Annotated in this window: 59 protein-coding genes, 3 tRNA genes and 1 pseudogene (2 of these 63 only partly in view); 34 read left to right on the top strand and 29 right to left on the bottom strand. The window is 63.2% G+C overall.

Annotated features, from left to right (window positions below):
• The 3 genes from CRM90_RS11085 to CRM90_RS30215 all read left to right on the top strand — a co-directional run.
• Positions 1-765 carry the 3' portion of a glycoside hydrolase family 130 protein gene (locus CRM90_RS11085; protein WP_102807035.1) on the top strand. The gene continues 717 nt to the left of window position 1, outside the view, so only the last 765 of its 1,482 coding nucleotides appear in the window; its start codon lies beyond the left edge, outside the window; it ends in the stop codon at positions 763-765.
• 311 nt (positions 766-1,076) lie between these two features.
• Complete coding sequence (locus CRM90_RS11090; RefSeq protein ID WP_199189859.1) at positions 1,077-1,880, top strand: transglutaminase-like domain-containing protein; 804 nt, start codon at positions 1,077-1,079, stop codon at positions 1,878-1,880.
• Positions 1,881-1,959: 79 nt separating this feature from the next.
• Entirely contained in the window at positions 1,960-2,160 is a 201-nt protein-coding gene (locus CRM90_RS30215; RefSeq protein ID WP_131536191.1) for a hypothetical protein, read from the top strand.
• A gap of 47 nt (positions 2,161-2,207) precedes the next feature.
• Here the strand turns inward: CRM90_RS30215 and CRM90_RS11095 are convergent, their stop codons facing one another.
• The gene (locus tag CRM90_RS11095; RefSeq protein WP_102807036.1) at positions 2,208-3,371 is read right to left on the bottom strand and encodes a N(5)-(carboxyethyl)ornithine synthase; all 1,164 of its coding nucleotides are present in this window, start codon (positions 3,369-3,371) and stop codon (positions 2,208-2,210) included.
• 85 nt (positions 3,372-3,456) lie between these two features.
• Entirely contained in the window at positions 3,457-3,636 is a 180-nt protein-coding gene (locus CRM90_RS11100; RefSeq protein ID WP_102807037.1) for a hypothetical protein, read from the bottom strand.
• A 155-nt stretch (positions 3,637-3,791) separates the two neighbouring features.
• Between CRM90_RS11100 and CRM90_RS11105 the strand changes: the two genes are divergently transcribed.
• Positions 3,792-4,394, top strand: a complete 603-nt coding sequence (locus tag CRM90_RS11105; RefSeq protein ID WP_102807038.1) for a TetR/AcrR family transcriptional regulator — start codon at positions 3,792-3,794, stop codon at positions 4,392-4,394.
• Positions 4,395-4,462: 68 nt separating this feature from the next.
• Here CRM90_RS11105 and CRM90_RS11110 read toward each other — a convergent pair whose 3' ends face one another.
• Together CRM90_RS11110 and CRM90_RS11115 are read right to left on the bottom strand one after the other, a co-directional pair.
• Entirely contained in the window at positions 4,463-4,666 is a 204-nt protein-coding gene (locus CRM90_RS11110) for a cold-shock protein (protein ID WP_036343377.1), read from the bottom strand.
• Between the two features lie 76 nt (positions 4,667-4,742).
• A complete protein-coding gene (locus tag CRM90_RS11115; protein ID WP_102807039.1) occupies positions 4,743-6,125 on the bottom strand; it encodes a DEAD/DEAH box helicase in 1,383 nt (460 codons plus the stop codon).
• Between the two features lie 265 nt (positions 6,126-6,390).
• On the opposite strand from CRM90_RS11115, the gene CRM90_RS11120 reads away from it, so the two are divergent.
• The gene (locus CRM90_RS11120; protein WP_102807040.1) at positions 6,391-7,641 is read left to right on the top strand and encodes a KasA/KasB family beta-ketoacyl-ACP synthase; all 1,251 of its coding nucleotides are present in this window, start codon (positions 6,391-6,393) and stop codon (positions 7,639-7,641) included.
• Here the strand turns inward: CRM90_RS11120 and CRM90_RS11125 are convergent, their stop codons facing one another.
• Together CRM90_RS11125 and CRM90_RS11130 are read right to left on the bottom strand one after the other, a co-directional pair.
• Complete coding sequence (locus tag CRM90_RS11125) at positions 7,642-8,526, bottom strand: cyclopropane mycolic acid synthase family methyltransferase (RefSeq protein WP_158249006.1); 885 nt, start codon at positions 8,524-8,526, stop codon at positions 7,642-7,644.
• A gap of 62 nt (positions 8,527-8,588) precedes the next feature.
• Positions 8,589-9,518 (bottom strand): cyclopropane mycolic acid synthase family methyltransferase, encoded by a 930-nt coding sequence (locus CRM90_RS11130; RefSeq protein WP_102807186.1) that lies wholly within the window; start codon positions 9,516-9,518, stop codon positions 8,589-8,591.
• A 107-nt stretch (positions 9,519-9,625) separates the two neighbouring features.
• Here CRM90_RS11130 and CRM90_RS11135 point away from each other — a divergent pair, with 107 nt between their 5' ends.
• A complete protein-coding gene (locus tag CRM90_RS11135; protein ID WP_102807187.1) occupies positions 9,626-10,171 on the top strand; it encodes a class I SAM-dependent methyltransferase in 546 nt (181 codons plus the stop codon).
• On the opposite strand, the gene CRM90_RS11140 is transcribed toward CRM90_RS11135, so the two are convergent.
• Positions 10,168-11,025 carry an NYN domain-containing protein gene (locus CRM90_RS11140; RefSeq protein ID WP_102807041.1) on the bottom strand — a complete coding sequence of 286 codons (858 nt, stop codon included), beginning with the start codon at positions 11,023-11,025 and terminating at the stop codon, positions 10,168-10,170. The two genes, CRM90_RS11135 and CRM90_RS11140, sit on opposite strands and share 4 nt — an antisense overlap.
• Positions 11,026-11,181: 156 nt before the next feature.
• Between CRM90_RS11140 and CRM90_RS11145 the strand changes: the two genes are divergently transcribed.
• Positions 11,182-12,432, top strand: a complete 1,251-nt coding sequence (locus CRM90_RS11145; protein ID WP_502693260.1) for a L,D-transpeptidase — start codon at positions 11,182-11,184, stop codon at positions 12,430-12,432.
• Positions 12,433-12,598: 166 nt separating this feature from the next.
• Entirely contained in the window at positions 12,599-13,867 is a 1,269-nt protein-coding gene (locus CRM90_RS11150) for a L,D-transpeptidase (RefSeq protein WP_102807043.1), read from the top strand.
• Between the two features lie 4 nt (positions 13,868-13,871).
• Here CRM90_RS11150 and CRM90_RS11155 read toward each other — a convergent pair whose 3' ends face one another.
• From CRM90_RS11155 to CRM90_RS11165, 3 genes are read right to left on the bottom strand one after another with little or no spacing between them, the layout of a single operon-like run.
• A complete protein-coding gene (locus tag CRM90_RS11155) occupies positions 13,872-14,537 on the bottom strand; it encodes a hypothetical protein (protein WP_142391356.1) in 666 nt (221 codons plus the stop codon).
• A gap of 41 nt (positions 14,538-14,578) precedes the next feature.
• Positions 14,579-15,301 (bottom strand): hypothetical protein, encoded by a 723-nt coding sequence (locus CRM90_RS30220; protein ID WP_142391357.1) that lies wholly within the window; start codon positions 15,299-15,301, stop codon positions 14,579-14,581.
• A 1-nt stretch (position 15,302) separates the two neighbouring features.
• Positions 15,303-15,965: a hypothetical protein gene (locus CRM90_RS11165; protein WP_142391358.1), complete on the bottom strand. Its 663-nt coding sequence runs from the start codon at positions 15,963-15,965 to the stop codon at positions 15,303-15,305.
• 157 nt (positions 15,966-16,122) lie between these two features.
• Here CRM90_RS11165 and usfY point away from each other — a divergent pair, with 157 nt between their 5' ends.
• A complete protein-coding gene (usfY, locus tag CRM90_RS11170; RefSeq protein ID WP_102807047.1) occupies positions 16,123-16,428 on the top strand; it encodes a protein UsfY in 306 nt (101 codons plus the stop codon).
• A gap of 408 nt (positions 16,429-16,836) precedes the next feature.
• A pseudogene (locus CRM90_RS31440) lies at positions 16,837-17,052 on the top strand (IniB N-terminal domain-containing protein); the annotation flags it as partial.
• A gap of 27 nt (positions 17,053-17,079) precedes the next feature.
• Here the strand turns inward: CRM90_RS31440 and CRM90_RS30940 are convergent.
• Complete coding sequence (locus CRM90_RS30940; protein WP_102807048.1) at positions 17,080-18,321, bottom strand: hypothetical protein; 1,242 nt, start codon at positions 18,319-18,321, stop codon at positions 17,080-17,082.
• Between the two features lie 12 nt (positions 18,322-18,333).
• On the opposite strand from CRM90_RS30940, the gene CRM90_RS30945 reads away from it, so the two are divergent.
• Positions 18,334-19,761 (top strand): hypothetical protein, encoded by a 1,428-nt coding sequence (locus CRM90_RS30945; RefSeq protein ID WP_102807049.1) that lies wholly within the window; start codon positions 18,334-18,336, stop codon positions 19,759-19,761.
• Positions 19,762-19,834: 73 nt separating this feature from the next.
• Here the strand turns inward: CRM90_RS30945 and CRM90_RS11185 are convergent, their stop codons facing one another.
• Entirely contained in the window at positions 19,835-20,578 is a 744-nt protein-coding gene (locus CRM90_RS11185) for a glucose 1-dehydrogenase (protein WP_102807050.1), read from the bottom strand.
• A 37-nt stretch (positions 20,579-20,615) separates the two neighbouring features.
• Complete coding sequence (locus CRM90_RS11190; protein WP_102807051.1) at positions 20,616-21,404, bottom strand: bestrophin-like domain; 789 nt, start codon at positions 21,402-21,404, stop codon at positions 20,616-20,618.
• A gap of 62 nt (positions 21,405-21,466) precedes the next feature.
• Here CRM90_RS11190 and CRM90_RS11195 point away from each other — a divergent pair, with 62 nt between their 5' ends.
• Positions 21,467-22,255 (top strand): alpha/beta hydrolase, encoded by a 789-nt coding sequence (locus tag CRM90_RS11195; protein WP_102807052.1) that lies wholly within the window; start codon positions 21,467-21,469, stop codon positions 22,253-22,255.
• Between the two features lie 60 nt (positions 22,256-22,315).
• Positions 22,316-22,546, top strand: a complete 231-nt coding sequence (locus tag CRM90_RS11200; protein WP_102807053.1) for a deoxyribodipyrimidine photolyase — start codon at positions 22,316-22,318, stop codon at positions 22,544-22,546.
• Positions 22,547-22,563: 17 nt separating this feature from the next.
• On the opposite strand, the gene CRM90_RS11205 is transcribed toward CRM90_RS11200, so the two are convergent.
• The 5 genes from CRM90_RS11205 to CRM90_RS11225 form a co-directional block, all read right to left on the bottom strand.
• Positions 22,564-23,154 (bottom strand): TetR/AcrR family transcriptional regulator, encoded by a 591-nt coding sequence (locus CRM90_RS11205; RefSeq protein ID WP_102807054.1) that lies wholly within the window; start codon positions 23,152-23,154, stop codon positions 22,564-22,566.
• A gap of 6 nt (positions 23,155-23,160) precedes the next feature.
• Positions 23,161-23,856, bottom strand: a complete 696-nt coding sequence (locus CRM90_RS11210; RefSeq protein ID WP_102807055.1) for a crotonase/enoyl-CoA hydratase family protein — start codon at positions 23,854-23,856, stop codon at positions 23,161-23,163.
• Between the two features lie 78 nt (positions 23,857-23,934).
• Positions 23,935-24,744 carry a DUF8453 domain-containing protein gene (locus tag CRM90_RS11215; protein ID WP_102807056.1) on the bottom strand — a complete coding sequence of 270 codons (810 nt, stop codon included), beginning with the start codon at positions 24,742-24,744 and terminating at the stop codon, positions 23,935-23,937.
• Positions 24,745-24,775: 31 nt separating this feature from the next.
• Complete coding sequence (locus tag CRM90_RS11220; protein ID WP_102807057.1) at positions 24,776-25,510, bottom strand: glycoside hydrolase family 25 domain-containing protein; 735 nt, start codon at positions 25,508-25,510, stop codon at positions 24,776-24,778.
• A gap of 36 nt (positions 25,511-25,546) precedes the next feature.
• Entirely contained in the window at positions 25,547-26,263 is a 717-nt protein-coding gene (locus tag CRM90_RS11225) for an MBL fold metallo-hydrolase (protein ID WP_102807188.1), read from the bottom strand.
• A 143-nt stretch (positions 26,264-26,406) separates the two neighbouring features.
• Between CRM90_RS11225 and CRM90_RS11230 the strand changes: the two genes are divergently transcribed.
• From CRM90_RS11230 to rplA, 11 genes are all read left to right on the top strand, one after another.
• Positions 26,407-26,479 (top strand) — tRNA-Thr (locus tag CRM90_RS11230).
• A gap of 64 nt (positions 26,480-26,543) precedes the next feature.
• Positions 26,544-26,617, top strand: a tRNA-Met gene (locus CRM90_RS11235).
• Positions 26,618-26,657: 40 nt separating this feature from the next.
• Complete coding sequence (gene rpmG, locus CRM90_RS11240) at positions 26,658-26,825, top strand: 50S ribosomal protein L33 (RefSeq protein WP_005143733.1); 168 nt, start codon at positions 26,658-26,660, stop codon at positions 26,823-26,825.
• Positions 26,826-26,892: 67 nt separating this feature from the next.
• A complete protein-coding gene (hadA, locus tag CRM90_RS11245) occupies positions 26,893-27,372 on the top strand; it encodes a (3R)-hydroxyacyl-ACP dehydratase subunit HadA (protein ID WP_102807058.1) in 480 nt (159 codons plus the stop codon).
• Positions 27,359-27,787: a (3R)-hydroxyacyl-ACP dehydratase subunit HadB gene (gene hadB / locus CRM90_RS11250; RefSeq protein WP_102807059.1), complete on the top strand. Its 429-nt coding sequence runs from the start codon at positions 27,359-27,361 to the stop codon at positions 27,785-27,787. Before hadA ends, hadB begins: the two co-directional genes overlap by 14 nt.
• A 2-nt stretch (positions 27,788-27,789) precedes the next feature.
• On the top strand, positions 27,790-28,302 hold the full coding sequence (gene hadC, locus CRM90_RS11255; protein WP_102807060.1) for a (3R)-hydroxyacyl-ACP dehydratase subunit HadC: 513 nt from the start codon (positions 27,790-27,792) through the stop codon (positions 28,300-28,302).
• A gap of 191 nt (positions 28,303-28,493) precedes the next feature.
• Positions 28,494-28,566, top strand: a tRNA-Trp gene (locus tag CRM90_RS11260).
• Between the two features lie 100 nt (positions 28,567-28,666).
• The gene (gene secE / locus CRM90_RS11265; RefSeq protein WP_102807061.1) at positions 28,667-29,116 is read left to right on the top strand and encodes a preprotein translocase subunit SecE; all 450 of its coding nucleotides are present in this window, start codon (positions 28,667-28,669) and stop codon (positions 29,114-29,116) included.
• An 82-nt stretch (positions 29,117-29,198) separates the two neighbouring features.
• Positions 29,199-29,915 carry a transcription termination/antitermination protein NusG gene (gene nusG / locus CRM90_RS11270; RefSeq protein ID WP_502693264.1) on the top strand — a complete coding sequence of 239 codons (717 nt, stop codon included), beginning with the start codon at positions 29,199-29,201 and terminating at the stop codon, positions 29,913-29,915.
• Positions 29,916-29,952: 37 nt separating this feature from the next.
• Positions 29,953-30,381 (top strand): 50S ribosomal protein L11, encoded by a 429-nt coding sequence (rplK, locus tag CRM90_RS11275; RefSeq protein WP_036343413.1) that lies wholly within the window; start codon positions 29,953-29,955, stop codon positions 30,379-30,381.
• Between the two features lie 122 nt (positions 30,382-30,503).
• Positions 30,504-31,214: a 50S ribosomal protein L1 gene (rplA, locus tag CRM90_RS11280; RefSeq protein ID WP_102807063.1), complete on the top strand. Its 711-nt coding sequence runs from the start codon at positions 30,504-30,506 to the stop codon at positions 31,212-31,214.
• A gap of 50 nt (positions 31,215-31,264) precedes the next feature.
• Here the strand turns inward: rplA and CRM90_RS11285 are convergent, their stop codons facing one another.
• From CRM90_RS11285 to CRM90_RS11305, 5 genes are all read right to left on the bottom strand, one after another.
• A complete protein-coding gene (locus CRM90_RS11285) occupies positions 31,265-32,239 on the bottom strand; it encodes an endonuclease/exonuclease/phosphatase family protein (protein WP_233209281.1) in 975 nt (324 codons plus the stop codon).
• Between the two features lie 22 nt (positions 32,240-32,261).
• The gene (locus tag CRM90_RS11290) at positions 32,262-33,170 is read right to left on the bottom strand and encodes an endonuclease/exonuclease/phosphatase family protein (RefSeq protein WP_233209282.1); all 909 of its coding nucleotides are present in this window, start codon (positions 33,168-33,170) and stop codon (positions 32,262-32,264) included.
• Between the two features lie 144 nt (positions 33,171-33,314).
• Positions 33,315-33,827 (bottom strand): arsenate reductase/protein-tyrosine-phosphatase family protein, encoded by a 513-nt coding sequence (locus CRM90_RS11295; RefSeq protein WP_102807190.1) that lies wholly within the window; start codon positions 33,825-33,827, stop codon positions 33,315-33,317.
• Positions 33,828-33,876: 49 nt separating this feature from the next.
• A complete protein-coding gene (locus CRM90_RS11300; protein WP_102807065.1) occupies positions 33,877-35,337 on the bottom strand; it encodes a sugar transferase in 1,461 nt (486 codons plus the stop codon).
• Between the two features lie 26 nt (positions 35,338-35,363).
• A complete protein-coding gene (locus tag CRM90_RS11305) occupies positions 35,364-37,688 on the bottom strand; it encodes a UDP-glucuronate decarboxylase (protein ID WP_102807066.1) in 2,325 nt (774 codons plus the stop codon).
• A 491-nt stretch (positions 37,689-38,179) separates the two neighbouring features.
• Between CRM90_RS11305 and CRM90_RS11310 the strand changes: the two genes are divergently transcribed.
• A complete protein-coding gene (locus tag CRM90_RS11310) occupies positions 38,180-38,992 on the top strand; it encodes a WecB/TagA/CpsF family glycosyltransferase (protein WP_102807067.1) in 813 nt (270 codons plus the stop codon).
• Between the two features lie 15 nt (positions 38,993-39,007).
• On the opposite strand, the gene CRM90_RS11315 is transcribed toward CRM90_RS11310, so the two are convergent.
• Positions 39,008-39,817: a class I SAM-dependent methyltransferase gene (locus tag CRM90_RS11315; protein WP_102807068.1), complete on the bottom strand. Its 810-nt coding sequence runs from the start codon at positions 39,815-39,817 to the stop codon at positions 39,008-39,010.
• Positions 39,818-40,046: 229 nt separating this feature from the next.
• Here CRM90_RS11315 and CRM90_RS11320 point away from each other — a divergent pair, with 229 nt between their 5' ends.
• Both CRM90_RS11320 and CRM90_RS11325 read left to right on the top strand, forming a co-directional pair.
• Entirely contained in the window at positions 40,047-41,009 is a 963-nt protein-coding gene (locus CRM90_RS11320; RefSeq protein WP_199189861.1) for a polysaccharide deacetylase family protein, read from the top strand.
• A 316-nt stretch (positions 41,010-41,325) separates the two neighbouring features.
• Positions 41,326-42,648 (top strand): arsenate reductase/protein-tyrosine-phosphatase family protein, encoded by a 1,323-nt coding sequence (locus CRM90_RS11325; protein WP_158249008.1) that lies wholly within the window; start codon positions 41,326-41,328, stop codon positions 42,646-42,648.
• Here CRM90_RS11325 and CRM90_RS11330 read toward each other — a convergent pair.
• Together CRM90_RS11330 and CRM90_RS11335 are read right to left on the bottom strand one after the other, a co-directional pair.
• Positions 42,597-44,024, bottom strand: coding sequence for an O-antigen ligase family protein (locus CRM90_RS11330; RefSeq protein ID WP_158249009.1), 1,428 nt, complete (start codon positions 44,022-44,024; stop codon positions 42,597-42,599). The genes CRM90_RS11325 and CRM90_RS11330 overlap by 52 nt on opposite strands.
• Before the next feature lie 135 nt (positions 44,025-44,159).
• Positions 44,160-45,086 (bottom strand): SDR family oxidoreductase, encoded by a 927-nt coding sequence (locus CRM90_RS11335; RefSeq protein WP_102807072.1) that lies wholly within the window; start codon positions 45,084-45,086, stop codon positions 44,160-44,162.
• Between the two features lie 119 nt (positions 45,087-45,205).
• Between CRM90_RS11335 and CRM90_RS11340 the strand changes: the two genes are divergently transcribed.
• Both CRM90_RS11340 and CRM90_RS11345 read left to right on the top strand, forming a co-directional pair.
• Positions 45,206-46,564, top strand: a complete 1,359-nt coding sequence (locus tag CRM90_RS11340; protein ID WP_102807073.1) for a nucleotide sugar dehydrogenase — start codon at positions 45,206-45,208, stop codon at positions 46,562-46,564.
• Between the two features lie 67 nt (positions 46,565-46,631).
• A complete protein-coding gene (locus CRM90_RS11345; RefSeq protein WP_233209283.1) occupies positions 46,632-47,405 on the top strand; it encodes a PIG-L family deacetylase in 774 nt (257 codons plus the stop codon).
• Here the strand turns inward: CRM90_RS11345 and CRM90_RS11350 are convergent.
• Positions 47,398-48,354, bottom strand: coding sequence for a methyltransferase domain-containing protein (locus CRM90_RS11350; protein WP_142391359.1), 957 nt, complete (start codon positions 48,352-48,354; stop codon positions 47,398-47,400). The genes CRM90_RS11345 and CRM90_RS11350 overlap by 8 nt on opposite strands.
• 140 nt (positions 48,355-48,494) lie before the next feature.
• On the opposite strand from CRM90_RS11350, the gene CRM90_RS11355 reads away from it, so the two are divergent.
• The 5 genes from CRM90_RS11355 (at position 48,495) to CRM90_RS11375 (ending at position 54,442) form a co-directional block, all read left to right on the top strand.
• Positions 48,495-49,265, top strand: a complete 771-nt coding sequence (locus tag CRM90_RS11355; protein ID WP_102807075.1) for a class I SAM-dependent methyltransferase — start codon at positions 48,495-48,497, stop codon at positions 49,263-49,265.
• A gap of 135 nt (positions 49,266-49,400) precedes the next feature.
• On the top strand, positions 49,401-50,501 hold the full coding sequence (locus CRM90_RS11360) for a glycosyltransferase (protein ID WP_233209284.1): 1,101 nt from the start codon (positions 49,401-49,403) through the stop codon (positions 50,499-50,501).
• Positions 50,494-52,122 (top strand): murein biosynthesis integral membrane protein MurJ, encoded by a 1,629-nt coding sequence (gene murJ / locus CRM90_RS11365; protein ID WP_158249011.1) that lies wholly within the window; start codon positions 50,494-50,496, stop codon positions 52,120-52,122. Before CRM90_RS11360 ends, murJ begins: the two co-directional genes overlap by 8 nt.
• A gap of 418 nt (positions 52,123-52,540) precedes the next feature.
• Positions 52,541-53,278: a hypothetical protein gene (locus CRM90_RS11370; RefSeq protein WP_102807078.1), complete on the top strand. Its 738-nt coding sequence runs from the start codon at positions 52,541-52,543 to the stop codon at positions 53,276-53,278.
• A 60-nt stretch (positions 53,279-53,338) separates the two neighbouring features.
• The gene (locus CRM90_RS11375; protein ID WP_102807079.1) at positions 53,339-54,442 is read left to right on the top strand and encodes a glycosyltransferase family 4 protein; all 1,104 of its coding nucleotides are present in this window, start codon (positions 53,339-53,341) and stop codon (positions 54,440-54,442) included.
• Here the strand turns inward: CRM90_RS11375 and CRM90_RS11380 are convergent.
• Both CRM90_RS11380 and CRM90_RS11385 read right to left on the bottom strand, forming a co-directional pair.
• Positions 54,393-55,904, bottom strand: coding sequence for a tyrosine-protein kinase domain-containing protein (locus CRM90_RS11380; protein ID WP_102807080.1), 1,512 nt, complete (start codon positions 55,902-55,904; stop codon positions 54,393-54,395). The genes CRM90_RS11375 and CRM90_RS11380 overlap by 50 nt on opposite strands.
• 129 nt (positions 55,905-56,033) lie before the next feature.
• A protein-coding gene (locus CRM90_RS11385) for a DUF4012 domain-containing protein (RefSeq protein ID WP_102807081.1) crosses the window boundary here: on the bottom strand, positions 56,034-56,872 show its 3' portion. The gene runs 988 nt beyond the window's last position; the window shows 839 of its 1,827 coding nt (coding positions 989-1,827); the start codon falls outside the window, past its right edge; it ends in the stop codon at positions 56,034-56,036.

Genomic DNA, 56,872 nt, shown 5'->3' on the forward strand with positions numbered 1-56,872 from the left:
CTCGAGACAATCTCCGAGATCCGCGCGATCGCGGACAGGAGCTACGCTGTTGAATTCCCGGACCAGGTGCCGATTTCCGAACGGGTGCTGTGGCCTGCGACGGACGCCGAGTCGGTCGGTATGGAGGACGCGCGCTTCGTGCGCTTCGTGAACGACGATGGCTCTGTGACCTTCTACGCCACCTACACCGCTTACAGCGGATCGCGCATAAGCCAACAGCTGTTGGAGACGGCCGACTTCCGGTCCTTCACCTCGAAGCCCATGGTTGGGCGCGCTGCGGCCAACAAGGGTCTGGCATTGTTTCCGCGTCGCATCAACGGCCGGTACGCCGGGTTGTCGAGGGCGGATCGCGAGTCGAACTCGATCGCGTATTCGGATCACCCATTCGTGTGGACGGACGCGCGCCCGTGCCAGCGCTCGGTCGAGGCCTGGGAGGTCTTGCAACTGGGCAACTGTGGTTCACCGATCGAGACCGATGCCGGATGGTTGGTGCTCACCCATGGGGTCGGCCCGATGCGCACCTACCGGATAGGTGCCCTGTTGCTCGACCTCGATGACCCGACGAAAGTGATCGGCAGGCTGCACGAGCCGCTGTTGAGTCCCGCCCCGGACGAGCAGGACGGTTACGTACCCAACGTGGTCTATTCGTGTGGCGCAATCGTTCACGCCGGCACCTTGGTGCTGCCTTACGGGATCGGGGACGCTTCGATCGGATTCGCGACCATCGCGATGCCCGACCTGATGTCGGCGCTCGGGTCGGGATGACGTTCAGGCGGATCGCGCACGGCCCGTTTTGCGTTGGCTTGACATGGAGAACAACAGCTCGCGGACGCGGGCAGAGGGATGTGTCATGACCTACGTCAGACGAATCCGGGTGGCCAACGGAGACAACGACTGGCTTACCGTGAACGATATTGTGCGTGCGGGTGTCCGGCGCTCGGCGCGCCGTCGAGAAACGATTGCAGCCGAGGAGATTTGGGATTCCGAAGGCGGTCGGTTAGAGCCTGCGGCTGTCACTCCTTCGAGATTCTGGTGGACTTGAGCGCAGCGCGGCCGGGCGGGGCATCATGGTCGTTATGAAGCGAGAGGTGGCCGCCCAGCTCGAGGTGGAGATCAGCGGTCCGACGACTCTGGAGTTCCAAATCGCCGTCGCGCCGCATCCGGGAGCCGAAGTGTCCGAGGCGTTGTCCTTCGTCCTGAACGGGCTCCCCGTCCCAGCGGTGGAGATCAGCGGTGAGCATGGCAACCGAATCCACAAACTCGATGTTCCGGTGGGAACGCTGAGGGTCGCCTATGAGGCGACGATCGTGGGCCGAACGAACCCGGCGCCAGTGACCGAGTACGACTTGTCAAGGTACCTGCGCCCCAGCAGATATGCGGAGGCTGACAAGTTCTATGGCTTCGCCGCAACGGAGTTCGGTGACTACCTCGACTCGGAATCGCTGTTGGAGCACGTGGCGTCCTGGGTGGGGAACAGATTGAACTATGTGCCCGGCTCCAGCGACCCGATCGATGGCGCGGTGGATACGTTGCTGGCGGGGGCGGGGGTGTGTCGCGACTTCGCCCACCTGGTCGTCGCTCTGCTACGGGCGGTCAACGTGCCCGCCCGAGTCGTCTCGGTGTACGCGCCGGGTCTGTACCCCATGGATTTTCACGCTGTCGCCGAGGCGTACGTGAGAGGGCAGTGGAGGGTCGTCGACGGAACGCTCTTGGCGCCGCGGCAAACCCTGGTGCGGATTGCCACCGGCCGTGACGCGGCGGACATTGCCTTCCTGGACAACCATAAGGGCGCGATCACGCTGAACAGACTGGAGGTCATGGCGATCGTCGACGGCGATCTGCCCAGAGACTCGCTTGATCAACTGGTGTCGATCCAGTGAGCCGAGAGACGATGCCGCACGCATCATCGAAACGACTCGATCGGCCGCACTGTCTCAGCATTGGGACCACAATTCCGGTATGGATATACAGATTCACCAAGCGGACGGGCGAGTAAGTCGTTACCCAGACGCCACCGGCTATGAGCTGATGCCCGATGCGGTGCTCAAGGTTGATGTTGATGGAAGCCTGCTGTTCTTCAATTCACGGTTCTGGCTTCAGCTGGCGGTCGACGTGGCCGATCCGGACCCGTTCAACGTGAACGCGAACCCATTGAGATAGCCTCGCCCATCTGAAATCTGGCGCCGTTGTCGTTGAGCCGCAGTGGCTTACGTCGCTACGCGGTGCGGGTAGTCCTTCGCTCGATGCTGGAACGACAAGATCGTCGGGTTGCGGACAACACCGTCGCGAATCTCCACAGCCCGGGAGACCGTCGTGCTGCTGTCCCAGAAATCCGGTCCGGCCAAGACTGTCGAGATGTGCGGCAACAGCGCCTCACTGATCTCCCACGTTGCCGAATTCCACAGGTACGACGGGCTGTGGTCGACGGCGTAGTAGTAGACGTCGGAACCCACGGTGATGATCGGGTCGGTGAACGACGTCGGCCGTGCCCAGCTGAAGCCCATCCCGGTGTCGCAGGAGACGTCGATGATCAGGCTGCCGGGAGCGAACGCCTCGAGTTGGTCTGCGGTCACGAAGATCAGGGGCGCGTCGGGATCCTGAAGGACGCAGTTGACGACAATGTCGTTGTCGGCCAGCAGCTCCGCTGCCGGTGCAGGACCGTCGGGGGTGTCCGCCCACGTACGCGCGGCATCGTCGGAGTCCTGCCACATCTTGAAGATCTGGGTGGAGTGAATCGGCGAGGCAACCGCGGCCGCATCGCGGTTCGTGAGCACCCGCACGTCGTCGACGCCGTGCGCATTGAGCGCGGTGACCGCTCCACGAGCGGTCGCACCGAATCCGATCACCGCCGCCCGCAACCGTCGGCCATAACTGCCGGTGATGCCTGCCAACTGCATCGCATGGAGGACGGAGCAATAACCGGCGAGTTCATTGTTCTTGTGGAACACGTGGAGCGCGAAGGAACCATCGGCGTGCCAATGGTTCATCGCCTCGAAGGCGATCAGCGTCAATCGTCGGTCGATGGCGGTCTGCGTCAAGGCAGCGTCCTGGACACAGTGTGGCCATCCCCAGACCACTTGTCCGACCTTCATCTCCGCGAGGTCTTCGGCCTGGACCTTGGGCAGCAGGATGACGTCACACTCGGCGATCAACTGATCGCGCGGCTTGATCCCGGCGACCAGCCCGGCCAGAGTCTCGTCAGTAACGCCGAACTGCTCGCCAAAGCCGTGCTCGAGAAATATCCGCTGTCGCAGCGCGGCGTCGATTCTGTCGATATGCGAGGGATGGATGGGTAGTCGACGCTCGTTCTCTTTGCGCGATCGAGCGAGCACGCCGAGTGAAAGTTGAGAATCCTCAGGGCTTTTCGACATGCAATGGGCCTCTGTTCCCGAGGGTGGCGCGTTCACAGCCTGGCTGCGGAGCCGACTGGCCACCGCACCCAAACCATAGCTCACGTCAGAGGCGGTACATCTCCCGCGACATCCTTGAGTGCTCCACGAAGCCGGCGCGCGGCGGTGGGGAGTTGAGGTTCTTACCCCGTGGTTCCTGCTCGGCGAATGCGGGCGCACGCAACCATGCGGCGACCCGGTTCAGGAAGCGTCCCGGCGACAGTCCGCCGGCTCCGATAGCGACCATCACGGTCCTCCGTTCGATCGACCCCTTGGCGCTAGACTAGATCGTCTAGACTGATAGGTCTAGACGATGTGGTCTAGGCCACATCGTCCAATCGCGGTCGGACGCGACCTATAGTTGGGAAAGCCCAGTTCATTGATGGTTCGAAGGCGGTTCTCATGACCACGCAGCAGGAAGCACCGCTCTCGCACAAGGAGCGACTGTTTCGCGCTGGTGCGAAGTTGTTCTACGAAAACGGCTTCCACGGAACCACGATCGACGCTGTCCTCGCGGAGGCCGGCGTACCGAAGGGCTCGTTCTACCACCACTTCGGATCCAAAGATGCCTTCGGCCAAGCCGTCTTGAACCGCTATATGGGATTCCAGGGTGAACTGGTCGCCACCTGGGCCGCCAGGACCGACCTGTCGACCGCGGACATCGTGACCGGCTACTACCGGGACATGTCCCAGGTCTTCGTCAAGTCAGGGTTTCAGACGGCGTGTCTGACCGGAAAGTTCTCCACCGAGGTGGCCGCCACCTCCGACGTTTTCCGTCCGCAGCTTGCCGACCAAATTGAGGGATGGAAGGTGCGGCTCTCATCGCTGTTCGCCACGGGTCAGGAGCGCGGCGACGTGCGCCGGGACCGCACCGCCGAGGATCTCGCCGATGTGGTGCTCGCACTCATTCAGGGTTCGTTCGTGTTGACCCTGTCGACCCGCGACGAGCACACGCTCGCGGCGGTGTGTGACGCGATCCGGCAACTCATCGAACCTCCGAACTGATCCTGCCAAAAGCGAAGGGCTGGTGCGGTTTTGCCGCACCAGCCCTTGCTTGTGGTATGAGGTCCGAGTCAGACCGCGGAAACCCGCGTCGCCTGGGGGCCCTTGGGTCCCTGTCCGACCTCGAACTGGACTCGCTGGTTCTCCTCGAGCGACTTGTAGCCGTTGCCCTGGATTTCCGAGTAGTGCACGAACAGATCCTGCTCGCCACTGTCAGGAGCGATGAAGCCGAAGCCCTTTTCGCCGTTGAACCATTTCACAGTTCCCTGTGCCATCTATTTCTTCTTCTCTCATTCAGATGGATGCCGGAGGCATCCCTTGCTCGCTCCGGCGGGCCCGCCGGAACGAAATCTAGTTGGTGCCAACCGCTGAGCGCGGCCGACGGGCACGACGGCGGCCGGGCTGGCCCCCACCGTGAGCTTGGTTGCTGCCGGACTGGCCGCCGCGAGACTGGCCGCCGCGAGGCTGGCCCGACTGGCCGCCGCGAGACTGGCCACCACGGCCGCGGCCCGGTGTGGAAGTGCGGCGAGGCGCAGCAGGAGCCGGCGCGGGCGGCGGAGCCTGGTAAGCGGCGACCTCGCCGACCAACGCCTGCACGGGCTCGGAATCTGCCGAAACCTGTTGCGGGGTGGCCTTGATACCAGCTTTGCGCAGCAGCGCCTGGGTGTCGCGGCGCTGCTCGGGCAGCACCACGGTGACCACGTCGCCGGTGCGTCCCGCTCGCGCGGTACGACCTGAGCGATGCAGGTATGCCTTGTGTTCGGCGGGCGGGTCGATATGGACAACCAGCTCGACGTCGTCGACGTGGACACCGCGCGCAGCGATGTCGGTCGCGACCAGAACCCGGGCCGTCCCGGCGGCAAACGCCGCCAGGTTGCGATCGCGGGCTGGCTGAGAAAGGTTGCCGTGCAGATCAACTGACGGAATACCGGCCTGGGTGAGCTGCTTGGCCAACTTGCGAGCGTGATGCTTGGTGCGCAAGAACAGGATTCGGCGTCCGGTGCCCGAGGCCAGGGCGTGCACCAAGTCCTTCTTGGCGTCGACGCCGGCCACGTGGAACACGTGGTGGGTCATCGCGTCGACCGGCGACGTGTCCGAATCGACCGCGTGCGACACCTGGTCGCGCAGGAACCGGGCCACCAGCTTGTCGACGCCGTTGTCCAGGGTCGCCGAGAACAGCAGGCGCTGTCCGCCGGCCGGGGTGGCAGCGAGGATTCGGGTGACGCCGGGCAGGAAGCCCAGGTCGGCCATGTGGTCGGCCTCGTCGATCACGGTGATCTCGACCGCGTCGAGCGTGATCAGGCGCTGGCGCATCAGGTCTTCCAGACGACCCGGGCAGGCGACCACGATGTCGACGCCGGCCTGCAGTGCCTTGACCTGCTTGTTCTGCGGAACGCCGCCGAAGATGGTGGTGACCCGCAGACCGGAGGCCTCAGCCAGCGGTTGCAGCGTCGCGGTGATCTGGGTGGCCAGCTCACGGGTCGGCGCCAGGACCAGGCCCGAGGGTCGCGACGACCGTCGGGTGGTGTCAGCCAGCCGGCTGACCAGCGGAATGGAGAACGCCAGCGTCTTACCGCTGCCGGTCTTGCCCCGACCGAGCACGTCGCGGCCGGCCAGAGTGTCCGGCAGGGTCGAGACCTGGATCGGGAAGGGATGGGTGATGCCGCCGTCGGACAGTGCGCGCACCAATGAGGGGCGCACGCCGAGATCGGCGAACGTCAATTCGGGATTCATGAAGCCTTTCGGGCATCGATACATGGCGAGATTGCCGGAGGGCAAAATCGATCGCCGCGAGACTGTGTGCTTGGTGGCACTGATCAGCTGAACTCGGCTTCCGCAGAGCGGTTGAGCCGGTGAAGTGAAGGTGTTCCACGACGTGCTGGCGGCCGTTTCGAGCTGCCAACGTTGTTGCAAGCATATCAGCTTGACGCCGGTATATATTCCCGGAGTAGCGGGTATCCCTCGCGTCACCTGGACGCGACCGAAGGGGTCAGCGGTTATGACAGTGTTGCGGACCGGCGACGGACTCGCCGATGTGGTGGTCACGGCAGTGGCGTCGACCACTGCTCTGGCGCCGGACGCCGAAGAAACCTGGCAGCAATTGCTCGAGGGCGGCAGCGGAATTCGCCAACTCGACAAGTGGTTCATCCACGAATACGAGTCGCCGGTGCGAATCGGCGGGACGCTGCGCGAAGACTTCGACGAACACCTCAACCGGGTCGAGCTTCGTCGGCTGTCCTATCTGGGCAAGATGTCGACGGTGGTCGGCCGCAGGCTCTGGGCGGCCGCCGGCTCACCCGATGTTGACACCAGTCGGCTGCTGGTCTCGATCGGTACGGCCCTGGCGAACACCGAAGAAATCGCGGAGGGCGCCGTCGACTGGCACGCCCGCGGTCTGCGGGCGATGTCACCGCTGGCGGTCCAGATGCACATGCCCAACGCGCCTGCCGCCGCGGTGGGGCTGGAACGCAAGGCCAGGGCCGGTGTGATTGCGCCGTTGATGGGCGATGCATCCGGTGCTGGCGCGATCGCGCAGGCCTGGCGGCACATCGTGTTGGGGGAGGCCGACATCGCGATCTGCGGCGCCGTCGAAACCCAGGTCGAGGCGGTGCCGGTGGCGGCCTTCCATGAGCTGGGCCTGCTGTCCACCAACAACGACGACCCGGCCGGCGCGTGCCGCCCCTTCGACCGGCACCGCGATGGGATGGTGCTCGGGGAAGGTGCCGCCATGTTGCTGATCGAAACCGAGGAGCACGCCAAGGCCCGCGGTGCACCGATCCTGGCTCGGCTCCTGGGTGCCTCGACGAACTCCGATGCCTACGACCTCCTCCAGCCGGACCCGACCGGCGAGACGGCGGCTTCCGCCATCGCCCATGCGATCGACCTGGCCGGGCTTCAGCCATCTGACATCGACCATGTCAACGCCCACGCCACCGGAACGACGTTCGGCGACCTTGCCGAGGCCCGCGCGATTCGGCACGCCTTCGGCGGCCACATGCCCGCGGTCTACGCGCCCAAGGCGGCGCTCGGCCACTCGCTGGGCTCAGCGGGTGCGATCGAGGCGGTGCTCACTGTGCAAGCGCTGCGCGACGGTGTCGTGCCGGCCACCCGCAACCTGAAGGACCTCGATCCCGAGATCGACCTCGACGTGGTGGTCGACCGGCCGCGCCGGGGCGACTACCGCTATGCCGTCAGCACCACGATGGGCATGGGCGGCTACAACGTGGTCCTGGCGTTCGGCGCCGCCTGATCAGCGTTTGACCAAGGTGAACTGCCCGACCTCGGACACACCCCGGCGGAAGAAGTCCGAGCAGCCGACGAGGTAGCGCATGTAGCGGTCGTACACCTCGACCGACGTCACCTCAATGGCCCGATCACGGGCGGCTTCCAGCCGCTCCGACCAGATGTCGAGGGTGCGCACGTAGTGCGGCGTCAGGTACTGAAGCTCTTCGACCGCGAAGCCGGCCTTCTCCGAGAATTCGACGACGTCCTCGTCGCAGGGCACCGCCCCGCCCGGAAAGATTTCCTTGGAGATGAACCGCATGAACTTCAGATCCGACATCACGATCGGGATGCCGAGCTCCGGCCAGCGTTTCAGCGGGTGGCCCATGATCGTCTGCAACACCATTCGACCGTCGTCGGGCATCACGCGGTGGCAGGTGTCGAAGAACGCGGCGTAGCGATCCTTCGGAAACGCTTCGAACGCTTCGATACTGACGATCCGATCGACCGGCTCGTCGAACTCTTCCCAGCCGCGCAGCTGAATTTGCCGAGACCGCTTGGTCTCGACAGCATCCAGCACCTCTTGGCCCAATGCGCGTTGATTTCTGCTCAACGTCAAACCGAGGGTGTTCACGTCGAATCTTTGCGCTGCGCGCTTCATCACCGAACCCCAGCCGCAGCCGACGTCCAGCAAGGTCATTCCGGGCTGCAGGCCCAACTTGTCCAGCGCCAGATCGATTTTCGCGAGCTGTGCATCTTCGAGTGACGTGTCCTCACGCTCGAAGTACGCGCAGCTGTATGTGCGCGTCGGATCCTGGAAGAGCGCAAAGAAGTCGTTCGAGAGATCGTAGTGCGCCTGGACATCCTCGTAGGCCGGGCGCAGCTGCGTTGAACCTGAACCACTTTCCGTCATCGTCGGCCGACCCCCTCTTCTTGAGATGTATACGCCGTCACGACGCCAACTATGAAAAAAGGCTAACCGATTGCCTTTTCACACGTGAACTGGCATATGTCGGTGTATCCGTTGCGGAACAGATCCGCGCACCCGGTCAGGTACTTGTCGAAGCGCTCGTAGATCTCTTCTGAGGTGATCGCGACCGCCTCGTCCTTCTTGGCCTCCAAGTTCGCGGCCCAGGTGTCCAGGGTGCGGGCGTAGTGCGCCTGCAGGTGCTGCTCGCGGGTCACGTTGTAGCCGGCCGTGACTGCGTGCTGACGGACCATCGAGGCGAGCGGCAACCGGCCGCCGGGATAGATCTCATCCATGATGAATTTGATGAAGCGCACCCGCGACATCGTCAGCGGGAGCTTCTTGGCTTTGATCTCCTCGTCCTCCGGAATGATGATCGTGTGTAGCAACATCACGCCGTCGTCGGGCATCCAGCTGAAGGTCTTCTTGAAGTAGTCGTCGTACTTGTTGAAGCCGAAGTGCTCGAAGGCGCCGATCGAGACGATCCGGTCGACCTTGCCGTCGAACTCCTCCCACGGCTGCAGCCGGACCTCCATGCTGCGGCCGGTGTCGATGTTCGGGAACCGGTTCTGCTCGATGTGCTTCTTCTGGTTCTCCGACAGCGTGAGGCCGATGACGTTCACGTCGTACTTCTCCACGGCGCGCTGAATCGTCGAGCCCCAGCCGCAACCGATGTCCAGCAGCGTCATGCCCGGTTCCAGCCCGAGCTTGCCCAGAGAAAGGTCGACCTTGGCCATCTGGGCTTCTTCGAGGGACATGTCGTCGCGCTCGAAGTAGGCACAGCTGTACGTCTGGGTGGGGTCCTGCCACAGCTTGAAGAAGTCGTTAGAAATGTCGTAGTGGAACTGCACTTCCTTCTTGTCCGACCCGCGGGTCTGGGACGCGGACTTCGACAGCCACTGCGATGAGGGAGACGTTGTACGGGGTGTGTCAGTCACAGGCGTTCCGTCCTCAGTGCGTGGGTAGGGATCCGACGCGGTGTACCCATTCAGCCTGATCTCAATCATCGCTCTGCGAGGGCGTTTTGCCGACTACCGTGGTCGGCGTGGCAGAGGCCGACGGTGTCCGCTGGGACGGCAAATATGCGGGCCGGACAGCCGGGCCGCCGCGTCTGCCCGAGGTGTTCGCGCCGTACGCCGACGAGGTCCCAACCGCGGGCAACGCGCTGGAGCTGGCCTGCGGATTCGGGCAGGCGTCCGTGTGGCTGGCTGAGCGCGGGCTGACGGTTCAGGCTGTGGACGTCTCGGCCGTGGCGATCGAGCAAGCGCGGGGCCTGGCTAGCGGCCACGGAGTCGGCGACCGCTGCACGTTCTCGGTCGCCGATCTCGACGACGGACTTACCCCGGGGCCGCCGGCCGCGATGATCCTGTGCCATCGGTTTCGCGATCCGGCCCTGTATTCGCCGATCAGCGACCGACTGGCGGCGGACGGTCTGCTGGCGATCAGTGTGCTCAGCGAGGTCGGCGCCGAGCCGGGGCCGTTCCGCGCCCGCGCCGGTGAGCTTCGAGAGGCATTCGCCGGATTGCAGCCGTTGGCTGCGGGGGAGGGCGACGGCCAGGCCTGGCTGCTGGCGCGTCGTCCCCGCCGCTAACGCAGTTTGACCATGCGGGTGGTGGAGCTTTCGTCGAGCTCCACGACGTCGGTGCGGGACCGCAGAAAGTCACTGAACGACTTGAATCCCAACGACTTCTCCGAGAACGACGGGTCCATCCGCTTCATCTGAGCCTTGACCGCAGAGTTGTGCAGCCAGTCGGCGTCGTCTTTGCCCAGACCGATCTGCAACGCCCGCTGCAACAGCGCGGTCGCCGCGGTCTGCGGATCGGGCGACTCCTTGTCGTTGTCGGCCGACTTCGTGCGCCGGGTTCGCTTCGGTGGCTCCTCGGTCGCCGTCGGCTCGACTTCCGGGACACCGGGCAGCGAGTCGTAGATGACGAAATCGTCGCAGGCCGCCGCGAGCGCCCGACTCGACGAACCGGCCACGCCGATGCCGACCACATAGCGGCCCAGCCGCTTGCAGCGCTGCGCGAGCGGGATGTAGTCGGAATCGCCGGCGACGATCACCACGTGCGTGAGGTCGGGCAGCCGGAACATGTCTTCGACGGCGTCGACGGCCAGCCGGATATCGGCGGCGTTCTTTCCGTAGGCCGCGGCGGGGAACAGCTGCACCAAGTCCACCGCCCGGCCCACCAGCTGCTGTTGGTATTCGGCGTTGACGTCGGCGGACCAGTCGGCATACGCGCGCGTCAAAACCACCGTCCCGAACGACGACGCGAAGTCCAGGATCGCCCCCACATCGACACGGGCCCGAGCCAGCTTGGCGGTCTCCAAACCCTTGGCCTTGTCGCGCTGAAAAGAGTTGCGGCCGTTGACCTGGTCGTAGCGGGAGATGACGATGTTGTCGAAGTCGAGGTACACCGCAACACGTGCAGCGCCGGGTTCGGTCATGTGCTCGAGTCTTGTCCATGTTGTGACGCGGCACGCGCCTTTGCCCGAACGTCAAGCGCTCCCAGTGCGTCTATGCTTGCGGGGCCCGGCTGATTTGGGTATCCCGCCAACAGTGGCCAACCTCGTGAAATTTCGCATGGAGCAAACAAGTTGACCGTGAGTCGTCGTGCCCGTGGAGCCTGCCTCGGCGTGGTTCTGGCGGTGCTTGCCGTGCTGGGTGGCGTCGTCGTCACCTCCGCGCCGCACTGCCCCGAGCACTGCCGCACTGAGGCCGCCGCCCTCACTCCACAGCCTGCGCCGTCGAAGGACCCGGCCGCCGTCACCCTCACCCCGGCCGACGGCGCCACCGACGTCGACCCGCTGGGCGGGATCACCGTCGTCGCCAACACCGGCATGCTGACCCACGTCACGATGGTCAATGACGCCGACAAGTCGATCCCTGGTGTCGTCACTCCGGACTTCAAGACCTGGAAGCCGACCGTGCCACTGGGCTACGGACGTTCGTACACCCTCACCGTCGAGGCCCGTGGCCCCGGAGGTGTGCCGTCCACGATGTCGTCGACGTTCCAGACGCTGGTGCCCAGCGATCAGACCCAGGTGTCGTTCACCGCGGCGGGCTGGCAGCCGATCGACGGTGCCCGGCTGGGGATCGGCACCGTCGTCGTCGCGCACTTCGGCGAGCCCATCAGCAACCGGGCTGCCGCTGAGCAGCACCTGTCGGTCACCACCAATCCGCCGGTGCGCGGATCCTGGTATTGGATGGACGACCAGACCGCGCATTGGCGCCCCGAAAAGTATTACGCCCCAGGCACTTCGGTAACGGTGCGGGCCAACATTTACGGGGTGCCGCTCGGCGACGGGCTCTACGGCGAACAGGATTCCACCGCGACCTTCACCATCGGCGATGCCCACGTCTCCGTCGCCGACGACACCACCAAGCAGGTCAGCGTGTTCGACAACGGCAAGCTGGTGCGCACCATGCCGACCTCCATGGGTCGCGGCGGCACCGAGACGATCGCCGGGCAGACCCTGTCGTTCTGGACGCCGCCCGGTGTCTACACCGTGATGGACAAGGCCAACCCGGTGATCATGGACTCGTCCACCTATGGGCTGCCCATCAACTCGCGGCTGGGCTATCGCGAAACCATCCCGTACGCCACTCGCATCAGCCCGGACGGCATCTACCTGCATCAGCTGAACGCGACCGTATGGGCGCAGGGCAACACCGACACCTCGCACGGCTGCCTGAACCTCAGCGGGGAGAACGCCGCCTGGTTCTACGACTTCTCCGTGCCCGGAGACGTGGTGGAAGTGAAGAACACCGGTGGGCCGCCCCTGCAGCTGACGCAGAACGGCGACTGGACAGTGCCATGGAGCGAGTGGGTCAAAGGCAGCGCACTGCACTGAGTTGGTATCGGGAGAATTAAATTTCGCTAATGAATGGATGTTTGCTGCAGGTGGTCGCCGAGTCGGCGTTCTTCGGATGACGATCCGGGCCTGCGGACGTCTATGATCTCAGGCGTCAAAGGTGACGCCGGCAACTCATCGTCGACCTGTTCTGGAGTGATTTTCGGTGGTCTTTTCCCGTCCCGCTCGCACGGCCGGCCTGGTGGTGGGGGCGTTGCTTCTCGCGGTGCTGGTGAGTGACGTCGCCGGGCTGCCGGGGTGCCAGGGCGTGTGCAAGACCGCCACCGCAACCGCCCAGGTGCAGTTGCCGCCCGCGCCGCCGAAGCCACCGATGCTCGGCATCTCGCCGGCGAACGGCTCAACCGAGCTGAGCCCGCTGAGCCGAGTCTCCGCCCAGGTGATTGGCGGCAGCTTGACCAACGTCTCGCTGGTCGATGACTACGGCAACACGCTGGCGGGCGCACTGTCGCCGGACGGGACGTCATGGCAGCCGGCCCAGCCGCTCAAGTACGGGCGTACCTACACGATGCAGGTCGCCAGCCGAGGTGCCAGCGGTCTGCCGCTGGCGCGAACGACCAAGTTCTCCACCGCATCACCCGACTACCTCACCCACGTGTACCTCGAGACGCCGGGTGGGCTGCCGATCCACGACGACATCCGCTACGGCATCGGCACGATCATCGCTGCCCGCTTCGATGAAGACATCTCCGACAAGGCGGCCGCGGAACGCAACCTGGTGGTGACCACGAACCCGCCGGTGCGGGGATCCTGGTATTGGGTCGACGACAGGACCGCCCACTGGCGCCCGGCCAAGTACTACGCGCCGGGCACTACCGTGTCAGTGGCCGCCAACATCTTCGGGGTGCGCGTTGGCGACGGGATGTACGGCGAGGAAAACGAGAAGGCCACCTTCACCATCGGCGACGCGCACGTCTCCATCGCCGACGACACCACCAAGACGGTCAGTGTGTTCGATAACGGCAAACTCGTCCGGTCGATGCCCACGTCGATGGGGCAGGGCGGCTACCAAACCATTGCGGGACGGACGTTTTCGTTCTGGACGCCACCCGGGGTGTACACCGTGATCGACAAAGCCGAATCGGTGACGATGGACTCGTCGACCTACGGTCTGCCGGTGGCCTCGTCGATGGGTTACAAGGTGAAGATCCCGTACGCCACCCGGATCAGCACCGACGGCATCTATCTACATCAGCTGAACGACACGACGTGGGCGCAGGGCAATACCAACGTGTCGCACGGCTGCCTGAATCTCAACGGTTCGAACGCCTCGTGGTTCTTCAATTTCTCGCAGCCCGGTGACGTGGTGGAGGTCAAGAACACCGGCGGTCCGAAGCTGGAGATCTGGCAGAACGGTGACTGGTCGCTGCCGTGGGGCGAATGGTTGAAAGGCAGTGCGCTGACGCCGAAGCCGTAGGGCTTCAGGGCTTCTTGCCGCTCCGGGCCGAGCCGGCTGTCGCTCTGGTTTTCTGTTCGCTGGTGCGCGGTGCTGTAGCGATTCGGTGCGACGACGGTGCCGGTTTGGCGGCAGCAGTCATGCCGGCGTTTCGTTGTGAGCCAGCGAAACCTCGCTTGGCTGGGTGGCTTTGGCTCGTCGATCGCAGGATTCTGGATGATGCTGCTGTCGTCGGTGTCGCGCTTGGCGAGGCGAGCGAACTGAGGTACTTGCCGGTTACCGCCGCGGCCTGGCTCACCAGGTAGATCGGGCCGACCGCCCATCCGGCGACGCCCAGCCCAAGCACTGTCAGAGCTTCCGGTTGATTGAGGCTTCCGCCGAGGATGTGCACCGCTGCGTCGAAGAGCACTGCGACGCCGATGCTCGCCGGAATCGTCATGGGAAAGGCCGCGTACCACACCGGAGTCAAGGCAGCGAGCGCAGCGGTAGCGGCAATCAAGGTCACCGCGCCCTGCAGTTGTTGCCCTGTGACGTTGGCGTGGGCGGACGCCGCGGTGCTCCTTCGAGGTGGTGTGACTTCGGTGTTCGTAGTGAACGCCACGGCGGTGAGATCGACGGCGAGGGCGTGCGTCTGAATTGCGGGCGGAAGGTAGGGGGCCGTGATGTCGGTCGTGTGGGGAGCCGCCACCACGCCGGCGGAGATGATTGCGGCTGCGGCGATAGCAGTGATTCTCATCGGTGAGTTCTCTTGCTCGTCGCGCGGGCGGATCCTGCGGTTCCTGCCTGCTTCTTGCCGGTGGCCTTCGATGTGCGCTTTGCCGTGCGATGCGACGATGCCTTCTGAGCGGTAGATGAACTCGCTCTCGTGCGTCCTGATCCTGCCAAGCCACTCCTGGCGGGAAGGTTAGGGAGCACAGTTCGGGACGCGGGAGTGGAATTCGACTGCACCGAAGCGGACGTCGGTTTCGGCGTCGCGGTCAACGCAATCAGTGGAGATGCCAGAAAGTAGGGCGCGAGTAGGAAGCTCGCGAGGCTCGATTCGAGAATGAAAACGGGGTCGAGTGTGATCGGCTGCATGCTGACGCCCTTGACCAACACGTTCAACAACACCCCGATGCCGACGCTCAGCGGCAACGTAATCGGGAACGTTGCATACCAAGCCGATGCGACAGCGACCACGCCGATAGTCGCCACCACCTGCTGCGGAGTCGGTGGCGCAAAGTTCAGTTGCGGAATCGCCGCCGCACTGCGGTCGGATGTTGCGCTGTTTGCGGTGGTGTGTGCCGCAGCGGTCAGATCAACCGCGATCGTCGACAGCTGTATGGCGTGCGGGTGACGCGGGGCTGCAACGTCCTGTGCGAGCGGCGCGGACACCAGGCTGACCGCGACGACCGTCGCTATGCCAGCTGCGGCGAGCCGAAAGATATTGGCGCTGTTGGTAATCGATTCAGTCATGTCATCGTTCCTTCATCATGGGCCGGCCTGATCGGGCGGCTTGGGGGTGCATCTTGCTGGCTACCGCGGATCTGCTCGACTTGGACCCATGAGGCGTCAGCGCCGGGTCGGGTATGCCGTTTGGGATGGCTGTTCTCGGCGAGCTCGCGACCCCGTGGGCGACGTGGCGTCGCTGGCCTTGTGCGCGGAACTCGGTTGAGTGCCTGCTTGTGGCGACGGTTGCTGCGGTATTTCGCTGTGCGACAGGGCTTGTGACGGCGTAGGAGATGAAGTTCAACGGGGCGTAGACGAATATGTCGAGCGCCGCTTTCACCAGCCATGGATCGGCGACTTTCGGGTTCCGGGCGTCGCTTCCCAATGCGTACACACCCAGCCATCCCGCGAGCAAGAAGCTGACCGGCACGGTGACCGGGAAGGCCAGGTACCACAGGGTCGCTAGTGCGATCGCCTTGATGCCATTGGACGTCGCTTCAGGCGAGAGAGTCTTCGCGGCAGTTGGCGCGGCGGAGGGGGTCAGGTCAACGAAGGCGGCTTGCAGGTCTACCGAGAATGCCTGGCGTGGTGGGTTATGTGGCCGGGCGACCGTGTTCGGCGCGGCCAGCAATCCGATGGCGACGATCACTGCGACGGCGACCGCGGCAAAACGGGAGCCAGGTCCAACCACGTAAACCAGCCCACACATGCGATTCCCCCCGAGAGATCGACTAGTGACGAGGGTATCTGTCACTTAGGTAAATATCAGGTATTTATCAGGGCTAGCTCAGGTGTGTCGTGAGTCACATCCAGCGTATTCTGGGAGGCGTCTCGAGAAGGGAGACGCGATGAAGGGTGCATATCGCGATCCGGTGGATCACTCCCGCACAACACAACCGCATGCCGGCGAATCGTTCATCGACACGCTGTGGCTCCCCGGATTACTACTCGTCGCGCTCGGCGTGGTGGGACTGGTAGGTGTCATCGCAGCGTTGGCCTACAACCATCATGAGCTGCTGCTGGTGCTCGGTTCGATCGCGGCGGGGCTGCTGATTGTCGGAGCGCTGCTGATCATGGCCGAGCATCACCGGGTAGTGCGCGTTGAGCGTCGTTGGCTGGACGAACACCCCAGCCACCCGCATCGCGCGGCATAACGGATCGCTTCTGTGAGCACCCGGGACGCCCCGGGTGTGGGGAGTATCTGTATCCGCCGACACCGCCTCTCACGTGGCGATTTACCCGTTTGCCATTTGCTGATAATTACCTGACTGTCAATAAATCGGTAACGGTTGTGCCTCAGTTCACATTCGGCACTTGCTGATGATTGGTGGCTTGAACAGTATTTATACCGATCCGACTGACAGTGTTCTGCGACGTCGCGGTGGACACCCTAGTGATCCCCTAACCCCCTAATGGGGGTTGCTGGGATATCCCGGTACACCCCGTATCGGGTAGGGGACCGCGCCCCATTTCGGGGTGCGCGTCATCTCCATACCGTGGCTAGTAATCACCGGGCGGGGCCGGCGATCGAGCTTTCCAAGAAGACTAGGAAGGAACGTCCAATGGACTCCCTGCTTCAATTCATCCTTGACCTGTTCAACAACGAGTCGGCGGCACAGACATTCGTGGCTGACCCGAATGCGGCGCTGGCGAACGCGGGGCTGGCCAACGTCAGCCCCGAGCAGATTCAGTCGGTCGCTGCGTCGGCAGTCCCCGGCCTTCAGCTCGTCGGCGGCGACCCGGTTTCCGGCCTGGCTCAGGCCGTGTCGAACCAGTTCGGCTTCGCGCCGGTCGAAGGGCTCCTGTCAGCCCCCGGTGCGGCTGCCGGTGCGGTCGCCGACCAGGCGCTGAATCTTGGGGTCGACGGCGGCTCCAGCTTGGCTGCAGCTGTCGGCGACGGACTTGGCGTGGGCCTGGGCCAGAGCCTCGGTGCCGGACTCGGTGCAGCGCTCGGCGGTGGCGTCGAGACCGGCCTCGGCCTCGGCGGAGCAGTCGGCGGCGGTGTGGAGACCGGCCTCGGCCTCGGTACCGGGCTTGGCGGCGGATTCAACACCGGCGGAGGTCTGCAGACCGGGCTGGGCGCCGGAATTGGTGCCGGCTTCCAAGCCGGACTGAACGTCGAGGTCGAGGCGGGCTTCAACGCCGGCCTGGGCGCTGCGGTTGGCGGCGGCTCCGAAATCGGTGGCCAGACTGGGGTTGGTCTGGGCAGCGGTTTCGGGACCGGTTTCGGTGCCGGCGGTGGTTTCGAGGGTGGTGCTGAGCTCGGTGGTGGTTTCGATGCCGGCCTTGGTGGCGGTTTTGAGGGTGGCACTGAGGTCGGTGGGCAGTCGGGCGTCGGCCTGGGCACCGGTTTCGGTGCTGGCGGTGGCTTCAACGGTGGCGCCGGGCTCGGTGGTGGTTTCAATGCCGGCCTGGGTGGCGGTTTTGAGGGTGGCACCGAGATCGGTGGGCAGTCGGGCGTCGGCCTGGGCACGGGTATTGGGACTGGCTTTGGTGCTGGCGGTGGTTTCGAGGGTGGCGCTGAGCTCGGTGGCGGTTTCGATGCCGGCCTCGGTGGCGGTTTTGAGGGTGGCACTGAGATTGGTGGGCAGTCGGGCGTCGGCCTGGGCACCGGTTTCGGTGCTGGCGGTGGCTTCAACGGTGGCGCTGAGTTGGGTGGCGGGTTCCAGAGTGGTGCCGAGCTTGGTGGGCACAGTGGTTTCGGTGTGAACACCGGCTTCAACGGTGGCGCCGAGCTCGGTGGTGGTGTCAATGCCGGCCTGGGTGGCGGTTTTGAGGGTGGCACTGAGATTGGCGGCCAGACGGGCGTCGGCCTGGGCACGGGTTTCGGTGCCGGCGGTGGCTTCAACGGTGGTGCTGAGCTCGGTGGCGGTTTCGAGAGTGGCGCTGAGTTGGGTGGCGGGTTCCAGAGTGGTGCCGAGCTTGGTGGGCACAGTGGTTTCGGTGTGAACACCGGCTTCAACGGTGGCGCCGAGCTTGGTGGCGGTTTCGAGAGTGGCGCTGAGTTGGGTGGCGGGTTCCAGAGTGGTGCCGAGCTTGGTGGGCACAGTGGTTTCGGTGTGAACACCGGCTTCAACGGTGGCGCCGAGCTCGGTGGCGGCTTCCAGAGCGGTGCGGAACTCGGTGGCGCCGCAGCGGCAGGCGCAGGTGCCGGGGCCGGTCTCGGCGGAGGCGCTAATGTCCACGGACAGACCGGTTTTGGTGGTCACGTTGGTGGTCAGTTCGGCGGCGGCGTCAACGCAGGCAGCAACTTCGCCGCCGGTGGCGGCAGCCAGCTCGCCGGTGGTGCACAGATCAACGACCGCGCTCGGGTGATCGGCACCAACGAGGTCGACGCCGACCGGCGCACCACCCTCAGCGGCAGCACCAACACCAGTGCCAGTGGCGGCGCCGGCGGCTCGGCGAATGTCGGCACCGGTCTCAGCGCTCAGGAGAATGCGAACTTCAACAGCACGTCCAACGTCGGCTTCTCCAGCCCGCTCGGCGGCGCAAGCATCGGCGGCCAGACGGCTGCGGCCGGTGGCGGAGCGATCGGTCTCGGTGGTGCTGGTGTGACTGCAGCCGGCAATGCCGCGGCGAGCAGCACCACTGCCGCGGCCTTCACCAGTCCGCTTGGCGGTGCGACCGCTGGCGCTCAGGTGGCGGCGAGCAACACCGCGGCAGCGAGCTTCCTGCATAACGACGGTGCGGCACTTGGTGGTCAGACCAACGTCGCCGCCGGGTTCGGTGGGCAGACCAATCTCGGCGGAGTGGTCGGCGGCCAGACCCACGTCGCGGCGTCGGAGACGTCGGCCGCGCACGCTGGCGGCCAGACCGGGATCAGCGGTGGGTCGAGCATCGCCGGCGCGGCCAGTGCCTCCGGTGGTGGGAGCTCGAACTTCCTCAACCACGAGGCGACGAGCCTGAATCTGCACAATTCGGTTCAGGCGGCCGGCGCGACGAGTGGCTCGGCAGCGGCCGACCACGTGTCGGCGGGCGGAAACACGTCGTTCCAGAACGCCTTTGGCGGTCAGGCCGACATCCTGGGCCACGACACCGCGGCCCTGGGCGGCCACGGCACGGTCAACACCGGCGTTGGCGCGACCGCGTCGACAGGTACTCACAACTCTGCGACCACCCCGTCGCAGGGCAGCGTCATCCACACCGGTGGTTCGGCCACCGGCGGCGGACAGGTCGCGGCCGGATCCAACGGCGGTTCGGTGATCACCACGACGCAGGGCAGTGCCAACGCCGGTGGCTCGAGTTCGGTTGACAGCAGCCACACCTCGGCGACGGTTGACCAGCATTCAGCCTTCGACGCGTCGAGTCACGCCGCGGCGACTCCGGTGCCCGATCACTCGACGTACGACCAGTCGGCGCATGCGAGCACCGACTACTCGAGTCACTCGCTGTATGACACGAGCCACGACAGCGCGGCGTCGCACAGCCAGGCGAGCGCCGACCTGTCGGCACACAACCAGCTCGACCAGCACCACCCGGGATTCTGACCGGAGAGGCTTGACACAAAATCGGTGGGGACCGCATGGTCCCCACCGATGTGTTTGTGCCGCAGTCGGTTAACTACTCGAACGTTCGGTGCGGGACGTCGGTGATCAGTCCGCCGTCCATCACGAACTCCGAGCCGGTGGCATAGGACGATTCATCGCTGGCGAGGAACAACACGAACGACGACACCTCGTCCGGCTCGCCGAGGCGACCCATCGGGGCGGCGACCAGATCGTCGGGCATGTGTGCGGTCATCGGGGTGCGGATCATGCCGGGATGCAGCGAATTGACCCGAATGTTGTTGGCCGCCAGCTCGAGTGCGGCCGATTTGGTCAGCCCGCGGATGGCCCATTTGGATGCGACGTAGCCGTGGTTGCCCGGGGTGCCGCGCATCGCCTGGATGGACGACATATTGATGATGGAACCGCCGCCCGCATCGGTCATCGGCTCGATCACGGACTTGATGCCGAGCATGGTCCCGGTGAGGTTGACGTCGATAACTCGTTGCCAGCGTTCACGTTCCAGGTTCTTCAGGGTGCGCCGGTAGACGATGCCCGCATTGTTCACCAGCACATTGAGGGTACCGAACTCGCGCAGGGCCAGCGCCACGGCCGCGGCCCAGTCGTCGGGATCGGAGACGTCGAGATGGATGTACCGGGCGTCATGGCCGAGGGCAGCCGCCACCGCCGCGCCTTCGTCGTCGAGCACATCGCCAAGGACCACTTTGGCACCCTCACTGACCAGAAGCCGGGCATGGGCCGCGCCCATCCCGCGAGCGGCACCAGTGATCACCGCAACCTTGCCGTCGACACGTCCCATCCGCCGCACGGTACCCGGCCGGCCGGCTCGAACTGCGTCACTTCCCCGCTAGTTGAGACCAGGTGTCCAGGACGTTCTCGTAGGCCGTCGGCTGGACAGCGATGGAACCCACGAACGGATGCTCCATCGCAAACGTCAGATAGAGAACGAATGCGAGCAGGGAACCGGCCAGCGCGATCAACGCGCCGTGGATCACGACGTCGGAGGAGGGAAAGGTGTAGGTGAACAACAGCATCACCATGCCGCCGCCCAGGAGCAACACCCACAACTCGCCGGGAATCTCCGACTGGCTGCCGGAGATTCGCGTTTTGCGCGCGCTGCCCAGCTCGTCGAGCCGGGCGATGGATTGCTGATAGAACGCGATCTCGCTCTGCTTGGCTGGTTCGATGTGCAGGAAGCTGTTCCACACCGCGGTCAGGTGCTCGGATTGCTGCTCGATGGTCTCGCCGCGTCGCATGCGGGGAAATTCGTCGTCGATGACGTCGTTGGTGTAGTCGATCAGGCTCCGCTGAATCTCGGCCCGGTCGGCGACCGGCAAGCCCGTCGAATCGCGCAGCAGATCTGAGATGGCCGACGCCTCGGCCTCGGTGCCCCGCTCAGCCTGATTCAACTGCTCCCACACCACCACGACGACGAAGGCAACCAGCACGGCGTAGAGCACCCCGGCCAGGTCGAACACGTGGCCGGCCACCGAACCCGATCGTGCCAACCGACGCTGCGGAAGGATGCGTCGGCTCACCACGAGTCCCAACACAGCCAGTCCGACGGTGATGATGACCACCACGAACCCGACGAGCGGCGCGGGCAGCTGCAGGAGCCAGATCACCGAATATCTATTACCGCCGCATTCGTCCGCCAAACAGCGGCCGGCGTCGATAAGGTGCGGCTGTGCTCGAGGTGATCGCCAAGGGCGGGGACACCGCCACACAGCCCACACCGCTGTTGTTCGTGCACGGGGCCTTTCACGGGGCCTGGTGCTGGGACGACCACTTTCTCGACTATTTCGCCGAGCGCGGCTATCACGCTCTTGCGCTGAACCTGCGGGGTCACGGTGCCAGCCCGTCGGCTGTGCCGATCAACTCCTGTGGCGTCCTCGACTATGTCCAGGATGTGAAGACCGTCGCCGATCGCCTGCCGGTGCCGCCGGTGGTCATCGGTCACTCGATGGGCGGATTCGTGGTGCAGAAATACCTGGCAGTTCACGATGCGCCGGCCGCGGTGCTGGTCGCGTCGGCCCCGCCGACGGGTATCGCGCCCGCGACTGTGCGGGTGGCGTGGCGACATCGGCGCCAGTCGGTGCGCACGCGTTCCTTCAGTAGGCCGTTAGATTTCTTTGCAGCGCAGGGTGTTTCACGGGCAACCTTCTATCATTCAGCCACCCCCGACGAGATCGTCGACGCGTGCACGTCGCGGCTGAGCGCCGAAAGCGCCCGGGTGCTGTACCGCGATCTGCTCTTCCGCCACCTCGCCCGACCCAGGCGCGTCAACGCTCCGGTGCTGGTGCTCGGCGCCGAGCTCGACGGGTTCTTCACGCCCAAGGAAGTTGCCGCAACCGCGCGGGCCTACCGCACCGAGCCGGTGATGTTTGCCGGCATGGGTCACAACATGATGCTCGAGCGCGGCTGGGAGTCCGTGGCCGACCGCATTGACAGGTGGTTGGCAGCAACCCTGCGCTGACGCTGCGGTTAGTTCGGGCTTCGAATGGGAAACCAGAGCCGACCTACAAAGGAGGCCCGAATGTTGCACAGCGTCGTGTTGGCGGCCAGCGACAACATCGAAGCGGCGGGGTTCATCCTCCGCGGTATCAAAGGCATCTTCGTCGCCATCGGCAGCATCATCGCCGCGGTCGTCTGTGCCGTCATCGCCGGCGTCAAGGGGCGAAATCCGTTCGGCTGGGGCATTCTTGGCCTGTTCTTCTCGATCCTGACGCTGATCGTCATCATCGTGATCCCCAGCAAAAAGTCGTAGCGCCGCCCCCGGGTGACTCAGGCGTGAAAGCCCGCGAGGACCGCTTGCACCCCGACGTCCCAACGCCGATCGACCGACGATGTCGACGTACCCAGCCAGCGCCCGGCCTCTTGGACGGCCAATCCCTGGGCCAGGGCGAGCAATACGTGTGAGATGTCGACCGCGTCGCCCGCCAGTAAGCCTGCGTCGATGCACCGCTGCACTTTCCCGACGAGAATCTCCCGCACCGTCGGCGCGGTGGCCAGTTGGTCGGGGTCGGGGTCGAGCTCCTGGAACGGCCTGCTGAACATCACTCGGGCCAGCGGCGGGTAGTCGAGGCAGAACCGGCGGAACACCGGAATCACCGCCCGGAGATCGCCCAGTTCGTCGGTCGTCTCGGGGATTGCGACGAGCTCACCGCCCAGTCTGCGGAAACCTTCAAAGAACACCGCCCGCAGCAGTCCGTCCTTGTCGGAGAACAACTCGTAGACCGCGGGCACGGAGGTGCCGGCACGCTCGGCGACGCGGCGGGTGGTGAAGCCCGACATCCCGTCTTCGCACAGCGTGCTCACCGCCACGTCGACCACACGGTCGCGCAGCTCGGGAGTGCGCTGCTTGACCCTGGGCACGAACTACTACATTCCGAACTCGGAACGGATGTTGTCGATACCGTCGCGCATCGCGTCCAGGGTGGCCTGGCGGGCGCGCAGCTTGCTGGCCAGATGCGCACTGGCATTCAGTGCGGTGAACTCATGCGCGGCTTCCTCGGCGCGCGCCAAAACCTGCTCGTTCATTGCGATCTCGTCGATCCAGCCGCCGGCCAACGCGGTTTCGCCCAGGAAGTTCTTGGCCAGACCGACCGCCTGCTGGTAAGCCGACGGCGTCAGCCGCAGCCGCATGATCTCCAGGGCGGGGTAGGGCAGCACCATCCCGATCGCCACCTCGTTGGCCTGAAAGTTGTAGGTAGGACCGGCAATTCGGTGGTCGACGCTGCACGCCAGGAAGGATCCCATGGCGATCGCGTGGCCGGTGATCGCCGCGACGACCGGCTTGGGGAAGGACAGCAGCCGGTGGGACAGGTTGAACCCACCTTGCAGCATCTCGACAGAGGCGTCGATGTCGCCGGAGCGGAACACCTTCAGGTCGAAGCCGCCGCTGAAGACGCGGTCATTGCCTGCGATCACCACAGCACCGGCGTTGTCGGCCTCGGCGCGATCCAGAGCGTCGTTGATCTCCTTCAGCATGGCCGGACTCAGCACGTTGACCTTGCCGTCGTCCAACGAGATCACCGCGACTGCGTCATCTTTGCGATAACTGACCGACCCGCTCATGGATGCTCCTTCGTCGCAGCGTCTAATTTCGTACCGACGTTACGTAACGAAGTTCCGATTTCCAAGAGGCAATCCCGCCTACCCGTGCCGGGGCAGGCGCACGATGTCGGTGGGCTGCTCGGACCTCTCCCGCCGCCATCGGCTCTGAGTTTCCTCGGCAGCGCGCTTCATCCGGGCGATCTCCTCGCGAAGGACGTCGACGCGCGTTTCCTTGGTGGCGAAATGGAAGTAGTCGAGCATGTTGCGCAACAGTTCGAGCTTCTCGCGCTCGCGCCGGGCCAGATCGTGTCCGGTCATCATCTCGACACGGTGCACCGGCTGCAGCGTGTCCCAATCCAGCGCCACCTTGGTGCGGTACACCGTTCGCTTGCGCCCGAAGGTCCTGGCCCACCAGCCCTGCGGCTCGGGCTGGTCGTGGTAGGAAACCAAACCCTCGAACCGCGAGTCGATCGACTCGCCGAACTGGCTGCGATCAAGCGCCGAATCCCACACCGTGCGCCACTCCTGCGCGGGTGCGAGCTCGGGAATGCTTTGGGGCAGAGTCAGTTCCACGATGTCGGTGAACCCGTCCTCGGTATGCTCATATCGAGCCACCGTGGGGGGTTTCGGAAAGGCGAAGCCCACGTCGTAGGCGGCCGTGCTGCCATAGTTGCGGACGACCAGTTCGATGACATGCCAGTCCGCGGAGTGCGGCTCCATGAACATCGCGACGTGCGGCCGAGCCTGCTTGGCGTTGACTCTCTGTTGTCGACGAATCTGCCGATGCGCGTAGATCAACGCCGCCAGCCCCAGCAGCACTGCTGCCCAGGCGGCGACCGCCAACCACGTGCCGGCCCCGACTCCGGTGACATCTCCCCACAGATCCGCGAGATCACTCGCGTTTTCCACCCCATGCGTATATCACAGCAAACCGACGTCCTCAGTATTGACGAGATCGAAAGTTATTGTCGCGCTGGGCCAATCGGCGTTGCAGCGCGTACGGGCTCGCCGCCATCGACGCGCGTCGCCGGCGCACAGCCAGCGTGACCGGCAGTACCGGAGAAATGCCGCAGGCCTGCGCGAACTGCGGCGCGGCCAGGCCGTCCGCCGAGTTCATATCGCAACGGCCGAAGGGCGGCGCCCCTTCCGGTAGCCCGCCGCCGTAGCCCTGTCCGTCGGTGTACTGGTGGGCGATTTTGCCCGGGTAGGGCGGATTCGAGCCGTAGGAGGCCACGACCAGTCGGATGCCGTCCGGTTTGGTGGGCCACAACCGATTCAGGTCTCCGACATTGCCGTAGCCGATCACCTTCGCGGTCGAGCCTACGAAGGCGCCAACCTCGCGGTAGGCCGCGTTGATCCCCGCGGACTGGTCACCGGAGATCTGGCCGCCCCATGACTCGACGTCGATCATCACCGCCATCTTCGGATGTGGTTCTCGCACTTGGGATTTGAACGTCTCCACGGTCTCGCGCCAATTCGGCCGCCACACGAAGTAGACGATGAAGAAGGTCAGGCGCCCGCTGTCGACATTGCTCAGGCACCAGCCGTAGTTGTTCACCCAGTGACAGTCGCGGTAGGTGCCGTCATTGGAGCGGATACACAACACCGGATACGGATAGGTGTCGTTGACGCCGACCTGCCACTCCGAAACGTCGGCATACAGGGTGTCGGCCATAGCTAATTATGGCTATTGCCAACGTAATTGGAAGTATCAGGCGCCCATCAGTGTGCGCCATTGGTCCAGGCTCGACGCCTTGTAGACGTAGTTGGACCGCTTGACCTCGGACAGTGCGGCGCTGGGCTCGATCGAGTACCAGTGCCCTGGGAACACCGTCGGATCGCCGGAAAGCGCGGCAAGCTGCTGAAGGCTGCGAAACATCTCGTCGACGTCGCCGCCGGGGAAGTCGGTACGCCCGCAACCGTCCAGGAAAAGCGTGTCGCCGGCCACCAGGCGGCCGTCGAGCAGGAAGCACTGGCTGCCCGGCGTGTGACCCGGAGTGTGCAGCAGCTCGATGTCGATGGCGCCGACGGAAACCTTGTCGCCGTGCTCGTGGGCGGTCAGGCTACTCATCGGGATGCTGGTGACCCGCGAAACCCAGAGGGCTTCGTGGGTGTTGACGTGGACCGGCACCTCGACCCGCTCGAGTAGCTCGGCCAGGCCCGCGAGGGTGAAGCCCATCATCGACCCACCAACGTGATCGGGGTGGTGGTGAGTGACCAGCACCCCGGACAAATGCATACCGTCGGCCTCGAGCGCGTCGACCAGGTCGCCGGCTGCATAAGCCGGATCGACCACGACGGTGTCGCCGGTCTCCCGGTCACCGATCAGGTAGGCGAAGTTGCGCATCTGCTGCGCCATCATGTCGCCGGCGGCAAAATCCCGGCCGGAGAGCAGTTGGCGGAAATACAGACGATCCGTCGATGCCATGGCTTCACAGTAAGCGTCGCCGCCCGACCAGGTCAGCGCGGCCTCGGGGGGCCGGTCGAGCTCGCCGACGAGCGGTTTGGCTGAGCCCATCCGCAGGCTGTACCCTCTTTAAGGCCCACGGCTGTACGTCGCTCGCGGGTCACGCCCCCTTAGCTCAGTCGGCAGAGCGTTTCCATGGTAAGGAAAAGGTCAACGGTTCGATTCCGTTAGGGGGCTCGGTGGACACTCGGATCTCGTGGCTGACCTCTGGGCGCCGCGGAGCTCCGCAAGTGCCCATCGGGGCGGTGTAGCTCAGCTGGTTAGAGCGCACGACTCATAATCGTGAGGTCGGGAGATCGAGCCTCCCCACCGCTACAGGTAGACGCAAACGAGAACGTGAAAGAAGGCAACGAACGTGGCCTCCAGTACTGACGTACGGCCGAAGATCACCTTGGCCTGCGAGGTGTGCAAGCACCGCAACTACATCACCAAGAAGAACCGTCGTAACGACCCCGACCGTCTCGAGCTGAAGAAGTTCTGCCCGAACTGCGGCCAGCACCAGCCGCACAAAGAGTCGCGCTGATTTCGGCTGGCCGTCGTAGACGACGGCCAGTGAACGGTGCCGAGGTTGACTAGATAGGTCCTGCTTCGTGGCTTTGTCCCAAGAATTGGTCGGGCGGCATTTTCGCTACCCCGACTACTACTTGGTCGAGCGGGAGAAGATCCGCGAGCACGCCAGGGCAATCCAGAACTCCGATCCGGCGTTCTTCTCCCACGAGGCAGCCGCAGAACTGGGCTATGACGCCATTCTGGCGCCGCTGACCTTCACGTCGATGCTGGGTTACGCCGCTCAGATGGCCTTCTTCGAGCACGCCAACATCGGGGTCACCGACAAGCAGATCGTGCAGGTCGACCAGATTGTGAAGTTCTTCAAGCCGATCAAGGCGGGCGACAAGCTCTACTGTGACGTCTACGTCCACGAGATTCGGCAGGCGCACGGCACCGACATCATTGTCACCAAGAACGTGGTCAGTAATCAGGACGACGAGGTAGTACAGGAGACCTACACGACGCTCGCCGGGCGGAGTGAGGAAGACGGAGAGAGTGGCTTCAACGATGGCACTGCGTGAGTTCAGCTCGGTCAAAGTGGGTGAGGAGCTGCCGGAACGGGTGATCACCCTGACCCGCGCCGATCTGGTCAACTACGCCGGCGTGTCCGGCGATCTGAACCCGATCCACTGGGACGACGAGATCGCCAAGCAGGTCGGTCTGGATACCGCGATCGCCCACGGGATGCTCACCATGGGTCTCGGCGGCGGCTACGTGACCAATTGGCTTGGTGACCCGGGTGCGGTGACCGAGTTCAATGTGCGCTTCACGGCGATCGTGCCGGTGCCCAACGATGGCGTGGGTGCCGAGATCGTGTTCACCGGCAAGGTGAAGTCGGCTGACCCCGAGACCAAGACCGTGACGATCGCGCTGGTCGCCACGACGGGTGGGAAGAAAATCTTCGGCCGCGCCGTCGCGATTGCGAAGTTGGCGTAACCATGGCACTCAAGACTGATATCCGGGGAATGGTGTGGGAGTACCCCGACACCTTCGTGGTAGGCCGTGAGCAGGTTCGCCAGTACGCGAAGTCGGTGAAAGCGACCGATCCAGCCTCGATCGACGACAAGGCCGCGGCCGAGCTCGGCCACTCCGGCCTGGTCGCGCCGCCGACTTTTATGTCGATCCTGGCGGTGATGATTCAGAACCACTTCTTCCAGCACGTCGACGTCGGTCTGGAGACCCTGCAGATCGTCCAGGTGGATCAGAAGTTCAAGTTCTACCGGCCGATCGTCGAGGGTGACGCCGTCCGCGGCACGATGTACATCGAGTCCGTTGAGGAGCGGTTCGGCGCCGATATCGTGACCACCCGCAACGTCCTCATCGACCAGCACGGCGAGATGATCATGGAGTCGTTCACCACACTGATGGGGCACGAGGGTGACAACTCGATCTCGGCAGGCTGGGATCCGGAGACCGGACAGGTCCTGCGCAAGCCGGTCGTTCACGACTAACAACGGATTAACACCTGCTTGGTGTGCCGTTGTACACTCGGACCTCGGGGTTTTCCCAGATAAGCGCGCTGTCCGTCGGTTCGGGTTTGACCGAACGGGGAGCGCGCGAATCATGTGGGGGTAAACCGCCGGGGAACAGCGACAACGACGTGCCCGAGCTTGCGAAGGTGAGGAGTGTCGCAGTTAGACAGAGGGGCGTAGCTCAACTGGCAGAGCAGCGGTCTCCAAAACCGCAGGTTGCAGGTTCAAGTCCTGTCGCCCCTGCTCCAACTGAATAAAGCTGGACTGAACATGGTGGACACTGGAGGGTGCACACCGGGCTGGGTACTCCAGTCCACACGTACTCGACACAAAGGAGCATGCGGTGAGCGACGAGCGCGAAAGTGCTGACGCCGCAGGCGCAGGCGACGGTTCTTTGGCTGGCACCGAGGACACCAACGGCGGTCAGGCCGTCGTCGTGACCCGACCCGCGCGTCCCACCGGCAAGCGGTCCCGGCGCGCCGGGGCCACTGCGCTGGCCGAGCCGGAGGAAGTCGAATCGACCGCCGAAGAACTCGGCGTCGAGGACAAGCCCGGCACGAAGACCAAGGCCAAGAAGAAGAAGGCCAAGTCCGGGCCGTCGCGCAACCCCATCCTGTTCGTCTGGAACTACCTCAAGCAGGTCGTTGCCGAACTGCGCAAGGTGATCTGGCCCAACCGCAAACAGATGGTCAGCTACACCAGCGTGGTGCTGCTGTTCCTGGCCTTCATGGTCGCGCTGATCGGCGGGGTGGACCTCGGCCTGGCCAAGCTTGTGCTGTGGACGCTCGGCTAGCGGACGCTGACGTTTTTAGAGAGGACTGACTACCGTGACAACCCCCGAAGGCGACACGCCCACGGGTGAGGCCCTCGTCGACGTGATCGACGAGGACACTGCCGCACCTGAGATCGAGGCGGCGCCTGACGCTGAGGCGACGGACGCCGCCGGCGAGGCCGCCGAGGAGGAGCTCGATCCGGCCGCCGCGCTCAAGGCCGAGCTGCGCAGCAAGCCGGGCGACTGGTACGTCATCCACTCCTACGCCGGCTACGAGAACAAGGTGAAGGCCAACCTCGAGACCCGCGTGCAGAACCTGGACGTCGGCGACTACATCTTCCAGGTCGAGGTGCCCACCGAAGAAGTCACCGAGATCAAGAACGGCCAGCGCAAACAGGTCAACCGCAAGGTGCTGCCCGGCTACATCCTGGTGCGCATGGAGTTGACCGACGATTCGTGGGCCGCGGTGCGCAACACTCCGGGTGTCACGGGCTTCGTCGGCGCGACGTCACGGCCGACGGCGCTGTCGCTCAACGACGTGGTGAAGTTCCTGCTGCCGCAGGGCGCGGCGAAGAAGCCTGGCAAGGCGGCTGCTTCATCGGCGTCCGCTGCGTCGTCCGAGGCCACCCTGGAACGCCCGGAGATCCTGGTGGACTTCGAGGTGGGCGAGTCGGTCACCGTCATGGACGGTCCGTTCGCAACGCTGCCGGCCTCGATCAGCGAGGTCAACGCCGAGCAGCAGAAGCTCAAGGTGCTGGTGTCCATCTTCGGCCGCGAAACACCCGTCGAACTGACCTTCAACCAGGTCGCCAAGATCTGATCGCTGTCTGCGATCGCTAGAAAGGAAACAACCCCGAATGGCCCCGAAGAAAAAGGTCGCCGGGCTGATCAAGCTGCAGATCCAGGCCGGGCAGGCCAACCCCGCCCCGCCGGTCGGCCCTGCGCTCGGCCAGCATGGCGTCAACATCATGGAGTTCTGCAAGGCGTACAACGCCGCGACGGAAAACCAGCGCGGCAATGTCATCCCCGTGGAGATCACCGTCTACGAGGACCGCAGCTTCACGTTCGCGCTGAAGACCCCGCCCGCCGCCCGGTTGCTGCTCAAGGCTGCCGGCGTGCAGAAGGGCTCGGCCGAGCCGCACAAGACCAAGGTTGCGAAGGTCACCTGGGATCAGGTGCGCGAGATCGCCGAGACCAAGAAGGAAGATCTCAACGCCAACGACATTGATCAGGCTGCCAAGATCATCGCCGGCACCGCCCGGTCGATGGGCATCACTGTCGAGTAGCTTGCGGATCGACCAGACAGAAGTCGAGTAATTCGTTCGGCGCCGCATGGGGCGGCGTCGAGCACGTGGCAGGGCTGGCATCGGCCCGCAGAGACCACGACCTCATCAATTAGGAGAACGAAATGAGCAAGACGAGCAAGGCCTACCGCGAAGCCGCGGAGAAGGTCGACAAGACCAAGCTGTACTCGCCGCTGGAAGCCGCGAAGCTCGCCAAGGAGACGTCGTCGAAGAAGCAGGACGCGACCGTCGAGGTGGCGATCCGGCTCGGCGTCGACCCCCGCAAGGCCGACCAGATGGTCCGCGGCACGGTCAACCTGCCCAACGGCACGGGCAAGACCGCGCGCGTCGCGGTGTTCGCGGTGGGGGAGAAGGCCGAGCAGGCCAAGGAAGCCGGTGCGGACATCGTCGGCAGTGACGACCTGATCGAGCTGATCCAGGGCGGCATGCTGGACTTCGATGCGGCGATCGCCACCCCGGATCAGATGGCCAAGGTCGGTCGCATCGCCCGCGTGCTGGGCCCGCGCGGTCTGATGCCGAACCCCAAGACCGGCACCGTCACCCCGGATGTGGCCAAGGCCGTCACTGACATCAAGGGCGGCAAGATCAACTTCCGCGTCGACAAGCAGGCCAACCTGCACTTCGTGATCGGAAAGGCTTCGTTCGACGAGAAGAAGCTGGCCGAGAACTACGGCGCTGCGCTCGACGAGATCCTGCGTGCCAAGCCGTCGTCGTCCAAGGGCCGCTACCTGAAGAAGATCACCGTCTCGACGACCACGGGCCCGGGCATCCCGGTCGACCCGGCCGTTACTCGGAACTTCACCGAAGAGGCGTAAAGCTTTTCGACCGGTGGCCGCCTACTTCGGTAGGCGGCCATTTGTCGTTTCTACGGCGTGGTGGGGTCTATGGGAACTCGGACCGTGACGAGCAGGGCGCGGTGGTCCGAGCCGGGTACTTCGATGGTGCGCACGGATTCCGCCGCGGCATTGCGGGTCAGTACATGGTCGATCGTTATCAGCGGCGGGATTTTCCGGTTGGAGGGGAAGGTCGGCGCGAATCCGGATCCGCTCTGTTGGACCGCGTCGCGGTAACCGTTGGTCAGCAGGTCGCGGAACTGGCGCATGTCGGGTGTGCTGTTGTAGTCGCCGCCGACGATGACTGCGGCAGGTCCTGCCGTTCTCGCGAAGTTATCCAATTGCACCTTCGCGCTTGCCATTCCACCTCGCCACTCCGCAACAGTGTTGGCGTCGCCGGCGATCGGTGAATAGACGTGAACGCTGGCGAGCAGTGGTTCGAAGCGCAGCCCGGGAACTTCAAGCCTTGCCGCCGGCATGCTCACGCCGCGGTGCCGGGGCGCCGACATAACGGAGACCGGATACCGGCTCCACATCCCGATTCCGCCCGCAGCTGGGGCCGGCAGCAAGTGCGAGTACGCGAATGCCTCATCGATACCGGCGCGCTGGAGGCGCGTTACCTCCTCGGGCGTCAGCTCGGACAACGTGATCACGTCGGCGTTGGCTTCAGCCAAGCTGACGACGAACCCTGGGTCGGCCTGACCATGGCGCAGATTGGACGACAGCACCCGGATATCTTGGTAAACAGCAATGTTGGCCGACCCGCCTAGGCAATACCACGACACCTGAACCCCGAGTGTGGCTGCCAGCACTACCACCGCGCTGATCGACACGACGACCTGGCGACACGTTGCCGCCACAATCAAGCCGGCAAGCGCGGCCAGCAAGACATAAGGCGATCCAACGGCCAGAACCAGACTCGGGATGTTCGCTATGGGCCGGGCGCGGGCGACCAGAGCCGCGGCGGCGAGTACCACCATGGCTATTGCCAGCGCCGTGAACGGCACCAGGCGAAGTCGACGACGAGAGCTAGCCCCCATCTGTCTGCGCCAGCATGGCCGGAAGCCGCACGGTCACCAGTAGAGCTCGATGATCGGACCCGGGGACATCGGTTGCCTTTAGTGAGGTCGCGGTCGCCCCGCGGGTAATGACGTGGTCGATGGCCAGCACTGGCGGCAAGGCTGAGTCGGCCGGGAACGTCGGTACGAAACCCACCCCGGCCTGATCGGCCGCATCACGGTAGCCGTTGGTGAGAAGCTCGCGGAACTGTTGTATGTCGGGGGTGGTGTTGAAGTCGCCCGCGACGATCACTGAAGCTCGGCCGGCATTGGACGAGAACCCGTCCAGTAGCGATTTGGCGTCGGCGATACCAACCTCCCATCGATCGACCGAGATCTGCCCGAAGGCGAGGGGCGAAATGATATGGACGCTGGCGATCAACGGTGCAGTCGAAACGCCGGGCACCGCGACGTGAGCTACCGCAGTCAAGAGATCGCCATTTATCGTCGGCGAAGTCGGAGTGAGCGGATAGCGGCTCCACAACCCGATCCCGCCGGAATCAGGCGCGGGGAAGAGGACGGCGTAAGGGAACGCCTCGCCCATTCCGGCTCGCGAAAAGGCTTGGGCCGCTTCTGGGGTCAGCTCAGACGCGGTGACAACGTCCGCGCTGGTCTTGGCGAGCGTGACGAATGGCGTGGCATCCGCCTGCCCCTTACGCAAGTTCGACGACAGCACCCGCAGGTCGACAGCCGAGCCGGCGGAAGGGCGCGACGAGAAGTAGCGCGGCACTTGGAGGGCCACGGTCGTCGTCATTACGAGTACGGCGGCGACGACGAGGACTATCCGACGGGATAGCGCCGACAGAACCAAGCCGCCGAGCGCGATGAACGGCGCGTATGCCGATCCGACACTGAGGGCAAGTCCGACGATGTTGGACACCGGCAGGGTTCGCCCGATCAGACTGAGGACGGTGACCCCGACAGCCGTGACCGCGACTGTGGTGATCAATACGCGACGTCGACCGAACATCTCAGGTCCATCCTCCCCACACGCCGCATCTCGGACGGGAGCCGCCGGCAGTCCTTATCGGCAGAGTCCGATTATCGGTGGTAAGAGGCCCGCGATGTGTGCGCCGACCTCGGCGAACACCTCATCGGATTGACCGATCGGGTCCAGGATGTCCAACAAATTTCGGTCGACCAGATGTGGCCGCAGAGCCGGCAGGTCGGATACCGATTGGGCATCGTGTTCGGCTACGAGTCGCGCGGCTTCACCCAAGGTGAATGTTTTGTGGAGCTTCGTCGGTGCGACATCCAGGACAGCGTCGCGGTGCTGCCTGGTCATGGTGAGGATCAGATCGGCACCGGACGCGATTTTGGAGTTAAGTTGGCGCGCGCCAAAATTGGATGCGTTGCCGCCCGACTCTTCGATGATCCGGGCCGCGCTTGTGTGGATGGGGTGACCGATGACGGCGCGGGTTCCCGCGCTCGTGGCTTTGAAGTCCGCTATGCCGGCATCAGCAGCCATCGCGGCGGCAAAGCGCTCCGCCATGGGCGATCGACAGATGTTTCCGGTGCAAACAAACAGGATGTGCAGGGCACACCTTCCGCTCGTCAAAGGGTGCGGCGAGAGTGCTGGCTCCCGGTCAATAGGCGCCGCTTCGCCCGAACACGACCTTCGGCGTCTTGGCGATGATGCGGAGGTCCCACATCAGCGACCATGATCCTACGTACACCGAGTCGAGGTGCTGAAGGTCGGCGTAGCTTAGCTGGCTGCGCCCGCAGACCTGCCACAGTCCGGTAATTCCCGGCTTGACGTCGAGGCGCGCCAATGCAGCACCGTCGATGCGATCGGACTCTTCGGTGGGCAGCGGTCGCGGGCCGACCAATGACATTTCGCCGCTGATCACGTTGAGCAGCTGAGGTATCTCGTCGAGGCTGGTCTTGCGGATGAACGCGCCCACCCGCGTCACCCGTGGGTCGCATTCCATCTTGAAGAGCGGGCCGTCGGATTCGTTGAGTTGCGCGACCGTGGTGCGCAATTGCCACGCATCGGCCGTCATCGAGCGGAACTTGAAGATGCGGAAGGGCTTGCCTCCGCATCCGATCCGTTCCTGACGGAAGAAGACGGGTCCGCGGCTGTCGAGTTTGATGGCGATGGCCACCAGCAACATCGCCGGCGAGGCCGCCAACAAGGCGAGGCTCGCGGCGGTGACGTCAATGATGCGTTTGATGATCCGTGCGCCGGGGCCCAACGAGGCCGTCGGCAGGTGCATCAGGGTGAGGCCGTGGAGCTCTTCGGCCTCGCTGCGCCAGTTGTGAAGTTCGAAGTAGCGGGGGATCTCCGACACCGGCACCCGGCCATGGAGCTTGCGCAGCGCGTCGAGCACCGTCATGTCGCTGGCGTTGGGGAAGCCGACGATGACCCGGTCAATTTGGTATGCCTCGCAGACAGCGGGAAGGTCGGCGAGGCTGCCGAGCGCTTGAGCGCCGGCCGGCGCTTCGTCGTCGACGTGCCCGACGACAAAGGTATCTGTGCACCGGCGTAGCCGCGAGGTCAATCGGTCCGAGATGGGTCCGGTACCCACCACCAGAATCCGGGTCACAGTCGGATCGATCGTCCGCGCCACGAGACGGCGCCCGAATGGAACCAGGAGGATCGCCGGCAGCGTCATAGCCACGGCCGCGGTCAGTGTCATTCGGCCGCCACGCAGGACGAGAGCGTCGAAGGCCAGAGCCAGTAAGGCGGCGGTCGGCAGGCAGCGTGCGACGGCAGCGGACCGCCACCACTCGCTGGGGCGGAGCCGTGCGGCGGGGCGCCGGTACAGACCGTGCAGATGCAGCGCGACTGCCATCGCGGCCGCCGCCAGCAGAACGGCACCCGGACCGAGAGAGCCCGCGCGCTCAGCGCTGAGGTGGCTGAGGACTACCGCCCCGATGGACGCCGACGCCGTCAGCATCACCAGATCCGAAACCTGTAGGAAGTAGCGATGCCGAAGGCCGATCTTGTGGGCCTGCTGGGTATCGGTGTACGGCTTCTTCGGTACCGGAGCAGTCCGCCCAGCGTCGTAGTTGTTCGATCGCGGCGGCGTGATCTCAATCGTCATGGTTTCCCCCCAAGGACATTATGCAGTCACCACCCGAAGCCCACCAGTCTCAATCCTGATCCGGCAAAATTGGCCTCCGGAAGGCAGTTCCGTCCGTCGATGACCAGGTCGCCCCGCATGACGCGACGGAGGGCGACGGGATCGATGAGCCGGAACTCCGGCCACTCCGTGGTCACGACCACAGCGTCCACCCTGTCGGCGGCCTCGTAGACGTCTCTGGTCGTGCGGATCGCGGCCCACTCTTCCGGCAGCGTTTTGACTACGGGATCGTAAGCGGACACTACCGCGCCGGCGACCAGCAGTCGGCGAGCAATGTCCAACGCCGGGGCGTCCCGCAGGTCGTCGGTGCCGGGTTTGAAGGTCAGGCCCAGCAGCGCGATCCGGCGGCCCTTCAGCATGTGCAGTTCGCGTTGAAGCTTGCGGACGACACTTGCTCGCTGCGAGGTGTTGATCCCGACAGTGGCCTGCAGCATCGACGGCGAATAGCCGTACTCCTGGCTCGACGAAATCAGCGCGGCGACATCCTTGCCGAAGCAGGAACCGCCCCACCCTACGCCGGGGCTCAAGAAGGAGTTTCCGATCCGGTGGTCTGCGCCGATCGCGGGCAGCACCTGGCGCGCGTCCGCGCCGAACAGCTCGCACATCTGCGCCATCTCGTTGGCGAAGCTGATCTTTGTGGCGAGGAAGGCGTTGGCGGCGTACTTGATCATCTCGGCCGAGGCCAGATCTGTGGTGATCAGAGCGGGATGGTGGCTACGGTGGCCGCCGTCGAAGGACTGATCGAGCACAGGCGCATAAAGCTCGGCGACCCGGCTGACGTCGGACGTGGCGCCGCCGAGCACGATGCGATCCGGATAGAGGAAGTCGTCGATGGCCGACCCCTCCCGCAGGAACTCCGGGTTGGACACCACGTGGAACGACAGTTGCCTGCTTCCCTGCAGCGCGTCTTCCAGGATTGTCCGGGTCCAGTTGCCCGAACCGACCGGCACTGTCGACTTGTTCACGATCACGACGCCGGCACGCAGGAACGGCGCCAGGGACTGGATCGCGCTTTCCAACTGCGCAAGGTTGGGGGCGCCGTCCGGGCCGGGTGGGGTACCGACGCAGAGAAACACGAAATCCGCGTCGGAGAGAGCTTCGGCGGGGGCGTCGGTGAAACGGAGGCGGCCGGATTTCAGGACGGACTTCAACAATTCGGGCAGCCCGGGTTCGACGAACGGGGCTTGTCCGTTGTTCAGCTGCTCGGCACGCAGTGAGTCGCTGTCCAGGCCGCAGACGGTGTGACCCAGTGATGCCAAGCACGTCGACGTCACCGCACCGACGTAGCCGGTACCGATCACCGCGACCTTGTGGGCCGGATGTTTCAGCAAGGCCGGGCTGGTCAGCGATGTCGAAGCCGTCAGCAGAGTTGCGCCGTCGATCTGAGCCCGGAAGAAGTCGACGGTCTTCGACAGTCCTTCTCGGACATCAACTTTCGGCTCCCAATCAAGTTCGGTGCGCGCCAGTGTGATGTCGGGCTGCCGCTGCGACGGGTCGTCGTGGGGACGGTCGGTGAATTGGATCTCCGATTCGGACCCGGTCAGCTCCCGGATGAGTTCGGCCAGTTCCAGGACGGTCAACTCGTAGGGATTGCCGATGTTGACCGGACCGGCGAGGTCGGAGAACAGCAGCCGGAGCGCACCTTCGACCAGGTCGTCGACGTGGCACACCGAGCGGGTTTGGCTCCCATCGCCGTGAACTGTCAGGGGGTCCCCGGTCAGCGCCTGATTGATGAAGTTCGGGACAGCCCTACCGTCGTTGCGGCGCATCCGCGGGCCGTAGGTGTTGAAGATCCGCATGATCGCGGTGTCGACGCCGTGCTTGGTGCGGTAGGCGGTGGTCAACGCCTCGGAGAAGCGCTTAGCCTCGTCGTAGCACGAGCGAGGCCCGACAGGATTGACGTTGCCCCAGTAGCTCTCCGGCTGGGGATGCACCAGCGGGTCGCCATACGTTTCCGACGTCGACGCGAGGAGGTAGCGGGCGCCCTTTTCCTTGGCCAGGCCGAGGGTGTGCAGCGTTCCGAGCGAGCCGACCTTCAATGTCTGAATAGGCAATTCGGCATAGTCGACGGGCGAGGCGGGCGAAGCGAAATGCAATACGTAATCGACGGGCCCGGGAATCGAAATGTAATCGCTGATATCAACCTTTATCAGCCGGAAGCCGTCGTGGCCTTGCAGGTGAGCAACGTTGTCCGGTGAACCGGTCACGAAGTTGTCAAGGCAGACCACATCGATGTCACGTGCCAGCAAACGCTCTGCGAGGTGCGAACCGACGAATCCGGCACCGCCGGTCACAACCGCCCGTTTACGCACTACGCCCCCCATTGATCCGCTCGTGTACGAGCCGTTGCCCGCGACATCGGCAGGGTTTCCGGAAGGGGGAAAGTGTCGGCAGAAGACGCACGCGGGACAGCGATCATCTTTCTCCGAACCACTCGAAAAACCCCCTCCGTGACCCACGAAAAGTCGTCGTGGGACGGTACCCGCCTGGTCAGTGACGCTATCACCGGGAGGTCGGCCGCAGCAATCGAATCTGCAAAGCCAGACGGCGCCTGGAATCCTTGAACTGGCAATGAGGGCACTCCCTCGAAGCGACCAGTGGCAGCACTGGCGGGAGCTACTTGTTTGCCGAGACTTTCGGGTCGCGTCGCTACGCAAGAAGACGTGTAGTGGTGGTGAACGAATCGGTTTGCGCGTGCAAAAAAAGACGCGGGTTCTTGGGATCTGCTTGGATGTCTGAGACGAAGTTCGCAAGGGGCATTAACGGGGAGACGTTGATCTAGCTCCGCTTCCGAGGGGGCATAGTGGTTGATGAGCGCGCGACATCGGGGATTGGCGATGCGGACCGCGTTTCGATCTTCGGCAACACCGTTGCCAATCTGACCGAATCCGAGGCGCTCGAATGGCTCGAGCGTGGGGTGCAACCCCACAAGAGCCGCAAGATGTACATCGTCAACGCGCACACCCTGAACACGGCCGCGTCTGATCCGGCCTACGCCGCGGTGCTGCGGCGGGCTGACCTCGTGGTCGGCGATGGGACCGGTGTTCGGCTCGCGGCGCGGGTGCGCGGCGTTCGGATGAAGGCCAACCTTGTCGGAACAGATCTGATGCCCAACTTCTTCGCGGCAACGGCTGGACGCGGCTACCGATGCTTCCTGCTCGGCGCAGATGCCGACAGCATCGAGCGCGCTGCCGACTACTTCCGGCGGAACTTCCCAGGATGGATACTTGCCGGCTATCACCACGGCTACATGACGGCAGAGAACATCGACTCGGTCATCGCGGCGATCAACGAAGCCGCACCCGAACTCTTGTTGGTCGGCATGGGCAACCCGCTGCAGGAAACGTGGATCGACACCCATGCTGCCGCGATCGACGTCGGGGTTTCCGTCGGTGTCGGCGGACTATTCGACCATTGGGGTGGCAACCTCAAGCGGGCCGCGCCGTGGGTGAGGCGCATCGGGTTCGAATGGGTCCAGCTGTTGCTGCAACAGCCACACAAGGCGCGCCGCTACCTGGTCGGTAACGGCGTATTTCTCTGGAGGACGGCGCGCACACGCTCCAGCGACCTGCGATTGACGTCGGCGGCCGGGGGCGGACGTGGGTCGTCCGACTGAGGGCAAGATGTTCCGCTACTCCGGGCGGTCGAAAATCAGAACGTTGGTGAACGCGAAGTGCGGGGGACCGCTGTGGCGGAACCAGGCCGAGTTGAAGTCGTGGATGACCTTCTGAAGCACTGGCGCCGGCACCCGAGCGTAGGCCTCGGTGAATTCGCCTGATCTCCGGGTCCGGAGTCGGAGACCGTGCTTCTCGAACTCGCTGATCAACCAGGCGGGCCGCGCCTCCCGGGTCATCACCTTTCCCGCATCGGTCTCTCGCCACTTTTCGATGCCCGCGTCCGTTCGGACAACTTTGCGCTGCCTCCGCAGCGCTCTCAGTAAAGTGCGCTGGGCGGCAGACTGGAGAGAGTTCATGTTGGCCTCGTGGACCACGAGCGCACCCCCTGGTGCGACAACTCTGGACAACTCTGCGATCGCGGCTTCTAGATCTGGGACGTGCATGAGAACGCCCCAACACAAGACGTATTCGAACTCGCCGTCGGCGTAGGGAAGGGCACGCAAGTTTCCCTGACGGAGGGTGACTCGGTCGCGGACGTTGTGTTCGTCGACTCGCTGCCGGGCCGACTCGAGAATGGCCTCGGAAAAGTCGACCGCCTCCACGCGATATCCGCGCTCGGCCAAACGAATTGAATGAGAACCGCTCCCGCAGCCCGCATCAAGAAATCTGGCTCCAGTTGGGGCGGCGAGAGCCTTGAGGATCTCGACGAAACACTCGTTGTAGAAGCGTTCGTTAGCACCCTGCCGATAGTCCGATGCCCACTCGGCGTGGATGTCGGGCTTCGACAACGTCGCTTCCTGTTCGTTCGTGTCCGCTTCGCGCATGGCGGCGAGCCTCCCCCGGTCCGTCTGATGAACGCTTCGGGCTCAAGCGTAGCTCCGAACGTGGTGCCGCATCGCTTTGCGACGAATACGATTGCTACGACCTGTAGCTGTCATCGGCCCGAACCCTGGCCCGGCTTGCTCGGCCCCGAAAGGGCGAAGCTTTGGGTGGCGTCCTGACCGCTGTCAACGACCTTTTGAAAATGCCAGCGCGCTTGAATAGGCTGCAATAGTGGATAAGCGTCCCGCGTTCTTGATCACCATCGATACCGAAGGTGACAACCTATGGTCGTCTCCACGTGACATCAAGACCGAGAACGCCAAGTGTCTGCCCCGTTTTCAGGCACTTTGCGACCGCTTCGGGTTCAAGCCCACCTACCTGACCAATTACGAAATGGCGGTTAATCCCGAATACGTCGAGTGGGCGCGAGATCAACAGTCGCGTAACGCAGCTGAGGTCGGCATGCATCTTCACGCATGGAATAGCCCGCCGCTCGTCGCGCTCACCCAAGATGATTTTCGCCACCACCCCTATCTGCCCGAGTATCCGGACGAGGTGATGCGGGAGAAGATCGAATTCATGACTGACCTCCTGACGGCGAGCTTCGGTCGTCGGCCAACCAGTCACCGTGCCGGTCGTTGGGGATTCGATGAGCGGTATGCGCGGATGCTTGTGGAGTTCGGCTACGTCGTCGATTGCAGCGTCGTACCCGGTGTCACGTTCGCCGTCCACCCCGGAGACCCAAATGGCAAGGGAGGGCCCGATTATCGGACCTTTCCAGAGCATGCGTACTGCCTCGATCCCGAGAATATCCGTCTGGATCGACCGGGCGGTCTTCTTGAGCTCCCGGTCACCACTATGTGCAGGCGTCCGCGATTCTCTTGGGCGGGACGTCTGCCGAACATTGCCGGTAAGGTTGGTCGCCGTCTGGAAGGCTTCGTTTGGCTTCGGCCGAACGGCCGCAATATCGACGAGATGCTGTGGTGCGTGGACAAAGCGGTAGCGGAGAAGCGTCTTTACCTCGAGTTCATGCTTCACTCATCGGAATTCATGCCTGGCGGCAGCCCGACTTTTCCGGACTCCCGCTCGATCGAGGTGCTTTATGAACAGCTCGAGAGGCTCTTCGAGCACATCGCTGAAACCTTCGCAGGCGAGACCCTCACGGGATACGCCGAAAGGCTGAGGTGTGGCTAGACGCATCGTAGTCATCGGCAGTGACACCAGGTCGTTCCTCAGTGTGATCCGCTCCTTCGGGCGGAATGGGTCGGAAGTCGATGTGGTACCGCTCCAGGATCATGATTCGGCGCTGCGCTCCAAGTACATTCGACGCGTCCATCGCATTGGCCTACCTCAACGGCGCAAGATGGAGTGGGCGGGCGAACTAGCGGCTTTGGTGAACGCACACCGTTATGACTTGGTAGTCCCGGTTGACGATCGTTCAATAATTCCCGTCGATGAATTCCGGAGCATGTTCCGCGGGAAGACCGCCCTGGCGATACCGAGCACAGACATGATCGAGACCGTCAACTCGAAGGGCGCGATGCGGGAGTTGGCGCGTTCGGTCGATGTGCCGGTCAGCGCCGGCATGCTCGCTGAAGATGCTGAGCAAATTCGATTGATCGCTCAAGAGGTCGGGCTGCCCTGTGTCCTCAAGCCCGTTTCTTCTTATTCACGCGCGCAGGTCAATTCGAAGCAGTACGTCCGTAAAGCGTTCACTCAGCAGGACCTCGAGGCCTTATTGAGCGGCGAGTTCAAAGACAAGCCAGCGGTCATCGAGCGAAACTTCATAGGCGTCGGAGTGGGCGTGACCGTCTTGTGCCGCGACGGCAATGTCCTCGCCGCTATGCAACACCAACGTCTTCATGAGCCGCTCCATGGCGGCGGATCGAGTTATCGCAAGACCACGCCACTATCTGATGATCTCCTCGGATACACCTCGAAACTGATGACAGTCGTTGGGTATACGGGTGTGGCCATGGTCGAGTTCAAGCGCAACCTCGACACCGGCGAAGCCATATTCATCGAGGTAAATGGACGATTCGCCGGCTCCTTGCCGCTCTGTCTAGCCGCAAAGTTTGATCTTCCTACGTGGTATGGAGACATGCTTCTCGACGGCCGTAGTGATTTCCCGACGGCTTACCTCATCGGGCGTTACGCACGGGCCATCTCTTCTGAAGCCCGTTGGTTCAAGCACAATCTGCGAGCGGACAAGAGCGACAAGACTCTTGCGACGGTACCGGTCTACAAGACGCTTCTCGAGCCTCTTCGGTTCTTCGCCGGTGCCGAAACCCTCGACTCGATGCCTCTCGATGACCTTCAGCCGGGGAAGGACGAGCTTTCGCAGCTTGTTCGAGAACGGGTGCTGTACCGCCGCTATCAACGCCCGCCTGTCAGACGCGACAAGAGGTTGCCAACAGGTTCGCGCGTGCTTGTCGTGTGTAAAGGCAACATCTGCCGCAGCCCCTTTGCCGAGAAAGTGCTGTCGAATTTGCGCTCGGACCTAACCGTCGAATCTGCGGGCTATTACCCGGTGGACGGACGACCAAGTCCTCCTGCGGCGGTGCAGGCGGCGAGCGATTTCGGCGTTGACCTGACACACCATCGATCAAAAAAGCTCACCGACAACATGCTTGCATCTGCCCACGCAGTTATTGTTTTCGATCGGGAGCATTTCGTCGAGCTCGCGCTCTATCACCCGGCCGCGATATCGAAAGTCTTTGCATTGGGCGCGACTTACATCGAGGATCCGTTTGGTAAGAGCTTCGACGAATTCGTCGAATGCTATCGGGAAATCGCGGAGCTTTGCGGTGCCCTTGCGGAAACCTTGCGCTGATTGCCTGGTCCGACGTGCAGCCTACGTTCGTCGCCAGCCGGGCAGGGAACTGTTCGATCGGATGTCGCGTTGCTCTTGGCTTCGTCAACGAAGGTCGGTCTTGGCATGACTGCGCACACGATGAGCGGAGCGAGAAGTGTCAAGAAAGCGGGGTTGGAGTCGATGACATTGAACCCCGTCGCTGAAACCAAGAAAGCCACGATCCCTGCAGCTGCGCCAGCGCGAGAACGCCTCATCGCGACGCCCACAATCACGCCTAGGCCGAGCAACAGGAGCAGAGAAGCGGGAACTCCGATGGAAACTACAAGCTGGAGAGCTGAGTTCTCAAGTGCATCAGAGGAATCGCTCTGTTCATAGACAAGATTCGACGTTCCAGGACCGAAACCGAACCAGGGATGCTCGCTAATGAGGCGCTGAGCCGAATCGACCAGTGCGGAGCGATAGCTTGCCGAGTTAGCTGCCTCCTCAGAAGCATTGCGACGACTCAACAGAGGGGAGAACGCAACAGCTCCGAAAAATGTAGCTCCGGCCACCAGCAGCACCAGGCGTCGACCACGGTGGCCCCTCTCCTGCGTGGTCGCCGCTCCTGAGCGCGCGGAGAATATCCCGATCACCGCCGATACGCCGACGGCGATGACGCTCGTTCGAGAGACCGACAGGACGATCGCAGCAAGGGCTCCGACCGCGCATAGCCAGTAGGGTCCCTGGCGGGCCCTCGGTGAGGGGAAGACGCAAGCCACAAGCGCGACGCTGGCGACGAGACCCGTGGTGAGCGGGTGCCCGAGGCTCGTTGTCGTTCTGAAACCAGATGTCCACGTGCGCACGTACACGTACCACTCTGTCCACGGATTCAGGTGGAGGAAGAAGTCGCAGACCGCGAGCACACCAAGAAAGAGCCCGATCCCCCCGAGAGTTGGACGCAGAGTCCGCCACACGTCGTCACGGCACACTTGACCCAGTAGGGCGGGGGCGACGACGCAAACGATGAAAGCCGCCGTCCACGCGAAAGTTCGATTGCTGTTTTGGGTGTATGCCGCCGAGGCTAGAAGAAGCATCAGGAACGGCGCAGCGATGAGCCCGCCACGGATGGTGGCGCGGCGATCAGCTACGGCCAGGCGGAACATCCAGACCGCAATGATGATCACCGCGGGAGTCAGATAGCGGCCCACCAGAATCGGCACACCGATATAGCCGATCGGGAGTAGTACGACGATCCAGAGAGCCGCCGCGGGTAATGCGTTTCGGGGAACAAGGCAGACCGCGACCGCGCCGATAACGCCGCTGCACAACAAAGCTGGCCACGATTCAGCCCACATGCCGTAAACGCCGAGCGCGCCGACCATGATCAGCAGCAGAATCGGGCTGACCAATTGCATCGAACCACCCGTTGATGCCGTGGTCCGATCAGTTGCCCCAGTCGTCACCGTGGCGCCTACCCCCATGGTCATGACTCTACGGCCTGGTCAGACGATCAGAAGTGTGATCATGGAACCTGAGAGGCTGTTGGTCGATTAGCCACGACCGCGCGCCCAGTCCACGGTGCGGCGCAATCCCTCATCGAAACTCATCAGCGGATGGAAGCCCAGCAACCGCTCGGCCCTTCCGATATCCGCCTGCGAGTCTCGGACGTCACCGGCCCGGGGCGGACCGTACGTGGGAGATGGAAGCGGTCCGAGGATCTCATCCAGCGTGGCCCAGGCTTGATTGAGCGATATGCGGCCGCCGTTGGCGACGTTGATGACCTCACCGATTGCCTGGGGGGCATCGACGGCACGAAGTACGCCGTCGACCACGTTGTCGACGTAGGTGAAGTCGCGCGTTTGTTCACCGTCGCCGTGGATGGTCGGGGCGGAGCCGGCCAGGGCCGCCTTGATGAACAGCGACAGCACGCCGGAGTACGGCGACGACGGGTGCTGGCGTGGGCCGAAGACGTTGAAGTACCTGATCGCCACAGTTTCGAGCCCATACAGCCGGGTGAAGAGTTGGCAATATGTCTCGCCGATTTGCTTCTGCAATGCGTAGGGGGAGAGCGGGTTGGCCGGCATGTTCTCGACCTTCGGCAGCACCTCGGTGTTGCCGTAGGCCGACGACGAGGCGGCGTAGACGACTCGTCGCACCCCCGCATCGCGCGCGGCAAGCAGAACGTTGAAGGTGCCATCGATATTTGCCTCGTGAGAGGGGCGCGGTTCGGAGATCGACCGCGGCACCGACGGAATGGCCGCCTGATGAAGCACGACCTCGCAGCCAGCCACGGCCGCGGCAGTCGCGACAGGATCGGTGAGATCGCCCTGGACGAATTCGGCACCAACAGGAATGTTTTCAGTGAGCCCGGTGATCAGATTGTCGAAGACGCGGACGTCATGACCGCGGCCGATGAGCGCCTCACCCAGGTGCGACCCGATGAACCCGGCGCCGCCGGTAACCAGAAATTTCGCCACTTAGTCAACTCCCCCATCGGTTACGATACTTCCCGCAGCACGATCACATCATCTGGGGGAATTACACATCAGGGCAGCGATCTGCTGTACGACTGCCCGCTTACTTCGGGGGTCATCCTATGCCCGCTCCTACGTTCGCCAGCCCGCACGCTGAGGCTCTTTACGAAAGGCTTTCCTCCCGCACTGCTCGGACCGGCGTCATCGGTCTCGGCTACGTGGGCCTGCCGCTGGCGGTTGAATTCGGTCACGCAGGGTTCTCTGTGGTCGGCATTGATGTGGACAAACGCAAGTGCGACGCGATCAACTCGGGAACCTCCTATATCGCGGATGTGCCCACCTCCGCGGTCGCCGCCCTCGTGGAAGCCGGCAAGCTGCGCGCTGTACCCGACTTGGGGGCTGCGGACGATCTCGACACGATCAACATCTGCGTGCCGACCCCGCTGCGCAAGACCAGGGACCCCGATATGACCTACGTGGTGTCGGCCGCGCAGCTGGTGAAGGAGCATCTACACCCGGGCATGCTGGTCATACTCGAGTCGACGACGTATCCGGGAACGACCGAAGAAGTCGTCCGCAGCATCCTTGAAGAGACCGGGCTGCGCGCGGGACATGACTTCTTCCTTGCGTTTTCGCCCGAGCGTGTTGATCCCGGCAACGCCAAGTGGAACACCAAGAACGTGCCCAAAGTCGTGGGGGGCCTTACCCCGGATTGCTCGGCATTGGCCGCTGAGCTCTATGGCGCGTCCATCGATCGCGTGGTCCAGGTGAGTTCTTCTCGCGCGGCTGAGATGGTGAAGTTGCTGGAGAACACGTTCCGCGCCATCAACATTGGACTCGTCAACGAGATGGCGCTGATGTGCGATCGGATCGGTATCGATGTCTGGGAGGTCATCGACGCCGCCGCGACGAAGCCGTTCGGCTTCATGCCGTTCTACCCGGGCCCGGGATTGGGTGGACATTGCATTCCCATTGACCCGTTTTATCTTTCGTGGAAGGTCAAGGAAGTCGGCTTCGAGGCTCGCTTCATCGAGCTGGCCGGCCAGGTCAACGCGGCGATGCCGCGCCACGTCGTGGATAAGGTTGCCGACGCTCTCAACGAGCAGGGCAAGTCGATCAAGAACGCCAACATTTTGGTGATGGGTGTGGCGTACAAGCCCAACGTCAACGATGTGCGTGAATCGCCCGCGCTGGATGTGATTGCCCTGTTGGTGAAGAAGGGTGCGCGGGTCACCTACCACGATCCCTTTGTGCCGCATGTGGATGCGGAGCATTCGGCCCTCAGCGAGCACCTCGATTCGGTGCCGTACAGCCGCGAGGTGGTGGCGGCGGCTGATTGTGTGGTGGTGGCCACCGATCACAAGGCTTTCGATTACGAGGAGCTCGTCGCGGCGGCCCGCGTCATCGTCGATACACGTAACGCCGTTAAGGTGGCGGCGCCCAACGTGTTCAAGCTCGGCGCGCCCAACCCGGTCACGTAAACGCTCGCGCTACCAGGCTCATTCGAGAATCGGCGAGGTTCGGACTATCGACATACAGAGTGCTGTCTTGGTTGTCGCTCATCCTGATGACGAGATCCTTTGGTTCAGTTCCATCCTCGAACAGTGCAAGAGGGTTGTCGTCTGCTTTGGCCCATCCGCCACCTCCAAGGAAAGCTGGGACCATGGTCGGGCCCGGTTGATTGAAACGTATCCGCTGGCCAAAGTGAAGTTCCTGAACGTGAGGCAGTCGGGCGGGTTCGACGACGCGGACTGGAAACACCCCGAAGAGTCAGATAGCGGCCTGCGGTTACGCGGGCCGGCTGGCACGGCCTACGACTGCAATGCAGAAGAGCTTCTGCGGCTTCTGACGTCGGAGTTGGCGCAAGGAAGCGTTGTTTTCACCCACAATCCGTGGGGCGAATACGGCCACGTAGAGCACGTGCAGGTATTTCGAGTGCTCGCCAGGCTGCAGAAGCAGATCGGGTTGGAGCTTTTCGTCGACAGCTACGTGAGCAACAGAAGCGCCAACCTCATGACGAAATGCCTGTATCTGGTGGATGGGAGTCCTATCACGCGGGAGACTGACAAGACGCTCGCGCGAAAGTTGAAGGCTTTGTACGTCGATAACAGCTGCTGGACCTACGACGACGATTACGAGTGGCCCGAGTTCGAGTCGTTCTATCGCGTTCGCCAGGTCGGCCATGGGGTGAGCGCGAAGGCGTCGGCCAGCGTGCCGTTGAACCTGATCACCCGAAATTACGACCCCGGTGCTTTGCGGAACATCGCCAAGCGTCTCCTGCCCGCATCGGTGAAATCCTTTGCCAGGAAGGCACTCAAGTAATGCGGTCGGTCGAAGCCCGTTGGTCTTGGATAGCAGTGGCGACCGCCTTTCGCCCGAGCAGGTAGACGCCCGTGGCCCCGTCCAGCGATTGTCCCGAGTCCAAGATCTCGTCTAGGTAGCGCAACCAGAAGAAACACAACTGCACCAGGCTGCCGACTGCGACCGACCGGGTCAGAGCCCGTGCGAAATATCCAAGCGACCACCGCAACGCCGTTCCGGCGCCAGAAATCGCCCCTGATTCAAGCCGTTCGAACCGGTTGAACAGAGACTGCAAGCCGTAGGCGGTGAATCGGGTGAAGTCGTAGGGGCCTTCGCTGACCTGCTGCATGAATGGCGTGGCCGCAAAGACGATTCCGTCGCTACGGAGCACTCGGTGTATCTCCGCAGCGACCACCCAGGGTTCGCGCACATACGCGAGCACCGCTTGGATGATCACGCCGTCGACAGAGCCATCCGCCAAGGGAATCGAGTGGCCGTCGGCGATCAGTTGAACAACCGGGCTCGCGTAGATGTCAAACCCGATGAGGTCGATCGTCGAGTCGTCGTACAACGAATCAAGTCCTGACCCGATGACGCCACCGCCTATGACGAGTATCCGCAGCCGCTTGTCGGGCGACGCGGCGTCAGCTCTCAACAACTGCAGCATTCTGGATACCGCAACGGGTGCGATCCGATTTTGCCCTTCCACCAGACGGCGGAGCGGGCGAGGCAGTCGTCGCCCACGCTCCACGACCGATGCGCCTTCGGTTGCGCGCAACCGGTCGATGTCAAGGACGCTGTTGTCAAAATCGACGAGCGCCGGCAGGCCGGACACAACCGGGAAGGCGTCTTCGGCGTATTTGCAACCGGTATTGGAACAACGCCAATCTGGCTGCTGCACGATGATTGCGCTCTTGCATCGGGGGCAGACGAATACGTCTTGGGCGGCCAAAGTGTCTAGCGTGAGCACAGATTCACCTTATAGAAATCGCCATGGTTTCGGATAGAGGCACCGAGCCCTTGGGTGAATAAGCTGTGTTGAATCCAAGGACACCCATTTGTGGCTGTGGTAGCATCCGGCTGGGTCAGATCTGAGTAGGGGAGTGATCGATGTCCTTGGCCGCAACCAGTCCTCCATCTGCGGGTTTGGGCGGCGCCGGAAAAATGATCCATCTCCGCGTACTCGCGACCCTGGGTGTGGAGCTTCCGAAGGAAGCCAAAATACTCGATTTTGGTTGTGGCGCAGGTAAAACCGTTAACGCGCTACGTGCACTCGGTTTCGTGAATGCCTCCGGCTACGACGTCGTCGAGGGCCGGCATCGTGAGGGTGTGGACTGGGAGCACATCAAGGAAGGCACCGTTCTCAATTTGCAGCTTCCTTACGAAGACGACACTTTCGATCTCGTTATTTCGGATCAGGTGTTCGAACACGTGCAGGACCAAGTGAGTGTCTTTCGAGAGTTGCATCGAATCACTAAACCCGGCGGCCACGGATTGCACCTCATCCCAACGCGTTACGTCCCTATCGAGGGGCACTTGCTCGTTCCGTTCGGCGGAGTGTTCCAGCACCGTTGGTTGTACAAGCTCTGGGCAGTGCTCGGGATTCGTACTCGAAATCAGGAAGGCCTAACCGCGGACGAAATCGCCGATGACAATGCTTTTTTCGCAATTGAAGCAACGCGCTACGTTCCGAGCTCTTGTTATCGTGTGATCTGGAAAAGGCTTGGATTCGAGCACAAGTTCGCGGAACAGGAATTTTTCGACGGCCATGTGCGGCCGTCGGCGCGTCGGATAGGGAAGTTAGGCGCTCCCGCGGCGTGGTTGTACCGAACCTTCCGCGGAAGGGTCGTGTACCTGCGGAAGGCTGTTCCCACAGCTTGAGTGTTGCGAGTTCTGGGTGGGTGTGATGCCTAGAGCGGCATGCAACGATTCGGGTTGTGGTGTCGTCGGATTCAGCCTCCTATTACCATAATTCGATATCCCGATGTGGACAGTGAGCGGATAGGAATTCACGAGATGCGGGTACTCCTCGTCATTCACTCGCTGTCCGAGCCCGGCGGTGCGGAGTTCGTCGCTTACCAATGGGCCCGCTACCTTGTGGCGTCGGGAGACCAAGTGACCGTTTACGCCACCCATCCCCACACCGAAGAGACTATTCCCGACGGTGTTTCGCTAGTTAGGGCGAGGCAGTGCAACGTGATTGCGCAGACCCGTGACCTCGCGCGCTACTTGAAGAGTCAGCCTGTCGACGTTGTTTTATCGCTCATGCCGTATTGCAACCTCGTTAGCGTCGCAGCCGTGCGCAGTCTCGGGAATTCACGGCCGAAAGTGGTCATCAGTGGCCGAACGTTGGAGCGCCGGACAGTAGTGGGCCGTTCGCAGCCGCGTCAGCAGTGGTTGGCTCGACGGCTGTTTCGGTACACCGACCTATTCATCGCCATTTCGCACCCAGTTGCCGCCGAGGCCATTGCGCTGTATCGGTTGCCGTGGGACCGTGTGACGGTTGTTCCGAATCCGGCCATCGCGAAATTGGAAGACCGTCCTGCACGCGAGGATGACAGCGGTGGCGATCCGAGGCGCCTCGACATTGCTGTGCCCGCAAGGTTAGCGCCGGAAAAGCGACCATTGATCGCCGTTGAGGTCGCGGCAATGTTGACCCAAGCCTACGAATATGGCGTCACAGTGCACTATTTCGGCGTCGGCCCGCTTGAGGGAGCCATTGTTGATCGAGCAAGGCAAGTAGGTGTGGACGTCGTCATGCACGGATGGGTGGATAAGTGGTTCGACCGATGCCCCCCCGGCTCTGTCGTCCTGTTGACATCCACGGCAGAAGGCTTCGGCAACGTCCTGGTCGAAGCCGCAGCGACGGGTTTCAGAAGCGTTGTCTCCTCACATTGCATGGGATCGGCGGATGCCGTCGTGCCGGGACTGACAGGAGAATTGATCGCCGGCGATTCGGCGGCGGACTACGCTGCCGCGGTTTTCGCAACAAGACGTGAGATGGTCGGCCCTGTGGCGCCGTGGTTGCGGCGGTTCACATTTGAAGGCAGCGGAGGGATTCTTCGCGAGGCACTGTGCCGCGTCACAAACTCCGCCGGAGGTCCGACTCGTGACTGACCGCGACCGTCGTTCTGTCAGTACCGGTCGCACGTCGCTCTTCGCGTCAGCAGGCACCTTGGGCGCGACGGTGATTGGTTTCGGACGGAATCTTGCTCTTGCGGCCGCGATCGGCACAAGTCTGGTAGCCGACTCTTACAACATCGCTAATCAAGTTCCGAATCAAGTGTTCCTCCTCCTAGGTGGGGGCGCAATCTTCTTCGTCTTTGTGCCACAGCTGATTCGCAACGCCCGCGACTCGCCAGAGCGTGGTGACGACTTCGGCAGCTTCCTGCTTTTCGCGGGCGCGGTCTTCGGCGTTCTTGTCACCGTCCTGCTCCTGGTGTTCAGTCCGTTGGCTATCCGCCTGATGGGCGGGGCATCGTGGGGAGAGCCCCAGGCGACACTGGGTCTACGGTTATCGCTCTGGTGTATCCCCCAAGTCTTTTTCTATACGTTGTTTGCAATCGCGTCTCAGCTGATGAATGCCCGAGGTCGCTTCAACGCCGTTGCATGGCTGCCGATAGTCAATAGCCTCACCGTCATCCTGGCGTGCGTGCCGATCATCGTGGTGGGAACCGTCCAGGCGAATTCGCCGGCATCGATGAGCGATTGGGAGGTGGCTCTCCTCGGTGGCGCGACGCTCTTCGGGACGGTGCTTCAATCAACGCTATTGATGATCTTCCTTCGCCGTGCGGGTTTCCGCCTCCGTCGCCGATTCCCGATTCGGGGTCTAGGCCTCCGCACAACCGCGTCGATGGGACTTTTCAGTATCGCCAACGCTGCCACCTTCCAAATTGCCAATATCGTGACCGCAGCGCTGTCAACGCAGGCGGGCAGCGCGGCAAAGACAGACGGATATGACGGGCGCGGATTTACGGCGTATTTCTACGCGCAGACATTGCTCATCGCATCCTGCGCCGTCGCATCGACAGGTTTGGCGAACGTCCTGCTGCAGCGATTATCGGGCCATTATGCGGAAGGGGACGAGAAAGCAGCTTCGAAGGAATTGAATGAAGCAATTCTGGCGATGGGTGCACTCCTCATACCCGTCATGGCGATCTTTATTTGTCTGGGACCACTGGGAACCGAACTCCTGTTCACTCGCGGAGAGACCGGTCCCGAAGAAGCCAAGTTCATCGGCGTAGTTCTCGCCGTATTATCCATCGGGCTAATTCCGTACGCCTTGCATGACCTGCTCGTACGACCATTTTTTGCCGTCCACAATGCCCGAACCCCACTTCGAAGCGGCGTGATAATAGGATCGATCCGGATCGTGGGCTCGTGGGCGGCAAGTATCGTCTTCGTGCCACAACATGTGCTACTCGGAATTGCGGGAGCCGTCGCGCTCGCGTACATCGTCGATTTGCCTTTGAAGTTGCTGAGCCTCAAGAGGAAGTTGCGGTTTCAGCTGTCTGGTTTCGTCGTCCGAGGGTATTGCACTTCGCTTGCCGCCGCAGCCGCCGCCGCGGTAATCATCGCCATCGGCACGAATTTCGTTGAGCCTATGCTTCCTCATGGCTGGCTGCCTCGAACACTATTGTTCATGGCGGGGATCGCAGCATTCCTGTTTGTGTATTATCCGCTGACCGCCCGGAGTTCAGCATCCCTCAGGCAGCTCGTCCGGTGGCTCCGAGGTTGATGTGGCCGGCGCCGTGCACGGTCGACTTCAAGATGTGACGTTTGTGATCCATGCCGAAAGGCACTCCAAGGTACAGGTCCCAATAGAAGACAGAATGCTACGCGGTCGCGCTGATAGGGTTTGATGTGCTGCCGGCGACCCCCGAGCCAACGAGTACGGGGGCCACCGCGAAGGCTTGAACCTGGCGGAAGAATGGGGCGAGTCCGGTCGACGGGGGAGTCAATCGAAGCGTTGCCGGGCTTACCAAGTGAAAGGGTTGCCGGGCCTACCAAGTGAAAGGTATGCCACCTCCGGTGGTCATTGAAAGGGTGGGAATGTGAGAAGGTTGGTCGAAGCCGCCTCGGGGTCTCGTTCTCTGTCTCAAAAAGCTCTGCAGGTCGTTCTGCGTCGAATCATTCCGAGATCTCAGCTGTCACTCATGGAGCTAGTTGCTCTCAAGGCGCTGCCTCGACCGCAGTATGCATACACCGCGGTCCGCGCGAGCGAATTGGCAGTCCGCCTGGGCTACGAAGAAGTGACCTGGATCGAATTCGGGGTCGCGAACGGTAATGGTCTGGTCGCGCTCGAGGCCATCAAGGCCGAAGTGGAGCGACAGCTTCCGATTCGTGTGCGAATCGTGGGGTTCGACATGGGATCTGGCTTACCCGCCCCGGTGGACTACCGCGATCTCCCGTATTTCTGGTCCGGCGGCTTCTACGCTATGGATGTCCCGGCGCTGAAGGCGCGACTCACCAGTTCGACTCTCATGCTGGGCCCGGTAGCGGAAACACTGACGACGTTTCTTGAGAATCCCCCCGTTAGCGCGCCGGTCGGCATGGTTGTGTTCGATCTCGACTACTACTCATCGACGGTCGCGGCTTTCGAAATCTTCCATTCGAGCCCCGATAGAGCGATATTGCCCAGAGTAATGTGCGTATTCGACGATATCGTTGGAACACAGCAAATGTACTCGGACTTCACCGGGGAGAGGTTAGCGATACGCGAGTTGAACGAGATGAGTGCGAATCGAAAACTCAGCCCCTGCTACGACTTTGGCGAATTTGGCTATCAGCGCTGGCAGGAGCAGGTCATGGTCTATCACAACTTCGATCATGGCCGCTACACGGAATACGTGGGTCACGAGAACATGGATCGTCAGATGAAGCTCGCCCCCTGACGTGCGCGTAGTTCATGAGCCAGAGCGTAGAAGCAGACCTAGCGGGGACAGGAAAGCCTTGTGGAACGCCGCCTCATCGTTGAGCAATTCGATCCGGAACGGCCGATACCCGGCGGTATAGACACCTGTATCCGCGGCTTGGTGCGATATTGTCCAGCGAACGTCGAGCTGCGCATTGCGGGTGTAGATGCCACCGGGAACAAGCGGCAGGGCGAATGGGCTGAGTACGAAATCGGCGGGCGTGCAGTGCAATTCATGCCAGTCGCAGCATTGGATCCGTTGGCCTTGGACAGGAAGATCCCGCACTCGGTCAGTGTCGCGGCGGGCCTGGCGAGATACCGTCCCGGACGCGACACCGACATCGTCCAAACCCACCGCATCAACGCCGGCGCCACCGCCAGGTTTCTGTATCCGCGAGCCGGGCAAGTCCAACTAGTCCACAGCGAGAATCACCTAGGCAAGGGAAGTGAGTCATTCTTCGATCGTGCCGCGTTTGCATATCACTGGCTCGAGCGCAGAGTCATCCCGCGCGCCGTCGACACGGTGATTTTCAGCAAGTCGGGCGCCGAACGGCTGCAGGCGATTTCGAAGCGGGTTCGGTTCTCACCCACGTGGTACGACCCGGCCGAATTCTTCCCTGTTGCTGAAGAGTCGGCCGACAAGACGCGAATCATCTGGCCCTACCGCATCGAGCCGGGAAAGAACCCCAAACTGGCTGTCGACGTCATTGCGGCTCTGCCCGAGCGCTACACCATGACCGTCGCCGGCAGTGGAACCGCTGAGGAGCAGATGAGGCGTTACGCCGCTGAATCACCTGCGGCGCAGCGGATCACGTTTTTGGGGGTGGTCAACAAGTCGGAAATCGGCGCCGTGATGCGCAGCCACCACCTCATGTTGATGACGTCATCGTTCGAAGGATTCTCCCGCGCGATCGTTGAGGCGCTGGCATCCGGCCTTCCCGTCGTCACCACGCCGGGGGGAGAACCCAACGGACTGATCGAGACCGGAGTAAACGGGGCGCGGGTGGAGGCGGAGAGTGCCGAATTGTTCGTTCCCGCAATCGAGATCGCTTCGCAGATCTTAGCTTCTGCTGCGCGAGAATCCGTTTCGCACCTCAGCGCGCTGAACGTCGTGCCTGACGTCCTGACAATCCCGCGCTACTAATCGCGCTTGCCGCCCGCGATTTCGCGACTCCTGCCTTGGCGGAGTCGCCGCGCTTGGCGGAGCCACCTGAATCCTCGTCAGACACCTGGTTGGACGGCTGACCGCCGTAGCCGTAGCCGTAGTTGTAGTAGTTGTAGCTGGACGCCTGCCCGCCGCGCGTGGGAACCATGGTGAAGACAGCGCCCAGGATTGTGGCACCGACGTCGGTGAGGCTTCCGACCGCGTGGCTCAGGTGCTCGCGCTTGGTCTGTCCGGACCTTGCCACCACCAGTGCGCCATCGGCGTTCGCCGCCAGGATCGCGCCGTCGGTCACTGCCAGCAGGGGCGAGGAGTCGATGATCACGTAGTCGAACTGCGAACGCAGTTCCGCCAGCAGATTCTTGGCGGCCTGCGAAGCCAGGAGTTCGCTCGGATTGGGCGGGTTGGGTCCGGCAGTCAGCACGGTGAGCCGAGGGAACCGGGTTTTCTGGAGCACGTCCGCGACCGGTGCTGCGCCGCTGAGAACGGTGCTGAAACCAACAGAGCCGACCACGTCGAGATATCGGGCCAAGGTGGGCCGCCGCATGTCGCCATCGATCAACAACACGTTGTGCTCCGCTTCGGCCAGGGCGAGGGCGACGTTGATCGATGTGGTGGACTTGCCCTCGCTGGGGGACGAACTGGTAATGACAATCAGCCGAGGCGGATTGTCCACTGCCAGGAACTGCAAGTTGGTCCTGAGCTTTCGGAAGGCCTCGGCCGTGCCGGAATTATCGGCGTCGAATGCGATGGCGGCCGATTTTCGAAGGTCCTTGTCCAGCGGAATGTAACCCACCACGCCGGTACCGACGATCGACTCCAAGGCGTCCTGACTCTTCACGGTGTTGTCCAGCAGGTCGCGCAACACCGCGAGGCCGACACCCAACAGAGCACCCAGAGCCAAGCCGAGCGCGATGTTGCGGGTCGTTTTCGGGATCACCGGACGCTCGGGGATCGAAGCGCGTTGTTCGACGACGACGCGAGCGTTCGGCGTACCGCCTTTTTCCGGGGTCTCGAGTTCACGGATCAAGGCGACGAACTCGTCCGACAACGTATTGGCGATGTCACGGGCGCGAACCGGCGAGGCATCCAGCACGTCGACGTCGATGAGGACCGTGTCCGCTTCGGCAGCGGCGGTGACCTTCTTCTTGAGCGCATCGGCGCTCATGTCCAGATGCAGTTTGTCGACCGTCCGCTGCGCCAAAGTCGTTCCGGTGACGAGTTCCGCATACGACTTCACCCGCTGTTGCGAAAACAGGTTGCCCTGGTAAATCTCTGTGACGGAGGCGCCGGCGGTGGTCGACACGAAGAGTCTGGTCGAAGCCTGGTAAAGGGGAGTGGTCAACAGGTTGAACGCGACGGCGCAGAGGACAGCGACCATGATGGACACAGCGATCGTCATCCATCGAGTGCGCAGCAGCTTAGCGAATTGCTGCAGGTTCAACGTGCTTTCCTCCCCCTCGCCCCTGTCCGCGTGTGATCAGGGAGCCTACCGTTTTGCTTTCCCCGAGTGCCGTTGCGGGCCCACCGACCAGACTGCACCGTTGGACGCACCTTGGTCCTGGAACTCGGCTCATTTCGTGCACGTCGGCACCGAAACCTTCGGGGCTACGTTGTCGGCCAGCGGCTGAACCGGCACTCGTGCCGGACCTGCCGCAATTGGCTCGAGAAGACGGAAGATCAGCTCGACCGTCTTTCCCGGCGGGATGGCCACCTGCGACTCGAAGCTCGGGTGTCCGCGCTCGGTGGCCCCGAAGACACGCGTCCGCTTGCCGTTGGCCAGCACGCTGATGACGTCGGCGCCCCGAGTGGTGAGAAGACGGACCGACGTGAGCATCGTGCCCGCCGGAATATCGCCCGAGATCTCGGGCCAGAATCCCGGCCGGCCGGCGACATAGTCAGGCAGACCCGACACATCGGAGAGCGTGTTGGTGAGCCGAATGGTCACCGTCGACATTCGTTTGTCGCCGTCGCAACCGTCGGCGACGTACTCGATCTGCCGATCCAGGTAGTAGTCCATCTTGTTGCCGCCAAGGTTGTTGACGACAACTTCTGCGTACGGTGCCGCGTCGTCGGGAATCTCGTGCGCCAACGGCGTCTTTTCCAAAAGCGTCTGGTCCTCCGGCCGCGCGCTCCACACCGAGATGCGGCGCTCGCTGACCGCTCGGCCCAAGGCCTCGAGCAGCTTCCGTGGCGATTCCACCGGCTTGGTGATCTTCTTGACCACCTCGGCAGCAATGTCCTGCAGGTACTGCTTCCGCGCATGCTGGTCCGTGGGGAAACGGGCGTAAACCGTCGACTCGGTCAGCTCGACGACGTTGTCCTTGGTCACCGTCTGGCCGTCGGGCGTGGTCACCGGTCCGGTGGCGGCGAGGATGTAGCTCAGGGCGAACGGATCGATGGCGATTACCC

This window comes from Mycobacterium sp. ENV421 (genome assembly GCF_002887815.1).
Taxonomy (GTDB): domain Bacteria; phylum Actinomycetota; class Actinomycetes; order Mycobacteriales; family Mycobacteriaceae; genus Mycobacterium.

Coding starts and splice junctions, on each gene's coding strand:
- CRM90_RS11090 (WP_199189859.1), top strand. CDS start 1,077: ATGAAGCGAGAGGTGGCCGCCCAGCTCGAGGTGGAGATCAGCGGTCCG.
- CRM90_RS30215 (WP_131536191.1), top strand. CDS start 1,960: ATGGATATACAGATTCACCAAGCGGACGGGCGAGTAAGTCGTTACCCA.
- CRM90_RS11095 (WP_102807036.1), bottom strand. CDS start 3,371: ATGTCGAAAAGCCCTGAGGATTCTCAACTTTCACTCGGCGTGCTCGCT.
- CRM90_RS11100 (WP_102807037.1), bottom strand. CDS start 3,636: ATGGTCGCTATCGGAGCCGGCGGACTGTCGCCGGGACGCTTCCTGAAC.
- CRM90_RS11105 (WP_102807038.1), top strand. CDS start 3,792: ATGACCACGCAGCAGGAAGCACCGCTCTCGCACAAGGAGCGACTGTTT.
- CRM90_RS11110 (WP_036343377.1), bottom strand. CDS start 4,666: ATGGCACAGGGAACTGTGAAATGGTTCAACGGCGAAAAGGGCTTCGGC.
- CRM90_RS11115 (WP_102807039.1), bottom strand. CDS start 6,125: ATGAATCCCGAATTGACGTTCGCCGATCTCGGCGTGCGCCCCTCATTG.
- CRM90_RS11120 (WP_102807040.1), top strand. CDS start 6,391: ATGACAGTGTTGCGGACCGGCGACGGACTCGCCGATGTGGTGGTCACG.
- CRM90_RS11125 (WP_158249006.1), bottom strand. CDS start 8,526: ATGACGGAAAGTGGTTCAGGTTCAACGCAGCTGCGCCCGGCCTACGAG.
- CRM90_RS11140 (WP_102807041.1), bottom strand. CDS start 11,025: ATGACCGAACCCGGCGCTGCACGTGTTGCGGTGTACCTCGACTTCGAC.
- CRM90_RS30220 (WP_142391357.1), bottom strand. CDS start 15,301: ATGACTGAATCGATTACCAACAGCGCCAATATCTTTCGGCTCGCCGCA.
- usfY (WP_102807047.1), top strand. CDS start 16,123: ATGAAGGGTGCATATCGCGATCCGGTGGATCACTCCCGCACAACACAA.
- CRM90_RS11185 (WP_102807050.1), bottom strand. CDS start 20,578: ATGGGACGTGTCGACGGCAAGGTTGCGGTGATCACTGGTGCCGCTCGC.
- CRM90_RS11200 (WP_102807053.1), top strand. CDS start 22,316: ATGTTGCACAGCGTCGTGTTGGCGGCCAGCGACAACATCGAAGCGGCG.
- CRM90_RS11210 (WP_102807055.1), bottom strand. CDS start 23,856: ATGAGCGGGTCGGTCAGTTATCGCAAAGATGACGCAGTCGCGGTGATC.
- CRM90_RS11220 (WP_102807057.1), bottom strand. CDS start 25,510: ATGGCCGACACCCTGTATGCCGACGTTTCGGAGTGGCAGGTCGGCGTC.
- CRM90_RS11225 (WP_102807188.1), bottom strand. CDS start 26,263: ATGGCATCGACGGATCGTCTGTATTTCCGCCAACTGCTCTCCGGCCGG.
- hadB (WP_102807059.1), top strand. CDS start 27,359: ATGGCACTGCGTGAGTTCAGCTCGGTCAAAGTGGGTGAGGAGCTGCCG.
- hadC (WP_102807060.1), top strand. CDS start 27,790: ATGGCACTCAAGACTGATATCCGGGGAATGGTGTGGGAGTACCCCGAC.
- rplK (WP_036343413.1), top strand. CDS start 29,953: ATGGCCCCGAAGAAAAAGGTCGCCGGGCTGATCAAGCTGCAGATCCAG.
- rplA (WP_102807063.1), top strand. CDS start 30,504: ATGAGCAAGACGAGCAAGGCCTACCGCGAAGCCGCGGAGAAGGTCGAC.
- CRM90_RS11300 (WP_102807065.1), bottom strand. CDS start 35,337: ATGACGATTGAGATCACGCCGCCGCGATCGAACAACTACGACGCTGGG.
- CRM90_RS11315 (WP_102807068.1), bottom strand. CDS start 39,817: ATGCGCGAAGCGGACACGAACGAACAGGAAGCGACGTTGTCGAAGCCC.
- CRM90_RS11325 (WP_158249008.1), top strand. CDS start 41,326: ATGATCGAGACCGTCAACTCGAAGGGCGCGATGCGGGAGTTGGCGCGT.
- CRM90_RS11330 (WP_158249009.1), bottom strand. CDS start 44,024: ATGCAATTGGTCAGCCCGATTCTGCTGCTGATCATGGTCGGCGCGCTC.
- CRM90_RS11340 (WP_102807073.1), top strand. CDS start 45,206: ATGCCCGCTCCTACGTTCGCCAGCCCGCACGCTGAGGCTCTTTACGAA.
- CRM90_RS11355 (WP_102807075.1), top strand. CDS start 48,495: ATGTCCTTGGCCGCAACCAGTCCTCCATCTGCGGGTTTGGGCGGCGCC.
- CRM90_RS11360 (WP_233209284.1), top strand. CDS start 49,401: ATGCGGGTACTCCTCGTCATTCACTCGCTGTCCGAGCCCGGCGGTGCG.
- CRM90_RS11370 (WP_102807078.1), top strand. CDS start 52,541: ATGGAGCTAGTTGCTCTCAAGGCGCTGCCTCGACCGCAGTATGCATAC.